Origin of the sequence: Acidovorax sp. SUPP2825, assembly GCF_030158995.1 — a bacterium.
Classification (GTDB): Bacteria; Pseudomonadota; Gammaproteobacteria; order Burkholderiales; family Burkholderiaceae_C; genus Paracidovorax.
In genome coordinates this window covers 55,108-112,778 of the sequence record NZ_BQXK01000013.1, presented here as the reverse complement: position 1 = coordinate 112,778, position 57,671 = coordinate 55,108, and the positions used below count along the sequence as shown (strand labels likewise).

Below are 57,671 nucleotides of genomic sequence, written 5' to 3'. Positions count from 1 at the left end.
AGTCGTCTTCCTTGGTCGCCGTCGCCTGCTTGCCCCGCCCGCCGCGTTTTTGCGCCCGGTATTCGGACAGCGGCTGGCTCTTGATGTAGCCCGTGTGGCTGAGCGTGACCACCATGTCAGTGGGTGTGATCAGGTCTTCGGTGGACAGGTCTTGGGCGCTGTATTCGACCACGCTGCGCCGCGCCCCGAGCTTGTGCTGGCCGAACTCCTGCTTGATGGACGTCAGCTCTTCGCCAATGATGACGGAGACGCGTTCTGGCTTGGACAGAATGTCCAGTAGGTCTTCGATCACGGCCATCACGTCCCGGTACTCGGAAACGATCTTGTCCTGCTCCAGGCCGGTCAGGCGTTGCAGGCGCATCTGCAGGATTTCCTGCGCCTGGGTGTCGGACAGCCGGTACAGGCCATCCTGGCCCATTCCGTATTCACGTTCCAGCCCTTCAGGGCGGTAGTCGTCCGCATTCACGATGCCGCCGTCGGCCCGGGTGCGCGTCAGCATCTCGCGCACCAGTTTGCTGTCCCACGAGCGGGTCATCAGTTCCGCCTTGGCCACGGGGGGCGTCGGCGACTCGCGAATGATCCGGATGAAGTCGTCGATGTTGGCCAGCGCCACCGCCAGGCCTTCCAGCACATGGCCGCGTTCGCGTGCCTTGCGCAGTTCGAAGACCGTGCGGCGCGTCACCACCTCGCGGCGGTGCTGCAGGAAGACGCTGACCAGTTCCTTCAGATTGCAAAGGCGCGGCTGCCCGTTCACCAGGGCCACCATGTTCATGCCGAACGTGTCCTGCAGCTGCGTTTGCTTGTACAGGTTGTTCAGCACCACCTCGGGCACTTCGCCGCGCTTGAGCTCGACCACCAGGCGCATGCCCGACTTGTCGGACTCGTCCTGAATGTGGCTGATGCCTTCGATCTTCTTCTCGTGCACCAGCTCGGCCATCCGCTCCTGCAGCGTCTTTTTGTTGACCTGGTACGGCAGCTCGTCCACGATGATGGCTTGGCGCTGGCCGCGGTCGATGTCCTCGAAGTGGCAGCGCGCACGCATGACCACCTTGCCGCGGCCCGTGCGGTAGCCGTCCTTCACCCCGTTGATGCCGTAGATGATGCCGGCCGTGGGGAAATCGGGCGCCGGAATGATCTCCATCAGATCGTCGATGGATGCGTCGGGGTGGTGCAGCAGGTGCAGGCAACCGTCCACCACTTCATTGAGGTTGTGCGGGGGGATGTTGGTGGCCATGCCCACGGCGATACCGCCGGAGCCGTTGACCAGCAGATTGGGCATCTTGCTGGGAAGAACCAGCGGCTCTCTCTCGCTGCCGTCGTAATTGGGGCCGAAGTCGACGGTTTCCTTGTCGATGTCCGCCAGCATTTCATGGGCGATCTTCGCCAGGCGGATTTCGGTGTACCGCATGGCGGCCGCGTTGTCGCCATCAACGGAACCGAAGTTGCCCTGGCCATCGACGAGCAGATGGCGCATGGAGAAGTCTTGCGCCATGCGCACAATCGTGTCGTACACCGATTGATCGCCGTGCGGGTGGTATTTACCGATCACGTCGCCCACGATACGGGCGGACTTCTTGTAGGGCCGGTTCCAATCGTTGTTGAGTTCGTGCATTGCGAACAGCACGCGCCGGTGTACCGGCTTGAGGCCGTCGCGCGCATCGGGCAGCGCGCGACCCACAATTACGCTCATCGCGTAATCGAGATAACTTCGCCGCATTTCCTCTTCAAGGCTGATGGGCAGGGTTTCTTTGGCGAACTGTGTCATGGAGAACTGCGTGGACGGCGGAGGAGGGCCATTCTAGGCGGAACGTCTTGTCGCAAGTGCGCAACACATCAGGGGTAAAGCGCTTTTGTCCTACCGTGCGCGCCCCGTCTGCAACCACTTTGCGTTGTTACGTATGGCACAATCATTTCAACGTTTTTAGTGATGGTCACTGATGACGTCCATATTCGCAGCGCGGCTGCGGCTTTTTCCCCAAGAGGAGAACCATGAAGAAACTGAACAAAGTGGCGATGTTGTTGGCCTCTGCTGTGCTTGCTACCTCGGCTGGCGCTCAAGTCAAAGCAGCCGACGGCGGCAAGGTTGTTGACAACTGGCAGAACGGTACCGGCGAACTGGTGTGGAAGAACGGCACGAACGAACTGTGCTGGCGCGATGCCAACTGGACCCCTGCTACCGCTGCTGTCGGTTGTGATGGTGCTCTGGTTGCTCAGGCTCCTGCTTCTACCCCTGCCGCTGCTGCTCCTGCACCTGCTGCAACGCCCGCTCCTGCAGCGCCTCCTGCTCCCGCAGTGGCCAGCAAGGTGACGTACGCTGCCGATGCGTTCTTCGACTTTGACAAGTCCGTGCTCAAGCCAGAAGGCAAGGCCAAGCTGGATGATCTGGTCTCCAAGGTCAAGAGCGTGAACCTGGAAGTCATTATCGCCGTGGGTCACACCGACTCCGTCGGTACCGATGCCTACAACCAGAAGCTGTCGGTTCGCCGCGCTGAAGCTGTGAAGGCTTATCTGGTGTCGAAGGGCATCGAAAAGAACCGCGTTTACACTGAAGGCAAGGGCGAAAAGCAACCTGTCGCCGACAACAAGACCAAGGAAGGCCGTGCGAAGAACCGTCGCGTGGAAATCGAAGTGGTCGGTACCCGCGCTTCTAACTGATTTCCGAATCAGTCACGAAAAAGCCCCGGAAACGGGGCTTTTTTTATGGGCCATCTCTTTTGGAGCACCTACCCACATGAGCGATCACATTAATGCCGATCCAGCAGAGCTGGCCAAATTTTCCGCACTCGCCCACCGCTGGTGGGATCCGGAAAGTGAATTTCGCCCATTGCATCAGATTAATCCGTTGCGCCTGGAATGGATCAATGGCATATCGCGTTTGGAAGGGCAGCAGGTGCTGGATGTGGGATGTGGTGGCGGCATCCTCTCGGATTCGATGGCCAGAAAAGGCGCACAGGTAACGGGCATCGATCTGGCCAGCAAATCATTGCGCATCGCGCAACTGCATGCCTTGGAAACCGGGACACCCCATGTGCAATACCGTGAAATCAGCGTGGAGGACTTGGCTGCGGAAGTGCCTGGCACGTTCGATACCGTCACCTGCATGGAAATGCTGGAGCACGTGCCGGACCCCGCCTCGGTGATTCAGGCGTGCGCGCGTCTGGTCAAGCCCGGCGGCTGGGTCTTTTTCTCCACCATCAATCGCAATGCCAAGGCGTTCATGCTGGCAGTCGTCGGCGCCGAATACATTTTGGGCATGCTGCCCAAAGGCACGCACGAGTATGCAAAATTCATCAAGCCCAGCGAATTGGCGTCCGCCAGTCGGCTGGCGGGCCTCGATATCGTTCACAGCCGGGGACTGGAGTACAACCCGCTGACCAAACGCTATTGGCTGAGTGCCGACACTTCGGTCAATTACATGCTCGCTGCACGCCGCGCCGCCGTATGAGTTCACCCGTCTTTACCCATGTTCGTGCCGTCTTGTTCGACCTCGACGGCACATTGATCGATAGTGCTCCCGACCTGGGTGCTGCCGCCGACAAATTGCGAACGGACCGTGGCTTGCCGTCTCTGCCTGCCGAGCGGTATCGGCCCATGGCAGGGGCCGGAGCCAGGGGCATGTTGTCCGTGGCATTCGATATGGACACGGCCCATCCCGACTTTCCTGCATTCCGGGAAGAGTTCTTCGTCAACTACGAGGCCTGCATTCAGCAGCGCACGAAAGTGTTCGATGGCGTGGAGGCATTGATCGCCGAGTTGACCCGGCGTGGCATGCCCTGGGGCATCGTCACCAATAAGGCGGCACGATTCACGGACGTCTTGGTGGCGGCCACGCCGCTGTTCAGCAGCGCTGGAGCGGTGATCAGTGGCGACACCACCGCGCACAGCAAACCACATCCTGAGCCCCTGCTCGAAGCCGCCAGACGCCTGGACATCGAGCCAGCGCATTGCATTTACGTCGGCGACGATGAGCGCGACATCGTCGCGGGCCTTGCGGCTGGCATGCACACCGTGGCCGCTTTATACGGCTACCTCGGTACGCAGACCGCGGTGCACGAGTGGGGCGCACAGGCCGCAATTAAATCTCCGCTCGAGGTCTTGCAATTGATCTCTGCGCCTTAAAATACGAGGCTTGGGGCTGCCCTGGTTTCGACGTGGGTTCGGAATCGGTGTGGTGCATGTCGAGCTTGAGTGGCGCTCGTAAATCTGCATTCAAAAAACTAACTGCAAACGACGAACGTTTCGCACTCGCCGCTTAAACATCGGTGAGCCTTGCAACAGCATGCTAGCGGGCTGGGCAAGGGGGTCGTAAGACCTCCCGGCTGCAAGGTTATTCACGCTGGCTGGTTCCGTGCCGGGTACCTTGGCATGGAGCGAGATCCAAGGGTACTGGTGACCCACGTAGCGTGCGACTGCGCGACGTGGGCCATGAGAATCAAAACAGACCGCTAAACATGTAGATCTGCCCGAAGAAGGCTTGCGGACGCGGGTTCAATTCCCGCCAGCTCCACCACTCAAGACACCGCCACACTCTGACAACGTCAGGCTGTGGCGGTTTTTTCTTGCCCTAGCGCTTCGCGGAGTGCTGCGTCCGTCGCGCCGAAATCGCCGTCGAGTCGCACTTGCCGATTCCTGCCGTTGCTTGGCACTTCATCATTGAGTGTGGCGGTGGCCACCATGGCCCGCATCGACTCCAGGGCCTTGCATCTAAAACCGGTTTTTCCTCGGCATCGCGGCCTGTAGCGCCACTGCGGCATGAGCGCTGCAGTCCTACACCTGCGCCGAACGGTGGTTCGCAAACTGATTCCTCCTTGGAAAAGAAATTCATGCAAACCACCAGACCAGCCGGTATTTCAAACACCGCCAACGCGGCACCTGCCATGACGCGCATTGCTACAGGAACGCAGTGCTGCCAAGTTGCGGTTATCGACATGTCGGAGGTGAAGCCATGGTGAACTAGGTCAATGTCCCGGACGGCAAGCCGCGCAAGACCTCGATCATCCCAGCCCGGCATTGGTCGAAACAGATCCCGCAATGCAGCGCATGCCGCAGAAACGGCCTGCATCGCAAAAGGAGGGGAAGAGGGCGATGTTGCTGCGGACTCCGGCAAGCCATCAGACCCCCTTCGAAATGGCTAGCCGGACGGCCCTCCGTGCTCCGCCGCCCCTTCATTTATCCCGCCGTGGTCTCTGGAAGGAAATCTCTCATGAACACCCGCAGCCCTGATGCCTTTCCCTTCCCGACGTCTGAAAGCCATCCTTCTCCTGCGCCCGAAGGCACTGCTCCGGCGTTGAGAGCGACAGCCGATCCGGCACACACGGAGCCGGCTCTCGACCATGGGATCGAGGAGTCGTTTCCTGCCAGCGATCCGTTGTCGATCGCTGTGACCCAGGTTCACGTTCTACCGCCATTGGATTTGCAATCCCTGCCGCATGCTCAGAAAAGGCAGGAGACAACGGCACGCTCCGTGATGAGCGTGGGGCTGATGGCAGGGACTTTGGCCAGCTTCGCATCGACAGTGGTGCTCGCATGGTGGGGGCGCCATGAGGTGGGCACTACCGGCACGGTGGGTCGTTGGGTCGAACCGGCCGATGGCACTCCACGCCTTGGCGATCACCGCTCCCAGCGGTCCATGGCAACGATCTGTGCGACTTTCGCGGCGGGTCTTGCCGTGGGCTGTGCCGTGGCGCGCCGAGGTCAATGCAGCCGTCGAGAAAACGCATAGATGGCGATCGGAGCACGTGCGCGGTCATGACCGCCACCGTGCACCATCACGCTAACTTGATGATCGGCGCGATGGCTTTCGCGCTGCAGGATGCCATTGACTGCGCGTGCGAACCAAAAGCCACCCGGCGCTTGCCCCCGGGCTGCGGAAAGTACCTCATCGGGACATCACCACGGCCGCGGGAACGCGCTCAGGCGCATTAGTCTTCGAGCGTTTTCGGTACGTTGCGCAAACCGCCCGCATCACCCACAGGTTCCAGATCTTCTCCCATGCCCAGTTCTGCACCCGTGGTGGGATCGATGTCGGGCTGCGATGCCGTGCGTTCGGCCATCTGCTCCACGGCGGGCGCTTCCAGCTCGTTCAGGGTCACGGTCGCCAGGCCATCGCCGCCATCCACCGCTTCCGCGCCCTGGGGCAGGGGAACGACGTTCCAGCGGTCCCCTTCGTTCCATGCGCCCCGCACTTCGGGCTCTCCCTGCGAGGTGCGAAAGTACACGCTGGTGAAGCGCGGATTGCCTGGCAGCTTGCCGGGAGGGAAGTTCGGTTCGATGGCATAGAGCGCTTTTTCAAACGACTTCTGGTGGGCGATCTCGCGCGTCATGAGGAAAGTCAGCGCGTCCTTCACGCCCGGGTCGTCCGTGAGATTGATGAGGCGTTCGTACACGATCTTCGCGCGGGATTCGGCTGCGATGTTCGACCGCAGGTCGGCGGTGGGCTCGCCGATGGTGTCGATGTAGGCAGCGGTCCAGGGCACGCCTGCCGAATTGATCAACGCCGGGCCACCCCCGTACAGCACCTGGGTGAGGTGGCTGTCGTTCCCTGCGCCGGTGATGGAGCGGTAGAGGTCGCCTTCCTTTTCAACGCCTTCCGCCAGCCGGCCATTGGCGCCCTTGTTGAGCATGCCCACGATGGTGCCGATGATCTCCAGATGGCTCAGTTCCTCGGTGGCGATGTCGAAGAGCATGTCCTTGCGGCCGGGGTCGTCCTCGCCCAGTGCCTGGGTGAAATAGCGGCAGGCTGCGGCGAGTTCGCCCTGGGGTCCGCCGAACTGCTCCAGCAGCAGGTTGGCGAGGCCGGGATTGGTTTCGCTGATTCGTACGGTGTACTGCAGCCGCTTGTTATGAGAAAACATGAATGCTCCTTGTGGGGTTGAGCCAGCGGGTTCACCGACAGGCGACGCCATGCGGCGTCGATGGGGTCAGGGCAAGCGGTGTGCCGCAGGAGCGGGCCCGGGCCGATGGCATTGCAGAGCGGTGGTGTGGGCGAGCAGATCCCCTGCATCTGCGCTGTCCCGCGTTGCTGGTGGAGGCTCCGCGGAACACGCCATGCACCCTGTGAGGCCCATGGCTCGAGCCACCCGCGCCAGTGCCGGTGACGCTTGGCAGTGCATTCAGCCATCGCCACCGGCAGGCTCTGTGGCAGGAGAGCAATTGCTTGCGAGGTGCCGCGCGGTAACTTTTGCAGCGGTTTTTTCTGTTCCCTCGGTAGCGAACGGCCGCTGTCTGGGGAAGTAAAGCCTGTCTAGAGCCCAGGCCGAGCGATGGCCGGCGCCACGGCAGCGTGGCGCTTGTTGGCGCTGGCGAGGTAGGTGTGCACGATGATGCGCTCGGCCTCGCGGTCGACGGGCAGGCCTTCGAGAAAATCGTCGATGGCTTCGTAGCTCACACCGAATGCGTCTTCGTCGGGCCGCTGCGGTGCCAGCGTTTCCAGATCGGCCGTGGGCACTTTCATCACCAGATCTCGGGGCGCGCCCAACGCGAAGCCCACCGCGCGCACGCGGCGCTTGTTCAGGCCCGCCAGCGGGAGCACGTCGGCCGCTCCATCGCCATGCTTGGTGAAAAATCCCATCAGCGCCTCGGCGGCATGATCGGTGCCGATGACCAGCCCGGCCGTGGCGCCCGCCACTGCGTATTGCGCCACCATGCGGGCCCGCGCCTTGATGTTGCCGACCAGGAAGTCTTGCGACGTGGCATCGCCCAGGTCCACGCCGGCAGCGATCAGCGCCTGCTGCATGGCATCGACCGATGCGCGGATGTCGACGGTGCGCACCTCATCGGGCGCGATGAAGTCGAGGCACCTTGCGGCCTCGGCCTCGTCCCGCTGCTGGCCATACGGCAGCCGCATGGCGATGAAACGGGCGCTTTCTCCGGAGGCTCGCCGGCGGGCCACGGCCCGCTGTGCCAGGCAGCCGGCAACGAGCGAATCCACGCCGCCGCTGATTCCGAGCACGTAGGTCCGTCGCCCGGTGCGGGAAAGGTACTGGGCCAGGAAATCGACACGGCGCTCCAGCTCGGCCTCCACATCGAACTCGCGCACCACCGACAGGGATTCCAGAATCTGTGATTGGCTGGGTCTTTCGCTCATGTGCATTCGCTCCTCAAGGATGGGTGGTGGTTGGGCGGGGGCGGCGCGGCGCGGACGTCGCCAGTCCGCAAAAGGACCATTGGGCGGCCAAGCGGTCGGGCGCGGGTCTCGGAGGGTGCCGGCATGCCGCTGCACGTTGCCCGACAGGGGATAGGAGCACGTGGGGGGGGGCACGGTCCGACAGAGCGGCCCACCCCCAATCCATTTCGGATGCCACCGAAGCACCATGGGTCAAAAAGGCCTCTGCCGCAATAAGTACTATGGCATTGTGCTATAAAAAATATAGCAAATGGTTGAGGGCTCAGCGCAATGCCTTGCCTCGCTGGCGGGCCTCGATGAGCGCCACGAGTTTCTGGACCTCCACGGGCTTGACCATGTGGGCGTCGAAACCTGCCTCGGCGGCTGCGTTGCGGTCCGCCTCCTGGCCCCAGCCGGTCAGCGCGATCAGTTGCACGTCCTCACCGCCCGGCAGGGCACGCATCTGGCGTGCCACCTCGTGCCCGCTCATGCCTGGCATGCCGATGTCGAGCACGGCCACGTCCGGCATGGCCTGGCGGGCAGCCTCGAGCGCTGCGGGGCCGTCGGAACAGGTGCTCACCTCGCAGCCGGAGATCTGCAGCAGGGTGGCAATGCTCCAGGCCGCATCGGCGTTGTCGTCGGCCACCAGCACCTTGGGCGCCGTGGTGGACAGTTTGCGCAGCGGGGCGGGCGGCTCGGGCTCCGGCAGAGGGGCGAGGGGCTCGGCCTGCGCCAGCGGCAGACGCACGGTGAAGGTGCTGCCCTGGCCGGGGCCCGAGCTGCTGCCCTCCACCAGGCCGCCGTGCAGTTCCACGATGCTGCGCACGAGCGCCAGGCCGATGCCCAGGCCCCGCGTGCCGGGCAGGTCGGAAGTTTCCTGCACGAACATGCCGAACATGCTGTGGATGTTGCCCGCTTCCATGCCGATGCCGTTGTCCGTCACGGCGATCACGGCGGTGCGCTGGTCCACGTGGGCCCGTATCCCGATGTGCCCGCCCTGCGGGGTGTATTTGGCGGCATTGGCCAGCAGGTTGGACAGCACCTGGCTGAGCCGCACCGGGTCCGCATCGAGCACCACCGGCGTGTGCGGCAGCACCACCTCCAGCCGGTGCGCGCCTGCTTCGATGGCGGGCTTCGTGGTTTCGATGGCCATGTCCACCACCTCGGACAGCAGGATGCGGCGGCGGTGCAGGGTCAGGCGTCCCAGCCGCAGGCGAGAGACGTCCAGCAGGTCGTCCAGCAGCGTCTTCATGGCGGCGGATTGCCGGTCCAGGATGTTGGACGACTGCGCCCGCTCCCGGTCGCTCAGCTGCCCCGACTGCAGCGCTTCGGCGGCATTGCGGATGGAGGCGAGGGGGTTGCGCAGCTCGTGCGACAGCACGGCCAGGAACCGGTCCTTGGCGGCGTCGGCGGCTTCCAGCGCCGAGTGCGCGGCTTCTTTCTGCCGCAGGGCCTCGACCAGTTCGGCCCGGCTGGTTTCCAGGTCTTCCTGGGCCTGGCGGGCACGGCTCTGGTCGCGCAGGATCTTGACGAAGCCGACCACGGCGCCATCGTCGAGCATCGGCATCAACACCCCGCTGGCCCAGAAGGTGCTGCCATCCTTGCGGCGGTGCAGGCGGTCGTCCATGGCGCGGCCATCGGTCAGCGCCTGGCGCACCTCGATCTGCGGCGCGCCCAGGGCACGGTCTTCGTCGGTGAAGATGATGTCGGCGGGCTGCCCGAGCACCTCGGCCTCGGGGTAGCCGAGCAGGCGCTCGGCGCCCACGTTCCAGCGGGTCACGCGCATCTGCGGATCGGTGGAGAAGATGGCGAACTCGACCGCGTTCTCCACGATGAGCCGCAGTTGCTCCTCGCTGCGGCTGAGGGCTTCTTCCGCCCGTTTGCGCTCCGTCACGTCGGTGCACATCACCAGCGCGGCGTCGGCTCGGCCTTGCACGTTCGACAGGCGGCTCACGTTGTTGAAGGTCCAGATCACCGAGCCGTCCTTGCGCAAGCAGCGCTTTTCGACCTGGAAGGGCTCGCCGTGGCGGGCGAGCTTGTCGAACAGCCGCGCGCTCTCGGCCCGGTCGTCGGGGTGGACGAGATCGAGCATCGACATGCCCACGATTTCGGCCTCGGAGTAGCCCAGCAGCTCGCGGTAGCTGCGGTTGGTGAATTCGATGCGCCCGTCCAGCGACACCTCCATCACCCCGGCCGTCGCCTGGCTGACGATGAGGCTGAATCGGTCCTGCGAGACACGCAAGGCCTCCTGGCTGTGTTTGCGCTCGGTGATGTCCACGAAGGTGAGCACCACCCCGGCAATGCGGTCGTCCAGCGTGCGGTAGGGCAGGGCCCTGACCAGGAACCACTGGCCGCCGCCCTTGCCGACCTCGCGCTCCATCGGCACCAGCCGCTCCAGCACGCGGCGGGCATCGGAGGTCATTTCCGGGTAGTCGAGGTGGGTCGCCAGGTCGGACAGCGGGCGTCCGATGTCGGTGGGAATCAGCTTGAACAGCGTGATCGCCGAGGGCGTGAAGCGGGTGATGCACAGATCGCGGTCCAGGAACACCGTCGCGATCGCGGTGGCGTCCATCAGGTTGTGCATGTCGCTGTTGGAGTGGCCGAGTTCATCGACCTTGCTCTTGAGCTCGTGGTTGACGGTGGTCAGCTCTTCGTTGATCGACTGCAGTTCTTCGCGGCTGGTTTCGAGTTCCTCGGTGGCCGAGCGCAGCTCTTCGTTCATGGCCTGCAATTCTTCGTTGCTCGCCTTGAGTTCCTCGGTGGAGACCTCGTACTGCTCGACCGTGTCGCGCAGGTGCAGTTTCATGCGCTCGAGTTCTTGCTCCAGGTGCTGCGCCAGGGGCTCGGAGACCGCCATGGGGCGCACCGGCATGGGCAGCAGCGGCTGCAGCGCCGACGCGGGCTGAATGATCACCAGATAAAAGCCCGGCGCCTCGTGGAACGGGACGATGCGGACCACCAGCACCATTTCGCCGCCGGCATGGGTGAAGGCCAAAGGCGGGGTCTCCACGGCCGTCTTGCGCTGCGCTGCCTGGTAGAGCGCCGCGCGCACTTCGATGCGCAGGTCTTCGTGGATGGCGCGCAGCAGGTTGCGGCTGGGCTCGCCGCCCTGAAAGCGCAGGAACTCGCCGGCATTGGGCGACAGGTGCACGATGTCGTGGCCGGCATCGATCAGCACGGAGGGCGGCGCGATCTTCTCCAGCAGCCGGAAATGCAGCTCGCCCCAGTTGTGGCTTCGGCCCTCGAGAGGCGGCAGATCGCGCGAGGCCGGGGGCGTCGAGGTAAAGGCCGGGCCGGCCAGCACCGGGCCGGACCGCGCGGCATGCTGCGCCTCCATGGCGAGCGAGACGGTGCCGGGCGCGGAGTGCCCCGGCATGCCCGAGCGCGAGGCGGGGCGGTGGCTGTAAATGCGGTGCTTTTTGTCGAGCACGGCAAACAGGGGGCTGTTGTCTTCGACGGATTCCGACGAGCCCAGAAACATCAGCCCGCGGGGCTTGAGCGAGAAATGGAAGGTGTCGAACACGCGGTGCTGGGCGTTGCGGTTCAGGTAGATCAGCAGGTTGCGGCAGGTGACGAGGTCGAGCCGCGAGAACGGCGAATCCTTGAGCACGTCATGCACCGCGAACAGCACCATTTCGCGAATTTCGCGGCGCAGCCGATAGCCGCGGTGCTCCTTCACGAAATACCGGCGCAGCCGCTCTTCCGATACATCGGCCTCGATGGTCGTGGGATAGAGCCCCTCGCGGGCGATGCCGATGGCCTCGTCGTCCAGGTCGCTGGCGAAGACCTGGATCACCGGCGCCGCATCCACCTTGCGGGCGTATTCGCTGAGCAAGATGGCGATGGAGTAGGCCTCCTCGCCCGTTGCGCAGGCCGCCACCCACACGCGCAGCGAATCCCCTGGTCCCTTGCCGGCGAACAGCGCCCCGATGTGCGCCTCCAGCACACTGAAGCATTCGCCGTCGCGAAAAAAGTTGGTCACGCTGATGAGCAGATCCTGCAGCAGCGCCCCGGCTTCGCCGGGTCGCGTGCGCAGGCAATCCAGATAGCCCGGCAGGTCGGCGATGCCGTTGACCTGCATGCGACGGCCGATGCGCCGCAGGATGGTGGCCCGCTTGTAGTGGGCGAAGTCCCGGCCGGTCCGCGTTCGCAGGAAGATCAGCACGTCGCGCAGGGCTGCTTCCGTGGCCATGCCATGGGGAATCGGGTTTTCCATGGGCGGGGGTCCCTTCTCCGAAGGCAGCTTCAGGCGGTGCTCGAGCCGGTAGTACTCCAGCAGCCGACCGGGCATGGCCGCCGCGGGCAGCGTCCAGTCCACCATGCCGGTGGCCAGCGCCGAGCGGGGCATGCTGCTGTGCTCCGCCTCGTCCGGGTCCTGGGCGATGGTGAGACCGCCGCGCTCCTTGATGCGCTTGATGCCGATGGCACCGTCGCCATCCATGCCCGACAGCACGATGGCCGTGGCATGCGGCCCATGGGTGTCTGCCAGCATGCGAAAGAACAGGTCCACGGTCACTTGGCCATGGCGCGGGCTCGGCAGATCGGCCAACTGCAGAAAGCCGTCATAGGTGCGCAAGACCTTGCCCGGCGGGATGACGTAGACGGTGTTGACCTGGACCTTGCAGGTCTCGCGCACCTGCAGCACCCGCAGGGAGGTGGAGCGCTGCAGGATATCTGCCAGCTCGCTGTCGTGGTCGGGCGACAGGTGCAGGATCACGACGAAAGCCAGTCCGGGGTCTTCGGGCATGGACTGCAGAAAGGTCTGCAGGGCCGGGATGCTGCCCGCCGAACCCCCCAGACCGATCAGCGGCAGCATGTGATAGGCCCGCGCCGGCGCCACGCTGTCCAGCGCCTCTCCCACATGCTCTTCGGCTTCGTCGGGGGTGGTCAGCGAGTCATCCATGTTGGCGTCTTTCTAATGAATACCGATTATTGATCGTGGGCCTTGGCGGTCGAAGGCGTGGTCTGGCAGGCGATGGCGGAAAGCATGCATGGGGCCCTTTCGGAGCCGTGTCCGGGTGGGGCGTTTCCGGCGATGGGACGGGAGGCGCTGCGCTGGGGGATGGGGGCGGACTGCCGGAGCGGGCAATGGCGTGCACGCCCAGTGTGCCTGGCACGTGGCGGGTTCAGGATTCAAGGCCTTGGCAACGAACCGCTTCGGCGCACCTCCGCAGGCCCAGGGCCCGCGTGAAGGGCAGTGCCTGCGATTGCACGGGGCCGCGACAACGCCACTGTGCGCCTGGTCAAGCGCCGGCGCCGTATTCCTTCAGCCGGTTGTACAGCGTCTTCATGCTGATGCCCAGCATGGCGGCAGTCTGCTCGCGCCGTTGCCCGCAGTGGGCGAAGGTGGCCAGGATCAGTGCCCGCTCTACTTCCGCCAGGGAACTGCCCAGCGGCAGGCGCAGTTCGGTGGGGGTGGCAGCGCCGGTGGCTGGCGGTGCCACCTCCGGCTGCTGCGGCGCAAGCGGCTGGATCGGAAGCTGCGGCTGCGAAGGCACGAGGTCGCGGGGCAGCCAGCGCTCGGTGACCGGCCCTTCCTGCGTCATCACGAAGGCGCGCTGCAGCACGTTGCGCAATTCGCGCACATTGCCGGGCCATCGGTACTCCGCCAGGCGATCCAGGGCGGCAGTGGTCAGCGTTTTGCGCCCGCCCTCGCGCGCAGCGATGTCGTCCAGAAAGTGCTGGGCCAGAAGGGGCAGGTCTTCCAGCCGGTCCCGCAGGGGCGGCAGGTGAAGGGGGAACACGTTGAGGCGGTAAAGCAGGTCTTCCCGCAACGCGCCATCGACCACGGCCTGGGCCAACTCGCGATTGCTGGCGGCCACGATGCGCACATCGGTGTGCCGCGCTTCGGTGGACCCGACGCGCATGAAGGTGCCGGTCTCCAGCACCCGCAAGAGCTTGACCTGCAGCTCCAGCGGCATCTCGGTGATTTCGTCCAGGAAGAGGGTGCCGCCATTGGCACGCTCGAAAAACCCCAGGTGCTGCCGGTCCGCCCCCGTGAAACTGCCCCGCTCGTGGCCGAAGACTTCGCTCTCGATCAGCTGGGGCGAGATCGCGCCGCAGTTCAACGCCAGAAAAGGCCCGTCGCGCCGCCGGCTGAGGTCATGGAGGGAGCGGGCAACCAATTCCTTGCCGGAGCCGCTCTCTCCTGTCACGAACACCGAAACCGACGTGCCGGCCACGCAGGCGATCTGCTCGTACACCTCGCGCATGATGGACGACCGGCCCAGCAGGTGGCCGAAGCGGCCGGTCGATTCCCACTGCAGGCGCATGTCCTGGATCTCGGCCAGCAGGGTGGAAGGAGAGCGTGCACGGGACAGCACGGCATTGAGCCGCCGCGTGTCCACCGGCTTGATGAGGTAGTCCGCGGCGCCCAGGCGAAGGGCCTGGATCGAGGTATCCAGGCTGGCGTGGCCGGTGATCAGCACCACCTCCGAATAGGAGAGCAACTCGGCCTCCTCGCACAGGGAAAGGCCATTGCCGTCTGGCAACTGCAGGTCGAGCAGCACGATGTCGGGGCGCTGCAGGGCGATCTGGCGGCGCGCATCCCGGAGCGAAGAGGCCGTGGCTGCCGTGAATCCGCCAGTGTGCAACAAGCTCGCCAGCATGCGCGCGGAGTCGGCATCGTCTTCAACTACCAGGGCATGGGCCATGCAAAGTCTCCCCGAGTAAGAATTTGAAAAAGAAGAATTATTTGCGGCGATTGTGGTTGCTGGTGTAAACGAACGTACAGCGGTCAGCCGCTTCGGGATTCCAGCGCGTCCGTCAGCACCTGGGGCCAGTCGGCCCAGGCTGCCCATGCGTCGAAGCCTGCGCGCCGTGCGCCGGCCGCGTCCAGTGTCTCTTGCGCGCAGTGCATGGCGGGTGCCACGGCCATCATGCACCCGGCGTAGCCTGCTTCTCGGGCTGCGGTTGCGAGATGGCAAGCCGCTGCAGCCGGCTGGGCGCTTGCCAGCACCAGGTCTGGCAGGTGCTGCAGCAACAGGTCAAGCGTTGGCTGCATCGCTGTGCCTTCCAGCACGAGGTATCCCTGCCGCTCCAGGGTTTGCCCTGCCGCTTGGCGGTCTCGCCCGTCGTGCAGCGCGACCAGCACTTTCTGGCGCCGCAGTCTGGCAGGCGGTGGCGGCGCCTCTGCAAGGCAGGGCAGGGCAAGATAGCGACCGCCTCCATCGGCCGACGGAGCGATGTGCCCTCCATGCAATTGAATGACGTGGTCGGCAAGAAGGTCTGCCAAGGTGGCGGGCGCACCGATGCGCACATCCAGATTCAGGGGGCATGCAGTTCCCGAGGGTCGCCCCATGTCGTCTCTGGGCAGGCCGTGAACTTCCACGCGCACCTCGCCCCCTTGCGTGGACACGGTCAGGTCCATGCGCATTCCCGGCGCTCCCGCTTTGCACGCCCGGCAAAGAAGCTGATCGATCGCCCGGCGCATCAGGCGGGGATCGGCCATGACCCGCAGGCCTGGAGCGATCTGCTGGGTGCAGGCATAGCCCCCGTTGGGCTTCACCAGTGCCTCCCAGGCCTGCCGCGCCAGTTCCGAGAAGTCCAGTGCCACGCGCCGCAGTTCCATGCGACCTTCGCGCGCTGCCAGCACATCCTGCAGATCTTCAAGCAGTGATGACAGATGCCGCGTCTGCCGCGCGGCCACCGCGCATGCTTCGCTCTGTATGGGCATCGGATGGGGGGCGAGCGCGATCACCTCCAGCGCAGCGGACAGGGCGCCCAGCGGGGTGCGCAATTCGTGCCCCACACCAGCCATGGAAAGCCATTGCGGTATCGCAGGAGGGGCTACGGCGGGCGGGAACTGCCCACCTGCGCCATGCCCGCCGGGGACTTCGGCGGATGGGCGAGGCGCTGTCGTCGGAACGGGTGTGGAGGTGTTGTTCATGGTGAGGCAGGGGCGTTCCGCTCGTGATGGTGTTGTCGGGTGCCAAGTGCCGCAGCATGCCGCGTGCCAGTCAATGCCGGTAAGAACCGGGCCATGTAGCGAACCTCTGTCTGAAACCGGCAGGAATTGCGGCAATCTCTACCGGTTGAGCGACATGCCATGCATTGAAGGATAGCGCCGGGTGCTGGTTTTCAAGGCTGGGCAAGCGCTTTCAGCGTAAAGGGTTGCGTGGCATATGCCTTGCTTTGTTGCATGGGATGCGCCCACCATCAACGGACCTTCGATGAGCCAGCTTAGTCTGAATACCTCCGCCGCGCTCACCCAGAATGCTTCGCCCCGCTTGCAGCAAGCCGTGCGCCTGCTGCAGATGTCATCGCAGGATTTTGCGCGTGCGGTGCGGGAGGCTTTGGATAGCAATCCGCTGCTGGAAACCGACGAGGGGGATGCGCAGCAGGACACGCAAGACGCGCCGTTGAGCGATTGGAATCTGTCGTCCGGCAGCAGCCGGATCCAATCTTCCGACAGCGATGGGGAAGGGGCTTGGGAGCGGTCGGCAGCCCCCGTCACATTGCGCGCCCATTTGCATGGGCAACTGGACCTGCTTCGTCTGCCGGAGCGCGATCTTCTTTTGGCAAGGGCGGTCATCGAATCCCTGGACGACGATGGCTACCTGCGCGGCGGAGTCGAAGAGATCGAACAGGCGGTGCACACCATGGCCCTGTCTCCGAAGCCGGACGAACAGGAAATCCGCATGGCGTGGCGCCGGGTCCAGGGACTGGACCCTGCAGGCGTTGCCGCAGTGGACCTTCAGCATTGCCTGTTATTGCAATTGCACACCCTGAAGTGCGGCACCAGCCGGGATCTGGTGCGCCGTGCCATTGAAAGCCACCTGAAAGCCGTGGCCCTGCGCGATCCCACACGGCTGTCCGAGGCGCTGGGAGTGTCGCGCGAGGCTGCGGCAGCGGTTTGCGCGCAGATTCGCACGCTCGATCCCAGTCCTTGTCGAGCCTTCCTGCAAGACGATGTGCCGTTCGCGGTGCCTGACATCGTTGCGGTGAAGGGCGGGCGAGGGTGGCAGATGGTGCTCAACGATGCCGTGATGCCCCGTCTTCGGGTGCATTCCGCCTATGCGCGGATGTTTCAGCAGCGCAAGCGCAATGGTGAAAGTGCGGCGTTGAGCGCCTGCCTGCAGGAAGCGCGTTGGCTGGTGGGCAATGTGGCGCAGCGGTTTGCCACCATCCTGGCGGTGGCGCGAGCCATCGGACGGCATCAGCAGGCGTTTTTCGAGCACGGCCCGCTGGCGCTCAAGCCGCTGAAGCTGCGACAGATTGCGCAGGAGGTGGGGGTGCACGAATCCACCGTGTCCCGTGTCACCAACAACAAGTTCATGGCGACCCCGTTCGGCCTGCATGAGCTCAAGTATTTTTTCTCACGCGGGCTGTCCACGCGCAATGGCACTACCTGTGCGCCCGCGGCCGTCAAGGAACTGGTTTCGGAGTTGATTGCGGCCGAGTCGTCCTCACATGCTTTGTCCGATGCGGCGATTGCCAGCCTGCTGGCGCAGCAAGGGTTTTCGGTCGCTCGGCGCACGGTCACCAAATACCGTCAGGCGCTTCGCATTTCGGCGGCGCCGGAACGGCACAGGAACCTTTGAGCCAACCGCCTCCACCCGGCGGGCGGAGACCCCATTCACCAAAGATCAATCATGGCTTTCGCCTGGGCTTCCATCGACGGATTGACCTTGTTTTCCCGCACCTCGGCGGTAGAAGGCCATTGGTGTGGGCTGGTCGATGTGCTGCAGGGCATGCAACCCCAGATCACGACCGTGGCCTGTGCAGAGGTGCGGGCCAGTGCCGCACAAGCGGATTCCGATGCGATCGACTTGGTGCAGACGCTCTATGCGGGCATTGCCCGTCGCAGACATGCACGGCAAGAGGCTGCGCGTTGGGTGGCGCGGGCGAGCCAGCCGGACACCGCGCGTTAGCCGCGCAAGGGCGCGCGTTCGCAATGGGCATGTCGATTGCCTCTGCCTTGGCAAGCCCGGTTTCATGGCCGGGCCTGGGCCGTTCCCCTCCACGGGAGCACATTGAAGGAGTATCGAAATGGCCAACCAAGGCAATCCATCCGGTAGCAATCGTGGCTTCGCCGCCATGGACGCGGCAAAGCAACGCGAAATCTCAAGCAAGGGTGGGCAGGCAGCGCATCAAAAGGGCACGGCGCATCAGTTCACCTCCGAAGAAGCCCGCGCAGCAGGCGCCAAGAGCCATAGCAGCCGCAGTTCTGCCGTTGCCAAGGCGGTTGAGGCAGCCAGTTCCGAGGGCAGTGCGTCGGGCAGCACTCCCAAAGCAAAACCCAAGGCTGGAACCGGTCAGCAGCAGGTGGCCGGTGGCGATCCAAATCCCCAAAGCCGTTGATTCCAGCGCCTGAACGGGCGTACGCGCAATGTGTCCGTTGCACGCCGCGCGTAGAGCGCATGACAGTGTCCGTTCAGGCCTCCCCCTTTCGCAAATCAAGAAAGCAGCGGTGCGAGCGAGATGCGCCCTCGGTGGGTGCATTGACGCGGACAGTGCTGGCACGCCGATTGCCATAGTGAGTGGTACAGGTGACCTTCCTTCTGCACAGCCTCGGCATTCGTTCCGGTGGCTGATCCAGCATGGGCTGGCGCACCAGAACCCATTCCATGAGGCAATCCATGAGCACCAATTACCCCACTCGGGCCCAACGCCATCGCGGACTCTTTCAGCAGTTTTCTCCGCTCAATCTCGCGCCTGCCTGGGAGCAATACAGCGTTGTCAAAGCACGGGGAGTGCGCACCATCGCCCTTGGCGGGCATACACCCTACAGCGCCTCGGGATGGGTGGTGGAGCAGGCGGTGGGTTGTATTGAACTGATCGGCGCCAAAGTGGCGGGGCTGGGGCAGATGCTTCTGATCGGCTTCACCCTCCGCGAGCAGCCAGCATCCGCTGGCTTTGAAGTCACGGCCACAGACGCCATTGGCACATTGATCTTGCCGGCCCATTGCTTTGCGGCCTATGTGGCGATTGCGGCCGGGCAGAACACGCACTTCCGCATCGGAGGGAACGGGCAGTTGAATGCCATCGGAAGCGACCCTTCATCTCTGCAAGCGCCGTCGCCCGTATGAATTTTTGCGGTCCACCGCCAGCGTGGGAGGGGCCGCTTTACCGGTTCAGGCTGCCCAGCCTTCGCTGATGAAGAGCCGGGTGGCGAACAACCCCGTCGAAGTCCAATGGGTCGCAGGAGACAGCGCGGCGCTGAGGAACTGCCGGCGTTGCTCTCCTTCCAGGGACTGCAACTGCTCTTTGAACTGATGCAGTTCGGGGTCCAATGCAGGCTCCGCACTGCCGATGGGGTTGGCATTAGAGCGGTGACGTGCCAAGGCCCTGAACGAGGGCAGCCTGCGCGTTTGGTTGGCGGAGGCGGGCTGGGCATGGTCCTGGCCGTCGCGACTGTCTTCGCCGCGGATCCAATCGTGGATCACCTGCAATTCATATCCCGTGAAAACACCGAACATCTCCGCGCTTTCCCCTTGAAGCAGGTTCCAGAACCGGCTTTGAGACACCGGCGCTCCCAACTGGATCCAACCGTTGTCCACCAGCGCGTCCAGCATGGCATCGATGTCGCCCTGTGGCCCCAGCCAATCGTTGACGGTGCGACCGCCAATGCGGCAATAGTCGGAATGCATGCCCGCGCCGGCCGGTGCCTTCCGTTGGAAGATTTTCACCACTTCGGTCCTGGCGTCGAACGATGCGATGACCTCCTGGGTACCGCGCCCGGCATCCGCCAGCTTGCTTCCGGCGCGCACACGCTGCCAGAATTGATCGCGGTCTTGCTGCACTTCCAGCATTTGAAGTACAGCCTCGCAGGCCTGCCAGGCATGGCCGCTATCTCCGTTGTCGACCGTGACGTGAAGCGTGAAATAGTAGGGGTCGATCCCGAGCTCGTTGAGCTCGTATGCCGTGATCAGCAGGTGCAGGGGGAGCTGTTCATAACCCAGGTTGAAGCCGATGACCTCCGGCAGGAACTGCTCGGCATTCCATCCCAATGCCAGCTGCACCGCGCCCTGCAAATAGTTCGCATCGTCCAGTTGCAGGCCTTGCTGAAGGCCGTGCCGCCGCATCAATTGGCGATAGAGCGTGACGTGGTTTTTGTGGGCCACGCCGTCTCCGAGTTCTTCCAGGTAGGTCTGGAGCAAAGGCCGCAGCCGTTCGGTCGATGTATGTCGTGCCAACCCGTACAGCCAGGATCCATCCACCAGCTTGGTCGGCGCCACCGATCCCAGAAAGTTCAGCGCATGGGCACGGTTGCGAAAGTAATGGCGCTCGCCGCCTGCACGCCGCCCGTCCAGGTAGGTTTGATAACGCTGCGCCACGGCCTGTGCGTTTTCGCGGGCCCACGCATGCAGGTCCTCGGGTGCTTCGCACAATTCGCCAGGGACGTCTTCGCTTTCGTCCATCAGCCGCTGCAGCCATTGGGCGGCCTGCTGCCGGGCTTGTGGCGTGGGAGAGGGGGTCAGCAGCGCCTCGTACAGGCGGCGATAGGGACCGACTGCATTCTGGCGTTGCGCATCTGCAGCGCGAGGCGTTGGGCTGCCATGCAGATCGACGGATGGATGAATTTTTTGTGCGAGCATCGTTGGCGATGGACTGGAGGAATAGCTGCATGCTGCGGTGCTGCAACGGGGGGCAGAAGCCACCAGATGGCGCGAACCCCGGTCGGCAAGGTCCTACGCCGCCGATGGTCTCGCTTGCAGCCAGCCCCACGAGCGCAACTGCTGCAGCTCGCCCCTGTCTAGCCGCTCGCCGATGTCGTTGCGATACCGCAGATTGGGCACGATCACGTGGCGAACGCAATCCAGGGCGGCCAGGTGGGCGGCGCGCACCGTTGCGCCCACGCCCGTGGCAACGCCCAGGTAGCCGCACGAGCCACTCGCCACGAGCTGCCCCTGGTGCAGCGCCACCTCTGAAAAATGCAGGCTGTCGCGCTGCGACTGCGTCATGGAGGGATTCAAGAAAACCGGCAACCCCTTGGAGAGTTCTTCATACCCGTGCCGGTAGCGGAACGGTGGCACGGCGAGAACCACGCCGCAGGCAAAACCGCTTTTCGTGCCGAAGTCCGACGTGTCGCGGTGCAGCATTCTGCGAAAGATGGTTTCCCATGGATCGTTGTGAAGGGCTTCGCAGATCGCGAACCCCGGATAGCCGAACCGGCAGGTGAACTCGAGAGGCCACAGCCCGCTTTCGTTGGCGATGAGGTTCACGTTGATGTAGCCGCAATAGCCGCCATCACGCAGCAGGGGCGTGAGGGGGCGCAGGACGGTGTCGTACAGGCATGCGCTTTCCCGGTAGCTGACGATGGTGCCCATCTCTCCGGTGAGTTCGCCCAAGTCGCCCGGGAAAAGCCGCTTGTGCTCGAAATCGACACACACGGGCAACAGAAAGTCATGGCCGTTGAAGTATCCGCCGACCCCGATCTCGATCCCATGGATGAACTCCATCAAGATGAAGTCCGGTGCGTCGGCTTGGTCCGCGCGGGCCTTGCCCGCGTGCATGGTCAACAGGGCGCGCACGTCGGCGCCGTCGCCGGACTGGCCGACGTAGTTGCGTGTGCGCTCGCTGGAGGCCCCGTTGAACTTGAGTACATACCTTGCGGGATGGTCATCGAGGAACGTCATCGCTTCGCCATAGTCGGTGAAACGGTGGCAGCCCGCTACCTGCAGTCCTGCGGCCTGCAAGGCACTCTGCCCGAATGCGCGGTCCGCCTCCAGGCGATCGCCGAGGGCACTGCCGCCGATGACCTGAAAGCCTTCGGCGCGCAGCGCATCCTGCAGGTCGCCCTGTGTCGCGGATTCGAAGAGGATCACGCCTTCGTTTCCAGCCGCCTTGATCCATCCCAGTTCGCTTTCCCATCCTTCGACGCGCTGCAGGATGCCCTGGAAGACGTCGTGGCACGCAGGGTCTTCAATCACGACCCGCACCTCGTGGCCGCGGCGCTGGAGGCCACCGTACATGGCCGCCAGATCGTTGTTCTGCCCAATGCCCAGAAATCTCATGCAGCCCGCCTTTGCACCACCACGCCGACGGCCGCGATCCGATCCGCCTCGGCGTAGGGCTGCCCCTGCAACTCCTCTCCAAAGACATCGGGGTCCAGTTCTTCATAGTGGACTGCGAAGTCGTGGGCGGTGGCGTAGGCCATGACGGAGTCGCGGAAAGCGTCGCGTCCTTCGACGATGGTGGAGCCGGTGTAGAGCAGCAGGCGGCCGCCGGGCGTCAAGCGGTCGAGGCTCTCTTTCATGATGCGCTCGGACAGGGCCTCTCCGAACTGGCCACCCCCATGTCGATAGGTGCGGCTCGCGTCGTCCATCAGGTAGGGCGGGTTGGCGACGATGAGATCGAACCTGCCGGCCACATTGGAAAAGAGGTCGCTTTGAACGCACTGCACATTGCGGTAGCCAGCGACGGCCACATTGGCTGTGGCATGCAAAAGCGCGCGGGGATTGATGTCCGCCAGCACGATTTCGCATCCGTTGGGCTTTGCTTGGCAGGCTTTCGCCGCAACAAGGCCTCCCGGCCCGGCGCCGCACCCCATGTCGGCAATGCGTGGGGATCGAGGCAGAGGCTGCATCCGCAACTGATGGCGAATGAAACTGGCAAACCGGTAGGTATCCGGCCCGAAAAACACGGCATCTTCTTGTGCCGTCGGGAAGGGGGAGTGCGCGAAGAGCAGTCCGTCGAGCGAACTGAACCGGACATTGCTCTGCAAAAGGCCGGTTGCTGTGGACTGCAGCCAGCCATCGTTCAGCAAGCATGGGGTGAGATCGGCAGGAAGCCGGTCTTTCGAAAACAGCCGGTTCCATCCGAATGCATCGCGCAGGTTCGACCTTTCAGGGTCGTGCGGCCTCGCGAGCACCCGTTGGTGCGTGAGCGGCGTTACCGTGACGAACCGGTAGCCAGCAGCCGCAAGCCACTGCCCGAGCCGTTGAAGGCTTTGTTCGACAGACCGCGTTGTGGATGCTTTCATCGGGTTTGGCAAGAGGCCGTGCAAACAGGAAGGAGGGGAGCAGGCGGTGAGGGGGCACGCGCGCTGCGGGATGCCAATCGCCGTGATCTTTCAGGAGGCGTTGGCTGCCGCGGTGTAGGACAAAAGAGACTGCTTGGCTCACGATCTTTGGCATCGAGGGACCTGGTTGGCATGGGCTGAATGGGCCGCGGAAGTCGGCAGGCTCTTTCAATGAGGCTACAATTGGAGGCTTTCCCGCAAAAACGTCGCCCGGCAGCAACCAAAGCAATCCCCCAACAAGCAGCAGTCTTCAGGAATTTCTTCCTGCGGACTCCGGGCGACCCGTAACCATTCGGAGAACCCAGTGCTTTTGTCTCTACAGGGATCCTTCCCGCCCGCCATCCTGGCGCTCGCAGACGGCACGGTCTTTATCGGCAATTCGATTGGTGCCACCGGCACCACGGTCGGCGAAGTGGTGTTCAACACCGCGATCACCGGCTACCAGGAAATCCTCACCGACCCGAGCTACTGCCAGCAGATCGTCACCCTGACGTATCCGCACATCGGCAACTACGGTGTCAATACGGAGGACATCGAAGCCGACAAGGTCCATGCCGCAGGCTTGATCATCAAAGACCTGCCGTTGCTGGCCAGCAATTTCCGCAGCACCGAAACTCTCTCGCAGTACCTCGTGCGCGAGAAGACCGTTGCCATCGCCAACATCGACACCCGCAAGCTCACGCGCATCTTGCGCACCCACGGAGCGCAGAACGGCGCCATCGTCGGGCTTGCGGCCGGCGAAGCGGTGACCCAGGCGCGCATCGACGAAGCCCTGGCCGCCGCCAAAGCGGCGCCCAGCATGAAGGGCCTGGATCTGGCCCAGGTGGTGAGCACCTCCGCGGCCTATCCGTGGGACCAGACCGAGTGGAAACTCGGTTCGGGTTACGGCACCCTTGCCGCGCCGCGCTTTCACGTGGTGGCCTACGACTACGGCGTGAAAAAGAACATTCTGCGCATGCTGGCCGAGCGCGGCTGCCGACTCACGGTGGTTCCGGCCAAGACCCCGGCAGCCGAGGTGCTGGCCATGAAGCCCGATGGGGTGTTCCTGTCCAACGGCCCTGGCGATCCGGCGCCGTGCGACTACGCCATCGAAGCCACGCGTCAAATCATCGATGCCGGCGTACCTACCTTCGGCATCTGCCTGGGCCACCAGATCATGGCCCTGGCCAGCGGTGCGAAGACCTTCAAGATGGACAACAGCCACCATGGCGCGAACCATCCCGTGAAGGACCTGGACAACGGCCGTGTCAGCATCACCAGCCAGAACCATGGGTTTGCCGTGGAGATGGAGTCGCTGCCGGCAACCCTGCGCCCCACGCACATCAGCCTGTTCGACGGCACGCTGCAAGGCCTGGAGCGCACGGACAAACCTGCGTTCTGTTTCCAGGGCCACCCCGAGGCCTCGCCCGGCCCGCACGACATCGCCTACCTGTTTGACCGCTTCACCGCGCTGATGGAGAAGAAATAATGCCGAAGCGCACAGACCTCAAATCGATCCTCATCATCGGCGCCGGCCCCATCATCATCGGACAGGCCTGCGAATTCGACTATTCCGGCGTGCAGGCCTGCAAGGCCCTGCGCGAGGAAGGCTACAAAGTCATCCTGATCAACAGCAATCCTGCGACGATCATGACCGACCCGGCCACCGCCGATGTGACCTACATCGAGCCCATCACGTGGCAGACCGTCGAGAAGATCATCGCGAAGGAGCGCCCTGATGCGATCCTGCCGACGATGGGCGGGCAGACGGCGCTCAATTGCGCCCTTGACCTGTGGCGCAATGGTGTGCTGCACAAGTACAAGGTGGAGCTGATCGGCGCCACGCCCGAGGCGATCGACAAGGCGGAAGACCGCCTCAAGTTCAAGGATGCGATGACCCGCATCGGCCTGGGCTCGGCCCGCTCGGGCATCGCCCACAGCATGGACGAAGCGTGGACGGTGCAAAAGACCGTGGGCTTTCCCACGGTGATCCGTCCCAGCTTCACGCTGGGTGGCACCGGCGGCGGCATTGCCTACAACCCTGAAGAGTTCGAGACCATCTGCAAGCGCGGCCTGGAGGCTTCGCCCACCAACGAACTGCTGATCGAAGAATCGCTGCTCGGCTGGAAAGAGTACGAGATGGAAGTGGTTCGCGACAAGGCGGACAACTGCATCATCATCTGCTCGATCGAGAACCTCGATCCGATGGGCGTGCACACGGGCGACTCGATCACGGTGGCGCCTGCGCAAACGCTGACCGACAAGGAATACCAGATCATGCGCAACGCGTCCCTCGCGGTGCTGCGCGAGATCGGCGTGGATACCGGTGGTTCCAACGTGCAGTTCTCGGTGAATCCGAAAGACGGTCGCATGATCGTCATCGAGATGAATCCGCGCGTATCGCGTTCGTCGGCCCTGGCATCGAAGGCCACGGGCTTTCCGATCGCCAAGGTCGCGGCGAAGCTTGCGGTGGGCTACACGCTCGACGAGCTGAAGAACGAGATCACGGGCGGCGCCACGCCCGCGTCGTTCGAGCCCTCGATCGACTACGTGGTCACCAAGATTCCGCGTTTTGCGTTCGAGAAATTCCCCACGGCCGACAGCCGCCTGACCACGCAGATGAAGTCGGTGGGCGAGGTCATGGCCATGGGCCGCACGTTCCAGGAGTCTTTCCAGAAGGCGCTGCGCGGCCTGGAAGTCGGTGTGGACGGCATGAATGAAAAGACGCAGGACCGCGAACTACTGGAAAAGGAACTGGGCGAACCCGGTCCCGAGCGCATCTGGTATGTGGGCGATGCCTTCGCCATGGGCCTTTCGGTCGACGAGGTGCATGACCTCACCAAGATCGACAAATGGTTCCTGGTGCAGATCGAAGAGATCGTGAAGATCGAACTGGATCTGGACAAGCTGACCGATGAAAAGGGGGATGGCGCGCTGGCTGCCATCGACGCCGATACGCTGCGAGCGCTCAAGAAGAAGGGTTTTTCCGATCGCCGTCTGGCCAAACTCCTGAGGACGCAGGAAAAGGCCGTGCGGGAGGCGCGCCGGGCGCTCAACGTGCGCCCTGTCTACAAGCGGGTGGACACCTGTGCCGCCGAGTTCGCCACCAACACGGCTTACATGTACTCGACCTACGAGGACGAGTGCGAAGCCGCGCCCACCACCAACAAGAAGATCATGGTGCTGGGCGGTGGCCCCAACCGCATCGGCCAAGGCATCGAGTTCGACTACTGCTGCGTTCACGCCGCACTCGCCATGCGCGAGGACGGCTATGAAACCATCATGGTCAACTGCAACCCGGAAACGGTTTCGACCGACTACGACACGTCGGACCGGCTGTATTTCGAGCCGCTCACGCTGGAAGACGTGCTGGAAATCGTCGACAAGGAAAAGCCCACGGGCGTGATCGTGCAGTACGGTGGTCAGACGCCCCTGAAGCTGGCGCTCGGCCTGGAAGCCGAGGGCGTGCCGATCATCGGCACCAGCCCGGACATGATCGATGCTGCGGAAGACCGCGAGCGCTTCCAGAAACTGCTCAACGACCTGGGGCTGCGCCAGCCGCCCAATGCCACGGCCCGCACCGAGCCAGAGGCCCTGGAGAAGGCGGCTGCGTTGGGCTACCCACTGGTCGTACGCCCCAGTTATGTGCTGGGTGGCCGTGCCATGGAAATCGTCCACGAACAGCGGGATCTGGAACGCTACATGCGCGAAGCCGTCAAGGTGAGCAACGACTCGCCCGTGCTGCTGGACCGTTTCCTGAACGATGCGATCGAGTGCGATGTGGATTGCCTGCGCGACCCCGAGGGCAAGGTTTTCATCGGGGGCGTGATGGAGCACATCGAGCAAGCCGGCGTGCACAGCGGCGACTCGGCCTGTTCGTTGCCGCCTTACTACCTGAGCAAGGCCACGGTGGATGAACTCAAGCGCCAGACCGCGGCCATGGCCGAAGGCTTGAGCGTGGTGGGTTTGATGAACGTGCAGTTCGCCATTCAGGAAAAGGATGGCAAGGACGTGATCTACGTGCTCGAAGTGAATCCGCGCGCATCCCGCACGGTGCCCTTCGTCAGCAAGGCCACGGGCATCCAGTTGGCCAAGGTGGCGGCCCGCTGCATGGCGGGGCAGTCGCTGGCGAGCCAGGGCATCACGCGGGAAGTCACGCCGCCATATTTCAGCGTGAAGGAGGCGGTGTTCCCCTTCGTCAAGTTCCCGGGTGTGGACACGATCCTCGGCCCGGAGATGAAGTCCACCGGCGAAGTGATGGGGGTGGGCAAGACGTTCGGCGAGGCTTTCGTGAAGAGCCAGCTGGGGGCCGGCACGAAGCTGCCGACGTCCGGCAAGGTGTTCCTCACCGTGAAGAACAGCGACAAGCCGCGTGCGGTGGAAATCGGCCGGCAACTGGTCGCCCTGGGTTTCGACCTGGTGGCGACCAAGGGCACGGCTGCCGCGATCTCGGAGGCCGGCGTGCCGGTGACCGTGGTGAACAAGGTGACCGAAGGCCGTCCGCACATCGTGGACATGATCAAGAACGACGAAATCGTCATGGTCATCAATACGGTGGAAGAGCGGCGCAATGCGATTGCCGACTCCCGCGCGATCCGCACGAGTTCGCTGCAGGCCCGGGTCACCACCTTCACGACCATCTTCGGCGCCGAGGCGGCCGTGGAAGGCATGAAGCATCTGGACCATCTGGACGTTTATTCCGTGCAGGAACTGCACGCGCAATTGACGGCCTGAACGGCACAGTCAGGTTAAGCGTCCGGCCGCCTCAAACGCGGCATAATCGCCACTGACCAGAGACCGCCGCGCGGCAACGCGCGGCGGTTTCCTTTTGGGGCGTCCGTTTGTGCATCCACGGGTGTGCAAGACGCCAGGAGGGCCGCGCGTTGCGCGGCGTCGAATTGAACGTGGAGACTGATTCAATGGCCACCATTCCCATCACCAAGCGCGGCGCTGAAAAGCTCAAGGAAGAGTTGCACCGTCTGAAGACCGTCGAACGCCCTGCGGTGATCAATGCCATCGCCGAGGCGCGTGCCCAGGGCGATTTGAGCGAAAACGCCGAGTACGAGGCCGCCAAGGACCGGCAGGGTTTCATCGAAGGCCGCATCCAGGAAGTCGAGAGCAAGTTGTCTGCTGCGCAGATCATCGACCCCACCGCGCTGGACGCGGGCGGCAAAGTGGTGTTCGGTGCCACGGTGAAGCTGGAAGACGAAGAAAGCGGCGATGCCGTTACCTACCAGATCGTGGGCGAGGACGAGGCCGACCTGAAGCTGGGCCTCATCAATGTGTCCAGCCCCATCGCTCGCGCGCTGATCGGCAAGGAAGAGGGCGATACGGCCGAGGTCCAGGCCCCTGGCGGCCTGCGCCGCTATGAAGTGGTGGGCGTGAGCTACATCTGAGCGAAAGACGCTGCCATGTATGACCGCGTGCCTATTCTGGCCGCCGCATTGTGGTGGGGGAGTTTGTCGGCCATCGGGTTCCTGGCCGTACCGCTCCTGTTCGTGCATTTGCCCACACCGGCGGTGGCCGGCAACATGGCCGCACGCCTTTTCGAGGCACAAACCTTCGTCTCGATCGCTTGCTGTGTGTGCCTTCTTCTGTTGTCCAAGCGAAGGCATGCGGAGACGCAGGAGGACTGGGCCCAGGCCGCGCTGGTCTTCGTGATCGGTGGGCTTTTACTGGCGTTGCTGGTGCAGTACGGCGTATCGCCCCGCATCGTCGCTCGCCAGAATCTAAGGCTGTGGCACAGCGTGGGCACCGTGATGTACGCGTTGCAGTGGGGATGCGCTTTGGCCGTCCTGTGGCGAGCGTCCCGGCGCTGATTTCTCGGCGCAGGGAACGGTCCTTTCACTGCCCGTTCACTCTTTCCAGTGCTCGGCCACCCAGGTGGCAGGCTGGATGTGGCGAAAGCGGCGATTGCGCCGGCCTGCCAGGGCATCCGGCGGGTTGCACTCACCGTGAAAGATCACGATGCGCGCGTCGGCCGGAACGATTGGCGGCTTCCAATAATTGGAAGGCCATGCAGGGATGCAGTGGTATTTGAAGCTGGGGCACCAGCCTGCGGGCCAATAGCTCAGCTTGCCCTGCTGATGCAGGAAGTCCGAAAGGTAGGCCTGTTCGTTGCGAAACTTCCGGCGGATGGCATCGAAGTGCCCGCGAAAGTATTCGAGTACGTCGGGGTGTGCACCGATCTCGAACCGATACACCGATGAATTGCCTGTGATGCGCCAGGGGCGTTTGTAGTCATGGATGATCAGGAACTCGCCCGGCGCTTCGAAAAAGGCATCGAGACCGCCTGTGACGACGACATCCACGTCCAGGAACAGTGCGGTGCCTGACAGGCCATGCAGATCGGCGCTGAACGTGGCGAGCTTGGTCCAGCCGCGCTCCGGAATGCCGGCGGGTAGGTCCAAGGCGGGAATCGGAAGGCATTGCACTTCGGCCCGGATGCCCGTCGAATCATCCGTCAGGCAGACAAAGCGAAAATCCCCAGTGAGATGACGCCGGACCATGGCGTAAAGCCGGTTCACATATTCGGGGCCGTATTTGGTGCCCCATTTCATGCAGATCACGTGGCGCATTCGCACCGTGCTGGAGCCCATCAATCGGCCTGGCGCTTCTTGACGGATTTCTGCTTGGGCTTCTTGGCCCGCTTGATCTGGCCGCCGGGCGTCAATCGCTGGTTGCCAAGGACGCGCAACTGCTTGATCTCGGGCCGCTGGCCGCCACGCTTGCTGAACTTGAGCACTTTCACATCGCGCGGGCCGGGCATGCGGTCTTCGTCGACGGTGCGCTCCTTGGGAGGCTGCGGGCGCCAGAGCACCAACAACTTGCCGATGTGTTGGATGGGCGCAGCGTTGAGTTCTGCCGCCAATGTCTGGTAAATCTGTTCGCGCGATGTCCGGTCGTCGCTGAAGACACGGACTTTGATCAATCCGTGGGCATTGAGGGCGGCGTTGATTTCTTTTTGGACAGCGGGGGTCAACCCATCGCCGCCGATCAGGACGACGGGGTCCAGATGGTGGGCATTGGCGCGGTGTTCCCGGCGCTCTGCGGGAGTCAATTGAATTTGGGGCATGGGCCGTATTATCGAGGCAGGATGAAAACAAACACGAAAAGCAAGAAGGTGAACAAGGCGTGGCTCCACGACCATGTCAACGACACCTACGTCAAGCTAGCCCAGAAAGAGGGCTACCGCGCCCGTGCCGCTTACAAACTCAAGGAGATTGACGAGCAACTGGGGCTGATCAAGCCAGGGCATGTGGTGGTCGACCTGGGGTCCTCGCCCGGTGCCTGGAGCCAGTACCTGCGGCGGCGCATGTCGCCAGGAGGCGCGGCAGTCGGCCAACTCAACGGCACCATCATCGCCCTGGATCTACTGCCCATGGAGCCGATCGAGGGGGTCGGCTTTCTTCAGGGCGATTTCCGGGAGGACGACGTTCTTGCGCAGTTGCAGGAAGCCGTCCAGGGGCGGGCTGTCGACGTGGTGGTTTCCGACATGGCCCCCAATCTGTCCGGAATTGAGTCCGCCGACGCGGCGCGCATTTCCCACCTGATCGAGCTGGCCGTCGAATTCGCCGTGCAGCACCTCAAACCCGAAGGGGCGCTCGTGGTCAAGCTGTTCCATGGCAGTGGGTATGCGCAGCTGGTGCAGTTGTTCAAGGAAACATTCAAGGTGGTCAAGCCCATCAAGCCCAAAGCCTCGCGGGACAAATCTTCCGAGACTTTTTTGGTGGGGATCGGCTTGAAAAAGCAGGCTTGAGCAGTATGAATGCGGTTCGTCAGCGGTTCCGACCCATGCCAATGCATTCTTCCTATGGGTTGACCATGGCCTCTGCTGGGGTAAATCGCATCGCCTTCCACCTTGAAACGCCTAAAATGCGCCCTAAATGCGCTAGGACGTCTCCATGACACGTTCGTGGCGTTATCCCCTTTGCTTCTGGAGCCCCGCTTGAACAATCAGTGGTTTTCAAAAATTGCCGTGTGGCTGGTCATCGCCATGGTGCTCTTTACGGTGTTCAAACAGTTCGACACCCGTTCAGGCGCCAGCGCGGGCTCCGTGGGGTACTCCGAATTCCTGGAGGAGGTCCGCAGCAACCGGATCAAGAGCGCGACCATCCAGGAAGGGCAGGGTGGCACGGAGATCGTCGCCACCACCACCGATGACCGCAAATTGCGCACTACCGCGACCTATCTTGACCGCGGATTGGTGGGCGATCTGATCAACAACAACGTCAAGTTCGACGTCAAGCCACGGGAAGAGGGCTCGCTTTTGATGACCCTGCTCGTCAGCTGGGGCCCCATGCTGCTGCTGATCGGCGTGTGGGTGTACTTCATGCGTCAGATGCAGGGTGGCGGCAAGGGCGGGGCTTTCAGCTTCGGCAAGAGCAAGGCCCGCATGCTGGACGAGAACAGCAATCAGGTGACCTTTGCCGACGTGGCAGGGTGCGACGAAGCCAAGGAAGAAGTCAAGGAAGTCGTCGACTTCCTGAAAGACCCTCAGAAATTCCAGAAGCTCGGTGGCCGCATTCCACGGGGCCTTCTGTTGGTCGGCCCTCCTGGCACGGGTAAAACGCTGCTGGCGAAGTCCATCGCTGGCGAAGCCAAGGTTCCGTTTTTCAGCATTTCCGGCTCCGACTTCGTGGAAATGTTCGTGGGCGTGGGCGCGGCCCGCGTGCGCGATATGTTCGAGAACGCCAAGAAGAACGCGCCTTGCATCATCTTCATCGATGAAATCGATGCGGTGGGCCGCCAGCGCGGCGCCGGCCTGGGTGGTGGCAATGACGAACGCGAACAGACCTTGAACCAGATGCTGGTCGAGATGGACGGCTTCGAGACCAATCTCGGGGTGATCGTGGTGGCCGCCACCAACCGCCCTGACATTCTGGATGCCGCCTTGCTGCGTCCGGGCCGATTCGACCGCCAGGTGTATGTGACGCTGCCCGATATCCGCGGCCGTGAGCAAATCTTGAACGTCCACATGCGAAAGGTGCCTGTGGGCCAGGACGTGAACCCGAGTGTGATTGCACGCGGAACCCCTGGAATGTCGGGTGCGGACCTCGCCAACCTTTGCAACGAAGCGGCTTTGATGGCGGCCCGCCGCAATGCGCGCACTGTGGAGATGCAGGACTTCGAGAAGGCCAAGGACAAGATCATCATGGGCCCCGAGCGCAAGAGCATGGTCATGCCCGAGGAAGAGCGCCGCAATACGGCCTACCACGAGTCCGGCCACGCACTGATCGGCAAGCTGCTGCCCAAGTGCGATCCGGTTCACAAGGTCACCATCATCCCCCGTGGCCGTGCACTGGGCGTGACCATGAGCCTTCCTGAAAAGGACCGCTACAGCTACGACCGCGAGTACATGCTGAACCAGATCAGCATGCTGTTCGGCGGACGGATTGCCGAAGAGGTGTTCATGAACCAGATGACCACCGGCGCCAGCAATGATTTCGAACGTGCCACATCGATCGCCCGCGACATGGTGACGCGCTACGGCATGACGGAGGCCCTGGGCCCGATGGTCTATGCCGAGAACGAGGGCGAGGTTTTCCTCGGCCGCTCGGTGACCAAGACCAACAACATGAGCGAGCAGACGATGGAAAAGGTCGATGGCGAGGTTCGCCGCATCATCGACGAGCAATATGCGCTGGCACGCAAGCTGATCGAAGACAACAGCGACAAGATGCATGCCATGGCCAAGGCGCTGTTGGAGTGGGAAACGATCGACACCGAGCAGCTCGACGACATCATGGCAGGCAAGCCTCCGCGCCCTCCCAAGGACTGGACGCCTCGCACGCCATCGTCGGGTGGGGATAACTCGGGCGGCGGCACGCCGGCCGTGACGACCGAACCTGCTCCTTCGGCCGCTTGAGCCTGCGGCGGAACGCTGCAATCAACAACGGGGCCTGTGTGCCCCGTTTTTGTGTTCTTCTCGTTTAAACCATTTCACGTGTCGATGCACTGGCAGACCAGCCGATTCCAGATCGATCTCTCACGGCCTCAGGTCATGGGTATCGTGAATGCCACTCCGGATTCCTTCTCCGATGGCGGGCGGCATGCCAACACCACGGACGCGATGCGCCACTGCGAAAGCCTGCTGGCGCAGGGGGCTGACATTCTGGACATCGGGGGGGAATCCACGCGCCCAGGCAGTCCCGCCGTCTCGCTGGACGAGGAGTTGGCTCGGGTGTTGCCGCTGGTTCGGTCGGCGGTGGGCCTGGGCGTACCGTTGTCCATCGACACCTACAAGCCCGAGGTGATGCGTGCGGTGCTGGACTTGGGCGCTGACATCATCAACGACATCTGGGCCCTTCGGCAACCCGGAGCCATGGCCGTGGTGGCCGGCCATCCTGCATGCGGGGTGTGCCTGATGCACATGCACCGCGACCCCCAAACCATGCAGGCAGCTCCGATGGAGGGAGACGTGGTCTCTCAAGTGCTATCTTTTTTAGAGCAATGTGCCCTAGATTTACATGCGCTGGGGGTCGAAAAGAGTCGCATCGTGCTGGACTGCGGCATTGGCTTTGGCAAGACGGTGGAGCAGAACTTCGCGCTCCTTGCCTGCCAGCCTTTGCTGTCCCGCGCGGGCTACCCCTGGCTGGCTGGCTGGTCGCGCAAATCGTCGCTCGGTGCGGTCACGCAGTGGCCGGTTTCAGAGCGCATGGTCCCGAGCGTGGCAGCGGCGTTGTTGGCCGTGGAGCGTGGCGCGCGCATCGTGCGCGTGCACGATGTGCGCGAAACCGTCGCCGCATTGCAAGTCTGGCAGGCCTCTCAAATTCCCCCACCCTCACTCTAGCCTGCGGATATCCTTCAGGCGGAGGCAAAAAATCATGACACGTCGATATTTCGGTACGGATGGCATCCGCGGCACCGTAGGGCAGGCGCCTATTACTCCCGACTTTGTGCTGCGGCTCGCGCATGCGGTGGGCCGGGTTTTGCGCCGCAAGGAGGAGCGGCCCACGGTGTTGATCGGGAAGGACACGCGCATTTCCGGCTACATGCTGGAGAGCGCGCTGGAGTCCGGCTTCAACTCTGCAGGGGTGGATGTGGTGCTGCTGGGCCCTTTGCCCACACCCGGCGTGGCGTACCTGACCCGTGCCCAGCGCGCAAGCCTGGGTGTCGTGATCAGCGCCAGCCACAATGCCTATCCGGACAATGGCATCAAGTTCTTCAGCGCGCAAGGCACGAAGCTCTCCGACGAGTGGGAGATGGCGGTGGAGGCGGCGCTGGATGAAGCCCCCGTCTGGGCGGACTCCGCCTCTTTGGGCAAAGCGAGACGCCTGGAGGACGCGGCAGGCCGCTACATCGAATTTTGCAAGAGCACGTTCCCGCAGGATCTGACGCTCAAGGGGGTGAAGATCGTGGTGGATGCGGCCCACGGCGCGGCGTATCACATCGCGCCCAAGGTGTTCCATGAGTTGGGTGCGGAAGTGCTGGCCATCGGCTGCTCGCCCGATGGCCTGAACATCAACCACCAGGTCGGAGCGACCCACCCCGAAGCCTTGGTGCGGGCGGTCCGCGCCAATCACGCGCACTTCGGCGTGGCGCTGGACGGGGATGCGGACCGGCTGCAGATGGTGGACGCAGCAGGGCGGCTCTACAACGGCGACGAACTGCTGTATCTCATGGCCTCGGACCGTTTGGGCCGGGGCGAGCCGGTGCCGGGCGTGGTCGGCACGCTCATGACCAACATGGCGGTGGAGCTCGCGCTCAAGGCGCAGGGTGTGCAGTTCGTGCGTGCCAAAGTCGGTGACCGGTACGTGCTGGAAGAGCTGGCCCGCCATCGCTGGCTTTTGGGCGGAGAGGGTTCGGGACACCTGCTGGCCCTGGACCGCCACACGACGGGCGATGGCCTGATCAGCGCCCTCCAGGTGCTTCAGGCGTGTGTACGCAACGCCTGTGGTTTGCCGGACATGCTGGCGAATGTGCAGCTCTTTCCGCAGGTGCTTCTCAATGTCCGGCTCGCACCGGGGCAGGATTGGAAGAGCAACACCACTTTGTCAGACACTTTGCGCTCCGTCGAGGCGGCGTTGGGCGAAACCGGGCGGGTACTGATTCGCGCGAGCGGAACCGAACCTCTGCTGCGCGTGATGGTGGAGGCCAGCAATGCCGACCATGCCAATCACTTCGCGCAGCAGCTGGCCGACGCGGCGCGTGCGGGGTGAGTCCACCTGCAGCGTGCTCCGGGGCTGAGTCGGCGCAGGGTCTGATCCAGCCTATTGCGTGGCATGCTGCCGCTGCAGCAGGGCGGTGATCTGGTGGGCGGGCAAAGGCTTGCTGAAGTAATAGCCCTGTGCTTCATCGCACCCTTGCTCGCGCAGGTATGACAGCTGCTCGCTCGTTTCCACGCCCTCGGCCGTGGTCCGGATGCCCAGTGCCTGGGCCATGCGAATGATGGCGCTGACGATGGCCCGGTCGTTGCTGTCGTTGCCCAGGTCTCGCACGAACGACTGGTCGATCTTGAGCTTGTAGATTTGGAAGCGCTTGAGTTGACTCAGCGAAGAATATCCCGTGCCGAAATCGTCCATGGACATGCGCACGCCCCGGGCATGGAGCTGGTCCATGGTGGCAATGGCGGAACGGGGGTCGTCCACCGCGACGCCTTCGGTCAGTTCGAGCTCCAGCCGGTTGGCCCGCAGCGAGGTGCTGTCCAGGAGCCGGCTGACCAGTTCGGGCAACTGCGGCTGCCTGAACTGCAGTGCCGATAGATTGACCGCCATGGCCAGCCAGTCCATGCCCATGGTGTGCCAGTGCTGCAACTGGTCCAGGGCTATCTGCATGACCCACTCACCGATCTGCAGGATCTGGCCGCTGTCTTCTGCGATGGGGATGAACTCCGCAGGGGAGATGCTGCCCAGGTCGGGGTGCTCCCAGCGGAGCAGCGCTTCCACGCTGCGGATCTCCCCTGTCGCGATGGTGATTTGCGGTTGGTAGTGCAGGTGCAGCTGGTTTCGCTCCAAAGCGCGGCGCAGGGCATTCTCCAGCAGGAGGGCGCGCACCGACTGGGCCTGCATTTCCGGGGTGAAGAAGCGGTAGGTGTTGCGGCCGTCCAGCTTTGCCCGGTACATGGCCACATCGGCGGACTGGGTCAGGGTGTCGAAATCTGCGCCGTCCTGTGGAAACAGCGCGATGCCCATCGAGGGTGCCATCGTGAGTTCGTGGTGCCCGATCTGGTAGTGCTGGCGCGACGCCTCCTGCAGCTTGCCTGCGACCCGTGCCGCCCCATGCGCGTTCGCCCCGGGCAGCAGCAGGATGAATTCGTCGCCCCCTAAGCGCGACACGGTGTCCTTGTCGCGGACGACGGCCCGCAGCCTTTTGGCGATTTCCACCAGCAACGCGTCACCCACCCGATGGCCCAGCGAGTCGTTCACGTGCTTGAAGTGATCGAGGTCGAGGAAGATGACAGCCAGCGGCGTGCCCCCTTCGCTGGCGGCGCGGATCGCGTGGTGGCTGCGCTCAGCCAGGAGCGTGCGGTTCGGCAGGCCGGTCAAGGGGTCGTAGTGGGCCAGCCAATAGATACGTTCCTGGTCGTGCTTGCGATCGTTGATCTCGCGGTGCAGGTTTTCCACGGTCTCGCTGAGCTGCCGGGTGCGCTGGTGCACCTGAAGCTCCAGGTCGGCGTGCATCCGGGCCAGCTCTGCCTGTGCCTGCCGCTGCTCGCTGACGTCCATGGCAATGCAAACCGATCCATTGGCCGGGCGGGCGGGGTCGATGGCCTTGACACGCACCTCGCACACCACGGCGCGGCCATCCTTGCCGCGCAAGGTCATCTCGCCCACGAAGATCTTGCCGTCCAGCAGCGGTTCATAGCAGCGCTTTTTCGCGTCTTCCCAGTCCGCGTCGCTGAAATGCCACTGCCGCGTCGCTGCGTTGGCCAGCTCTCCAGGACCATAACCCAGCATCTGTTCGAAGTGCTGGTTGCAGCGCGTCATGCGCTGGTTGGAGATGAAGGCGATGCCCACCATGGCCTGGTCGAAAAGGGCCTGCTTTTCCTGCACCACGGCATGAAGCTGGGTTTGCGCATGCCGCTGCTCATCGATGTCGTCGATGATCCAGATGGATCCTTCCGCCGTGTCGGCTGGGTTGATCAGCCGACCGGCCAAGCTGCTCCAGAACAAGCGGCCGTTGCAGCGCCGCATCTGGCATTCCGTGCGATAGGTGTCCCCGCGCGCGAGCACCGGATAGGCATTGCGCCCCAGTTCCCGGAAGGCGTCGAGGGTGGGATACAGGGCCTGACTGCTGAGCCCGATGGTTTCTTCGACCGTTTCATAGCCAAAGATATCGGCATAGCGCTGGTTGCAGCGAACGATCTGCCGTTGGCGGATGAACACGATGCCCACGCCGGCGCTGTCCAACAAAGTCTGCTGCTCGCGAAGGATGCGTTGCAAAGTCGGCCCGGACTGAGAAAGCACGGGCGCATCAAGCGTGGGGCACATGGAAATGAGTGAAGCCCTGGCGGGCGGCAAGTTGTACGAAAGTGTAGCAGTCGCCCCTGAAATCCTGAGTTCGGGATTGTCTCGATCAAAAGCGCGATGGATGCCTTTTCCTGGGAGGGCTGGCGTCCTTCTTTCCACGTCATGAAGCTGTCATGGCCTGGACATGGCGGCGTCACTGCCGTTTGCCACAGTCTCGTCCAAGCGGGAAGGGCAACGCTCCTTCAAGCTGTGATCCAACCACCCTTGCAGGGAGAGACGAGTGAACGAACTACCCATCCCGACGATGCCCTTGTGTCCAGACTCATTGCCCAGGGGGTCACTTCATCGCCCTGGCCATTCGGGCGATGTGGCAAGCCGTTTGTCCACCGAGGGCGGCGTGGAAGTGGCTTGGGCGCGGCACCTCGACGAAGTCCGGGAAGCCCAGCGCCTGAGGTTCGAGGTGTTTGCGTCGGAGATGGGCGCGCGCCTCAATACCTCGGTGGCCGGCCATGACGTGGACCTTTTTGACGAATATTGCGAGCATCTGCTGGTTCGGGACACGGTCACGCGTCAGGTCATTGGCACCTACCGCGTACTCACTCCCGCTCAAGCGCGCCGGGTCGGCGGTACCTACAGCGATACCGAATTCGACCTGACGCGGCTGCGCACGCTCCGCTCTCGCATGGTCGAACTGGGACGCAGCTGTGTCCATCCGGACTACCGGCACGGGGGCGTGATTCTGGCGCTTTGGAGCGCCCTGGCGGACTTCATGGTGCGCAATCAACTCGACACCATGATCGGTTGCGCCAGCATTCCCATGCTGCACAACGGGGTGGTGAGCGGCGATGCGGCTGCAAGCATCTGGAGCCAAGTGCAGAAGTCGCATCTAGCGCCCATCGAGTTCCATGTGCGCCCGCGGCTGCCGCTGCCTGTGGACCAACTGGACGGGTCGCTGGCTATCGAGCCGCCCGCCCTCATCAAGGGCTATTTGCGCTTGGGTGCGCGCGTTCTCGGTGCGCCGGCCTGGGACCCCGATTTCAACTCAGCCGATTTGCCGATGCTCATGCGCATTGCGGATTTGCCTTCGCGATACCGAAAGCACTTCCTCGGAGTGTGACGGCGCTTTATCTGTCATGAACCTCAGCAAACCTTCCGTGACACCTCCACCGGATTGTCATGAAAATGTCATGGTGACTGCCAATACTGGGGTGGAACCCATCCCTTTCAAAGCAGTCATGCCGTCGCCTTCAGAGCCCCTCCCCGAATCGCCTCTTCAATCTGCTGTGCCTACCGGGGAAGTCGAGGAGGCCAATGCGCCCCCTTTGCCAGAGAAATCGTTGAACTCCGATCCTGATTTTCTCAACCGCGACCACAGCATCCTTGCTTTCAACGAGCGGGTATTCGACTGGGCCGCGCGGACCGATGTGCCGCTGCTCGAGCGCCTGCGATACCTCTGCATCGTTTCTTCCAATCTCGATGAATTTTTCGAGGTTCGTGCCGCGGCCCATCTGACCGCCGCCCAGAACGGCGATACCAAAGGCCCGTATACCGTCGCTTCGTTCGAGGAGTTGGCCGCCAAGGCCCATGACCTCGTCGCGCGGCAATATGCGCTGTACAACGAATCGCTCACCCCGGCCTTCGCGGCCCAGAACATCCACATCGTGTCCCACGGCGACCGTACCGGGGCACAAAGACGCTGGGTGAACGAATACTTTGATCGGGAAGTCCGGCCTTTGCTGATTCCGGTTGGCCTGGACCCGTCGCATCCGTTTCCACAGGTCGCCAACAAGTCACTGAACTTCATCGTGCGTTTGAAAGGCAACGATGCCTTCGGACGCGAGAACGAGATTGCCATCGTCAAGGTGCCTCGCGTCTTGCCGCGCCTGATACGCATGCCCGCCAAAGTGGCTGTGACGGGAGCGCAATTTGTCAGTCTGTCCAGCATTGTGCGGGCACACCTGGCGGAGCTCTTCACCGGGCGCGAAGTGACGGAGTTTTCCCAGTTCCGTGTCACGCGCCATTCCGATCTGGCCGTGGATGAAGACGATGTGCGCAACCTGCGAACGGCCCTGCGCCAGGGCCTGGAACATCGCCACTATGGTCAAGCGGTGCGGCTGGAAGTGTCATCGAGCTGCTCGCGGTTCTTGTCCGATTTCCTGCAATTGCAGTTTGCACTTCCCGATGCGGCGCTGTACCGCGTGCACGGCCCTGTGAATCTGGTGAGGCTTTCGCAGTTGGTGGACCTGGTGAACGATCCAGAACTGCTGTTTCCTCCATGGCGTTCGGTCTGGCCGCGTCAAATCCAGTCGGGAACCTCGCTTATCGAACAGATCGGGCGGCGCGATGTGCTGGCCCACCAGCCTTTCGAGAGTTTCGACGCGGTGCTGGCCTTTCTGCGTGAGGCGGTGAACGACCCACAGGTGCTTGCCATCAAGCAAACCATTTACCGCACGGGGGCCGATTCGGAGTTGATGGAGTTGCTGCGGGAGGCAGTTCGGCGCGGCAAGGAAGTCATGGCGGTGGTGGAGCTGAAGGCGCGCTTCGACGAAGAGGCCAACATCAATTGGGCGGAAGCCCTGGAGTCCATCGGGGCGCAGGTCGTGTACGGTGTGGTGGGCCTGAAGACACACGCCAAGATGCTGCTGGTCACGCGCCGCGAAGGGCGGCACCTGCGCCGTTATGGCCATCTTTCCACAGGCAACTACAACCCGCGGACCGCCCGCCTGTATACCGATCTGAGCTATTTCACGGCCGATGCCGAAGTCACCGCCGATATGGATGCGGTGTTCAATCATCTGGCGAGCCAGAACAAGCTGCCCAAGTTGCGCAAGCTGGTGCTCGCGCCTTTCCATTTGCAGCAGCACATGCTGGACATGATCGAGCGGGTGGGGGAGGCTGCAGCCAAGGGCGACGATGCCCGCATCGTGGCCAAGATGAATGCCCTGACGGACGATGTGCTGATGCGCGCGCTCATCAAGGCGGGGCAGCAAGGTGCGCGCATCGATCTCATCGTACGGGGTGCCTGCATGCTGCCGGCGCAGCGCAAGGGCACCACGGACAACATTCGGGTGCGCTCGGTCATCGGACGTTTTCTGGAGCACACCCGGGTGTTCTATTTCCGGGCGGGCAAGGCAGAGGATCTGTATCTGTCCAGCGCGGACTGGATGAACCGCAACATGCTGCGGCGTGTCGAACTGGCCTGGCCCATCACGGACAAGGAACTGCGGCAGCGCATCATCGATGAATGTCTGGTGGCTTACCTGCAGGACGATCGGGATGCCTGGACTCTGCAGCCCGATGGTACGTATGAGCGCGCGCCGCATCCCGTGTCTGGCAAAGGTGCGCAAAAAGCGCTGATGGACCGCTATGCTGCGGCGGCAGGCCGAACAATAGCCCACGGCGGCAGCTCCAAGGCATGATGGACCTGATCCTCTGGCGCCATGCGGAGGCTGAAGAGCTTCGTGAGGGAGAAGACGATCTGGATCGTCCTTTGACCGCGCGCGGAGAGAAACAAGCTGCGCGCATGGCGGCTTGGCTGGATCGGCAACTGCCAGATGGGTTGCGCGTGCTGTCCAGCCCCGCACGTCGCACCGAGGCTACCGCGAAGGCCCTGGGGCGCAAGTACAAACTGCGCGCCGAGCTGCTGCCTGGTGGCACCCCGCAGGAACTGCTTGAACTGGCGCAATGGCCGAAGTCCCGCGGTGCCGTGTTGGTGGTGGGGCATCAGCCAGTGTTGGGTCAAGCCGTGGCAAGCCTTTTGGCCTTGCAGGCGCCGGAATGCGCCATCCGCAAAGGGGCGGTGTGGTGGCTGCGTCAGCGGCAACGGCCGGAAACCACGGAAACTATCCTGCTGGCGGTGCAGTCCCCGGATTTTCTCTGAGACCAGCACCACCAAAAGCGCCAGGGCCAACCGGCGCTCGATGCCCTTGGCTTACTTGCGCGCCGTTTTCGCCGGCTTGGCAGCCTTCTTGGCGACGGGTGCAGGCTGCGCAGGCGCTTGCGCTTTAGGGCGGCCGGTCTTGATGGACGGAACAGCCTGCAGTGCCTTCGCCAATGCATCGTCACCCAACGCCGAGAGCAGCTTGAGGCCCGCACGCAGCAGTTCGCTCTTCTTGGCTGTTGTGCCCAGTTGCCCGGTGCGAAGCTTCAATGCTTCGATGGCGGCGTACTCGTCTTTGGGAATGGTGAAGCTGTCACGCATGAGCTTGGGTTTCTTGGCCTTGGTGTCGAGGGCCGGGCTGGCTACAGCGGGCTTGGCCGCCGCCTTGCGGGCCGGGGCTTTCTTCGGAGCAGCTGCCTTGCTGCGTGCGGCGGGCTTGGCCGAAGGGGCGGCATTCGCTGCGGGAGCAGGGGTTGCTGCGGTGTTCGAGACAGAAGTGGTGGAAACGTCTGACGTATTGGGCATATGAGTCGAATGAAAAAACGGTATATACAGTTTATACCGTTTCATCTGACGATTGGTCCATCACTGCAGCTCTGCTGCGAACTCCCAGGGCGTTTTGATCCATGCCGTGCTCTCTTCTCGGAGAAGATGAGCGGACTGTGGATACGCGGCCGACCATCCGGGGCGTGTGGACAAAGCGAATCGATTGCCTTGTTGGGAAAGCGACAACCCTTGCATGTCGGGTGTGCGGCGGGCGTGGCACAGCGCCACGGCGATCCGCAGGCAGACCAGTTGCAGCGCCAGGTCGGGATCGTCAAGGTCGGCTTCGAGCTTGCGGACCTTCCCCCGATGGCCTTTCACCAGCAGGCCCAGCCGGTGCAGTTCCCATACCGCAAAGCCGGCAGCATCGGTATGGTCCAGGATGTACGCGCCATGGTGGTGGTACTCGCTGTGCGAAATGCGGCAGCCCACTTCGTGCAACTGCGCGGCCCACGCCAGTTTTCGCTCGGCGCGCTCGCAGTTTTTGCGGCACGCCTGCGTGAACAACGAACAGGCGGTCTTTGCGACCCGCTCCGCGTGCTCGATGTCCACCGCGAACCGGTGCATCAGTCCCCGCACCGTGGAAGAGCGCAAGTCCGTTTCCGGCAGTTCACGGTCGAGCAGGTCGTACAGGGCCCCTTGGCGCAATGCCCCTTGAGCCACCTGCATCTGATCGATCTGCAACAACTCGAAAATGGCACGCAGCACACTGAGTCCGCCGCCGATCACGCTGCGGCGCTCTTCCTTGAGCCCCTCCATGCGCAGGCGGTCTGCCGATCGGACACGCAGCAACTGCTCCTGCAGCCAATCCAGCCCTTGACGCGTGACGAGTCCACTGGGATGGCCTGCTGCGGCCAGTACATCCCCCACTGCCCCGACCGTGCCGGAGGACCCGTAAGCCACGTCCCAGGTGTCCGGCCGGTAGACGTTGAGCGCTTCGTCCAGCACGGCCTGGGCCGCGATCTCGGCCGTTCGGAATGCCTGGGGCGTGAAGATGCCTTCTGGAAAATACCGGCTGGACCAGGCCACGCTGCCCACCCGATAGGACGCGACGGCACGCGCCGAAAATTGCTGTCCCAGGATCAGTTCGGTGGATCTTCCGCCAATGTCCACGACCAGCCGACGCTCGTCGGACTGTGGAAGCAGCCGCGCAACTCCTTGATAGATCAGGCGGGCTTCTTCGGGGCCCGAGACCACTTCGATCCGGTGACCCAGGATGTCGCTGCCGCGTTGGAGAAACACCTCGCGATTGCGCGCTTCCCGCAGGGTCTGCGTGGCGACGGCACGGACGTGATGGGGTTCGAAGGCGGTCAGGCGTTCGGCAAAGCGGGCAAGGCAGTCCCAACCACGCTGCATGGCCTCGGGGGTCAGGTTGCGGTCTTCATCCAGGCCATTGCCCTGGCGAACCGTTTCCTTGAGGTATTCCACACGCTGGATATGGCCGTGTTCGAAACGCCCGATTTCCAGGCGAAAGCTGTTGGATCCGAGATCCACAGCGGCAAGCAGTGTTCCGTCGTGCATGTTGTTGCGCAAGGCGCGCTGGTTTTCAGGCGGGGCAGCATAGCACCTGCCTCTCCAGTCGATGACGCATCGGAGCTGTGCCAGGAAGGGCGGGGGATGCCGCCCCCTCCTGCAATATCGATTCAGTTACTTTTTGGCCGGTGGCATCAGCACGCGGTCGACCACGTGCACCACCCCATTGCTGGCGGGAATGTCGGCTTGAACGACCATCGCATCTTCCACGGTCACGAAGGTGCCGGCGCGCGACAGGGTGATTTCGCTGCCTTGCAGGGTTTTCGCCGAGCCAGGCTGGATGTCGGCCGCAGTCAGCCGCTTGGGAACGATGTGGTAGTTCAAGACGGCCTGGAGCTTGGATTTATCGGCCTGGAGTTCTGCCATCGTCTTGGCTGGCACAGCCTTGAATGCTTCATCGGAAGGGGCGAAGACCGTGTAAGGGCCGTTGGCAGCCAGCGTATCCGCCAGACCGGCTTGCGTGGCCAGCGTGCGGAATGTGCTGATGGAGGGGGTTGCCGCCAGCGTGGCGGAAATGGGGCTGGAGGCGCTGGGGCCCGTGGCACAAGCGCTCAGCGTCGCGGCAGTCAGGGCAGCGAGCAAAAAAGGAAAGACGTAGCGGCGGTACATGTTGGTTCTCCGAAGGGTTGCCGACGGGGTCGGTGCGCCGGAGGCTACGCAGCAATGATGACGATTTCGTGACAAGTACGGGCAGCTGTCCCTCTGAAAATCGTGAATGACAGCTTGCAGGGGATGTCACGATGGTGTCATAAAGCGCTTCTAGAGTCGCCTCACTGATTCTTTCAACCAAGAGGTTCCTACATGAAACTGTCTGTGATTCGGATTCTGGTGTCTGGTGTGGTCGCGGCCGGCGCTTTTTCCAGCGCATGGGCCCAGCAGGAAGCCACGGGTGCTGGCGCGAGTTTCCCCGCACCGCTGTATTCCAAGTGGGCTGCCGACTACAACAAGGCCACCGGCGTCAAGATCAACTACCAGTCGGTGGGCTCGGGTGCCGGTCTGCGCCAGATCGAAGCCAAGACGGTGGACTTCGGTGCGTCCGACGCTCCCCTCAAGGATGACGAACTGGCCAAGAAGGGCCTGCTGCAGTTCCCCACCGTGATCGGTGGCGTGGTTCCCGTGGTGAACATCAAGGGTATCTCGCCCGGCCAGATCAAGCTGAGCGGGCAGGTGCTGGGCGATATCTACCTGGGCAAGGTCACGAACTGGAACGATGCGGCCATCAAGGCGCTGAACCCTGGCGTGAACCTTCCGGACGCCGCCATCGCTCCCGTCCGCCGTGCGGACGGCTCGGGCACCAGCTTCATCTTCACGAACTACCTGTCCAAGGTGAATGCCGAGTGGAAGTCCAAGGTGGGTGAGGGCACCGCCGTGAACTGGCCCACCGGCGCCGGAGGCAAGGGCAACGAAGGCGTTGCTGCTTTCGTGGGTCGTCTGCCGAACTCCATCGGCTACGTGGAATACGCCTATGTGAAGCAGAACAAGCTGAACTACGTCCAGCTGCAGAATGCGGACGGCGCTTTCGTGTCGCCGGAAGACAGCGCCTTCAAGGCCGCCGCTGCCGGCGCCGACTGGGCCAAGAGCTTCTATCAGATCCTCACCAACCAGCCAGGCAAGGATGCATGGCCGATCACGGGTGCCACCTTCATCCTGATGCACAAGACGCAGGACAAGCCCACGCAGGCAACCACCTCGCTCAAGTTCTTCGAGTGGGCCTACAAGTCGGGTGACAAGACGGCAGCGGACCTGGACTACGTGCCCATGCCCGACTCCGTGAAGAACGTCATCATCAAGTCCTGGGGTGACATCAAGGACACTTCCGGCAAAGCCGTTTCGCTGAAGTGATCCCATGGTGGCCCGCTGACGCGGGCCACCAGTTTCGTTTTTTCTTATGGAAGGCACAGCAGTGTCCAGCACCATGCCAGTACGTCAGTCGTCCTCGATGCCGGTTCGCGCCGAGGCTCCCCGTACCACACCGCCTCCGCGGTCGCCGCTCCTGTCGGGCGTGATGGCCGATCGGGTTTTCGGCTTTCTCGCCCGCGGTGCGGCCCTGCTCACGCTGGCGCTTCTCGTGGGTATTTTGTTGTCGCTCGTGGTCGGTGCCTGGCCTTCGATCGAGAAGTACGGCCTGACCTTCCTCACGCGCAGCGTGTGGGACCCCGTGCAGAACGACTACGGCGGCCTGGTGATGATCTATGGCACGCTCGCCACATCGTTCATCGCGTTGCTCATCGCCGTTCCCGTGAGCTTCGGCATTGCGCTGTTCCTGACGGAACTCTCGCCCGCTTGGCTCAAGCGTCCCTTGGGCACGGCCATCGAGTTGCTGGCGGCGGTTCCTTCCATCGTGTATGGCATGTGGGGCCTGATGGTGTTCGGCCCCATTCTGGCCACCTGGGTCCAGCAGCCGCTGCAGTCGCTGTTCAGCGGTATTCCTTATCTGGGCGCCCTGGTGTCCGGCCCCCCGGTCGGCATCGGCATCCTTTCGGCCGGGATCATCCTCGCCATCATGATCATTCCGTTCATCGCTGCGGTGATGCGGGATGTTTTTGAAGTCACCCCCGCGCTGCTCAAGGAGTCGGCCTACGGGCTGGGTTCCACCACCTGGGAGGTGGTCTGGAAGGTCGTGCTGCCCTATACCAAGACGGGTGTTCTGGGAGGGGTGATGCTGGGCCTCGGCCGCGCCCTGGGCGAGACCATGGCCGTGACCTTCGTGATCGGCAACATGAACCAACTCAATTCGCTGTCGGTCTTCGAAGCCGCCAACAGCATCACCTCCGCACTGGCCAACGAGTTCGCCGAAGCCGGCGAAGGCCTGCATCAGGCCTCGCTCATCTACCTGGGCCTGGTGCTGTTCTTCATCACCTTCGTGGTATTGGCCCTGTCCAAGGTGCTGCTGTCCCGACTGCAAAAGAACGAAGGAACCCGCGCATGAGCACGTCGCAAACCCTCATCACGGCCGCTGAAATGGCGCAGGTGCGCCAGCGCCGTTACGACAGCCGCAAGCGTGTGAACAACATCGCCCTGACGCTCTCGCTCGCCGCCATGGTGTTCGGGGTGTTCTGGCTGGTGTGGATTCTCTGGGAGACCATCCGCCTGGGCATCGGCGGGCTCAGCCTGGCGCTCTTCACCCAGATGACGCCCCCTCCCAACGAGGTCGGCGGCATCTCCAACGCCATTTTCGGCTCGCTCGTGATGGTGTCGCTCGCCACGTTCGTCGGCACCCCCATCGGCATCATGGCCGGTGTGTACCTGGCCGAATACGACACGCGCGGCTGGCTGGCCTCCACGACCCGCTTCGTGAACGACATCCTGCTCTCGGCGCCCAGCATCGTCATCGGCCTGTTCGTGTATGCAGTGGTCGTGGCACGGTTCAAGAGCTTTTCCGCCTATGCCGGTATCCTGGCGCTGGCGCTCATCGTGATTCCGGTGGTCATCCGCACCACCGAGAACATGCTGGTGCTGGTGCCTGCCAGCCTGCGCGAAGCGGCCTATGCGCTTGGAACGCCGAAGTGGAAGGTGATCACCATGGTGACGCTGCGGGCTGCCCGGGCCGGCGTGATCACCGGTGTGCTGCTGGCAGTGGCCCGCATCGCTGGGGAGACCGCACCGCTGCTGTTCACGGCGCTCAACAACCAGTTCTGGAATGCCGACCTGGGCAAGCCCATGGCCAGCCTGCCGGTCACCATCTTCAAGTTCGCCATGAGCCCTTACGAGAACTGGCAGCAGCTCGCCTGGGCAGGGGTGTTCCTGATCACCGTCGCCGTCCTCGGCCTCAATATCCTGGCCCGCGTGCTCACGCGCCAGAAGTAAGCAATACAAGGAAGACACCATGCCCTCCCCAACGCCCGCTGTGTCCGAGACGCCGAAGATCACGGTCCGCGACCTGAATTTCTACTACGGCAAGTTCCACGCCCTCAAGGGCATTAACCTCGATATTCCGGAAAAGAAGGTCACTGCCTTCATCGGTCCGTCGGGCTGCGGCAAGTCCACCTTGCTGCGCACCTTCAACCGCATGTTCGAGCTGTATCCCGAGCAGCGCGCCGAAGGCCAGATCGTGCTGGACGGTGAGAACCTGCTCACCAGCAAGCAGGACGTGGCGCTGATCCGTGCCAAGGTCGGCATGGTGTTCCAGAAGCCCACGCCGTTTCCCATGTCGATCTACGACAACATCGCGTTTGGCGTGAAGCTCTTCGAGAGCCTGAACGCCACCGACATGGACGACCGGGTGGAGTGGGCGCTGCGCAAGGCGGCCCTGTGGAATGAAGTGAAGGACAAGCTGCACCAGAGCGGCTCCGGCCTGTCCGGCGGGCAGCAGCAGCGGCTGTGCATCGCCCGTGGCATCGCCATCAAGCCCGAAGTGCTGCTGCTGGACGAGCCATGCTCGGCACTGGACCCCATTTCCACCGCCAAGGTGGAAGAGCTGATTGCAGAACTCAAGAACGATTACACCGTGGTGATCGTGACGCACAACATGCAACAAGCTGCGCGCTGCAGCGACTACACGGCCTACATGTACCTCGGCGACTTGATGGAGTTCGGCGAAACCGAACAGATGTTCTTCAAGCCGCAGCGCAAGGAAACCGAGGACTACATCACCGGCCGGTTCGGCTGAGGAGCAACAACATGCCCGACAAGCACCTTTCTTCGCAGTTCGACAGCGAACTCAACAGCATCTCCGCCCGCGTCATGGAACTGGGCGGGTTGGTGGAATCGCAGATCCGCCAGGCCATCTACGCACTCTCGCAGTTCAGCGTGGAAGCCGCCGACCAGGTGGCTGCCACCGAGCACCGCGTGAACGCGATGGAAGTGGAGATCGATCACGAGCTGTCGTCCATCATCGCGCGCCGCCAGCCGACCGCGCGTGACCTGCGCCTGCTGATCGCGTTCTCCAAGGCCACTGCCAATCTCGAGCGCATGGGCGACGAGGCCAACAAGATGGCGCGCATGGTGAAGTCCATCATCGAAAGCGGCTCTGCCCGGCTTCTGCCCACCAGCGATCTGCGGGTGGCGGCGGATCTGGCCTCCGGCCTGCTGCGCAAGACGCTGGATGCCTTTGCCCGCCTGGACACCAAGGCGGCCGTGGCGATCCTCAAGGAGGATGACCTCATCGACAAGGAATTCGACGGCTTCGTGCGCAAGCTCATCACCTACATGATGGAAGACCCGCGCACCATTTCGGCCAGTCTGGACCTGCTCTTCCTCGCCAAGGCGATCGAACGCATCGGTGACCATTCCAAGAACGTTGCCGAACTGATCATCTACCTCGTCAAAGGCAAGGACGTGCGCCATACTGCGCTGGACCAGATCGAGTCCGCCGTGCTTTGAAAGGCGGTGCATAGCCATGAAGAGACTTCCCCGTGTACTCATCGTCGAGGACGAACCCGCAATCGCCGAACTGATTGCGGTCAACCTGCGGCACAACGGTTTTCAGCCCATTTGGTCGGAAGACGGTGAATCCGCTCAGCGCGAGCTGGACGCGGTGCTTCCCGACGTGATCCTGCTGGACTGGATGCTTCCGGGCCAGAGCGGCCTTACGCTCGCCCGCAAGTGGCGCGCCGATGCGCGCACCAAGCCCATCCCCATCCTCATGCTGACGGCGCGCGGCGATGAGCCGGACAAGGTCGCGGGCCTGGATGCCGGTGCCGACGACTACATCACCAAGCCGTTTTCCACGCAGGAGCTGCTGGCGCGCATTCGCGCCGTGCTGCGTCGCCGTGCGCCCGAACAGGTCAGCGACAGCGTGACCATCGGCGAGTTGACGCTGGACGCCGCCACCTACCGCGTGACCTTCCAGGGGCAGCAACTCAAGATCGGCCCGACCGAGTTCAAGCTGCTGCACTACCTGATGAAGCACCCCGAGCGCGTGCACAGCCGTGCGCAGTTGCTGGACAAAGTGTGGGGCGACCATGTTTTCATCGAAGAGCGTACCGTCGATGTGCATGTCAAGCGCCTGCGGGAGGCCCTGGGCGTGGCCGGCGCCATGGTGGAAACGGTGCGTGGCGCGGGGTATCGACTCACCGCGCAGCCGCCGGCATTGATGCGGGCTTGACGTTCGCTTTGCGGCGCCGGATGCGCCGCGCTTTCTGACCCGTACTGCACGACATGGCCTGGCGCTTTTTCTTCTTTTTCTCCTTTCAGTTGGCGGGTCTGGCTGTGGGATGGTGGCAGGGCGGACCGTGGGGTGCGATGCTGGCGGCGGCATTGGCGGCCTGGGTGTGGTTCATCTGGGACCTGCTGCGCGGCGCGCGCGTCGTGGCGTGGCTGCGGGAAGGTGACCTGGCCAGGGCGCCCAGCCTGCGCGGCCTGTGGGGCGAGGCGGCCGACCGCGCGCGGCGACTGCTGCGCCAAAGCCAGGCGGAGGTGGCCGCGAGCGACGCACGGCTGCAGGAGATTCTGGCGGCGCTCCAGGCCACGCCCAACGGCGTGGTGCTGCTGGACGGGGACGGGCGCATCGAATGGTGCAATCACATCGCCGCCAGCCAGTTCGGGTTTGACGCGCAGCGCGACGTCATGCAATCCATAGGCAACCTGGTGCGCGATCCGGACTTCAGCGCCTACTATTCCAGCCAGGATTTTTCACACGATGTCGTGCTGCAAGGCCGCGACAGCACGGCCTCCCGGCCGGTGCGCATTTCGGTGCACCTCCACCCCTATGGCGACGGGCGCAAGCTGCTGCTGTCGCGCGACGTGACGGCGCTCGAGCAGGCAGAGGCCATGCGCCGGGATTTCGTCGCCAACGTGTCGCATGAAATCCGCACGCCTCTTACCGTCTTGACCGGCTTTGTCGAGACGCTGCAAACGCTGCCGCTCTCCACCGAAGAGCGTTCGCGCTACCTGGGCATGATGTCGCAGCAGGCGGCACGCATGCAAAGCGTGGTGCAGGACCTGCTGACCTTGTCGCGGCTGGAAGGCAGCCCGTTGCCCGGGATCACCGAATGGACACCGGTGGAGGTGCTGCTGCGGCGTTGCGAGGACGAGGCCCGTGGCCTGTCCGCCTTGCTCACCCAGAACCAGCCCCGGCCGCACACGATCCAGTTCCCTTCGCTGGAAACCATGCGCGCGGCAGGCCAGCTGGGTGGGGTGCCGGCCGAGTTGCAGAGCGCTTTGTCCAACCTCATCGGCAACGCGGTCCGGTACACCCCTGCCGGCGGCTCCATCACCGTCGAATGGCTGCCTCTGGAGGATGGCAGCGCACGCTTTACGGTGCGCGACACGGGCCCGGGGATCGAGGCGGTGCATCTGCCCCGTTTGACGGAGCGCTTTTACCGCGTGGACCGCAGCCGCTCGCGCGAGACCGGGGGCACGGGCCTGGGGCTGGCCATCGTCAAGCATGTCCTGCAGCGCCATTCGGCATCGCTCGACATTTCGAGCACGGTAGGGAAGGGCTCGGTTTTTTCCGTCACCTTTCCTGCGGGCCGGGTGCAGAGCCGTCGCCCGGTCACTGTGCTGGAGGCGGGAGCGGTTGCCCAGGCCTGAGCGCCCTGGCCAGCATCGTGACGAACACCATGGCGGTCGTGATGAGGGCCGCGGCACTGGCCCCCCAGAATGCCGACGGTGATCGAAGGGCCTCCCATCCCAGGGCACCTTCGTAGGCCAGCAGGTAACCGCCGGTCAGTCCGCCGCCCCACAGCAGCACGCAATAGACGACCAGCGGCGCGAGCGTGATGCGGTAGCAGCGAAGGATGAAAACGCAGACCGTTTGCAGCGCATCGGCGACGTGATAGATCGATACCCAGACCAGCAGCGAGGCTGTGAGCCAGGCGACTTGGGCCGAAGACGTGTAGAACGGTGCGATATGCCCTTTTGCTATGAAAAGCATAGCAGCCAAGACAATACTTATCCCGGCAGAGAGGCGAAAACCCATCCAGGCTGCCGCACGGGCGCGGGATTCGTCGCCCGACCCGCGCCAGAAGCTCACCCGTGCGCTGGTGGCAATGGACAACGACAACGGCACCATGTACAGCACGGCGGTGAGGTTGGAGGCGATCTGGTGCGCTGCTGCGGCAATGTTGCCTTGCCGGGCGATGAAGAGCGCCATCAGCGTGAACGACGTCACCTCCACCAGAATGGCCAGCCCCGCCGGGACGCCCAATTGGGCGAAGCGGCCGATCTGCGCCCAGTCCGGTTTTTCCAGCCGCCGCCACAGGGCGAGCGGCGTGTACAGCGGCTGGGTGTTCAGCAGCCAGGCCGCTACACCGAGCAACGCGTAGTTGACCACCAGGGTGGCCCAGGCGCAGCCCACCGCGCCCTGCGCTGGAAGCCCGGCACCGCCGAAGGTGAACCAGATCGACAAGGGAATCTTGACCAGCAGCGAGCCCACCTGCAGCCAGGTGACCAGCTGGGGGCGCCCCAGCGCCTGGTTGAGCGTGCTGTAGATCCGGAACAGAAGGGCCGGGGGCAGTGCCAGTGCCAGCACGCCCAGGTAGCTGCCCACCACGGCGCGCAGCGCTTCGGGTACCTGGGTCCACCGCAGGATGGCGCCGGGCGACACCAGCACCACGATGCCCATCGCGCAGGCGATGGCGCACAGGTACAGCGCCTGCCGCACCGTTCGGCCGATGCCTTCCCGTTCTCCCGCTCCGCGCTGCTCGGCCCAGACCGGCAGGAGGGCCTGCAGCGCGCCCATGAGCGCCACATAGATGCTGACGTAGATCGCCGACCCGATCGACAGGGCCGCCAGGGCGGCGGCGGAATGCCGGCCGGCCACGATGGTGTCCGTGACGCCGAACGCCATGACCGCCAGCTGCCCGGCCAGCACGGTGCCGGCATGCCGCGCGATGGTGGCGCGTTCGGACATTACCGCAGCGTGGCCGCGCGCCGCAGCACCAACAGTTGGTCGTTCTTGTCGGTGGGCCGGGGGAGCTGCGTCACTCGCGACCACTCTGGCGGCGATGCGATGTCGCCGCCGGGTGGCTGGGCTTCGCTGTCGGCCACCAGCCACTGGCAATCGGACGCAGCCGGCAGCCGGCGGCCGTCGGTCGGCTGCAGCGAAAGGCCGCCGTGGTACTGGAGCGCCGCCACCTGGGCGCGGCTCAGGCCATGGGTGATGATGCAGCCTGGCTGCGGGCCCAGCACGGCCATCAGGCTGTTGATCTGCGGGCGATAGCTGCGACCATAGTCGAGCAGTGGCAGCCAGAGCGTCATCAGCAGCAGCCAGCCCAGCGTGGCGCCGCTGGCAGGCAGCACCAGGCTCTTCCAGATCACGGCCCGGTCGCGCGAGGCACGCCACCACACGAGAGCGCACCATGCCGCGGTGGCGATCAGCGCGAGGGTGAAAGCAATCGCCGAAAAGTGCGGCACGAACGCGGGAGCCAAACGGGCCACGTTGGCCGCCGGTTTGGACGGCACGCCCGTCTGCAGCGACAGCCAGATCACCCAGATCGTGATGGCGGAAGCACTGAAGAAAAGCAGGGTGAACCAGTCGATCAGCGACGCGATGGCGCGGCGCAGTGTGGGCAGCGCGAACGCCGCCAACGCCGCGAGGGCCGGCAGTCCCAGCAGCAAGGCGCGGTCGGCGGGCTGGGTGGTGATGGTGGCGCCCAGCGTGACCACGGTGAACCACAACGGCAGCAGCAGATGGCGGTGCATGGCGCGGCTGGTGATTTGGTGGCGCCAGCGCCACAGGGTCCACAATGCCAACGGCCAGGCCGGCCACGCGAACCAGGTCAGCAGGCGCAGCAGGCTTTGCCAATCCTTCGCGCCCTCTGCGCTGCCCACGATGCGCCAACGCCATAGGTTCAGCTTCCAGGCCAGCAAGGCGGCCACCACCGTCAGGCCCAGCAAGGCCAGCGCCCAGGTGCGGCTCGAACGCGGTTCGTGGTCGGCTGTGCGCAGCACCAGCAAGGCGCTGCCCGCACCGAGCAGGGCGGCCATGGTGGGCGCCCCGCTCAACACCAGTCCGATCAGCCCGAGCGCGGCGGCCGCCGTGGGCAGTGCGGTGCGATAGGGCAGGGCCGATGCCGCAAAGAACAGCAGGGCGGTGCAGGCCAGTTGGGTGAGATAGCTGGTGATCTCGTGCGACAGCTGCGCCAGGCCCAGGCAGGCCAGCAGGGCCAGCAATCCGCCGTCGGCCATGGCGCGGGCGTAGTCGGCGGGCAGGGCCTCGCCGCCGAATGCAAAAGCCACCGGCTGGGCACCCGGACTTTTTGCCAGGTAGTAAACGCCGTACCAGGTGGCCACGAGGGTGGCTGCCAGCAGGGCAATGAAGGGCAGCCGCGCTGCCATTTCCTGTGAAAGCCAGGAGGGGGCGATCTGCAGGGCCAGCGCCCCCAGCCAATAGGGCAGCAGGCCTTCCGTTTCGGGGGGCATTCCGGCCAGCGAAGGGGACAGCCACGCCGTTGTGCCGTGCGCCAGCTCGAGCATGTAGCCGAACGCGGTGACGTCGGCGTTCTTCCAGGGGTCTCGCATGACGAACCCGGGCACCACATACGCCAGGCACAGCAGCAAGAGCGCCCAGCGCGGCAGCGGGCGGACTGCGCCTTGGGTGACGATGGCAGGGGTGGGGTGGATCACTCGGCTCGTTCTGGTGGCGGAAAAGGACGCCCGAGAATACGGGCAAAAAGACAAAGAAAAAGGCAGCGCGGTCGAGCCGGGCTGCCTTTCTTCAAACGGTGTTGTCGGTCTGCGGTAGCAGGCCGGCTGCCTTGCGGCACCGCAGGCCAGGGCCTGCACACATCGTTGTCCGCCGATTACTTCGCTGCGGTCGTCTTGCCGAAGCGGTTGCGGAACTTCTCCACTCGGCCGCCCATGTTGTCCACGGACTTTTGCGTACCGGTGTAGAAGGGATGCGATTCGCTGGAGGTGTCCAGCTTGAACAGAGGCAGTTCGCGTCCGTCATCGGTCTTGCCCATTTCCTTCGTGTTCACGCAGGAGCGGGTCACGAACTTGAAACCGTTGGACAGGTCCACGAACAACACTTCGCGGTAATTGGGGTGAATGCCTTCTTTCATGGCATGGTCCTTTCAGGGGCTGCTGCGGTAGCCACGCCGCACCCATTGCGTCGCACTTTCCGCGGAAATTAGCCTTCGATTATTGCATAGGCCCGCCAAAGTGAGACCATTGCCATTCCAGAACTTCTCCAAAAGCCACGAATTGCGCCTCCTGCATACCTCCGACTGGCATCTGGGCCAACACTTCATGGGCCAGACACGACAAGCCGAGCATCTGGCTTTCATCGACTGGCTGGCGCAGCAGGTTCGCGCACAAGCAGTGGACGCCGTGATCGTGGCAGGCGACGTCTTCGATACCGGCGCCCCCCCAAGCTATGCGCGCGAACTGTACAACCGCTGCGTGCTGGCGTTGCGCGATGCCGGGGCGCAATTCGTCGTGCTGGGCGGCAACCATGACTCCGTTTCCGTGCTCGGCGAAAGCCGCAGCTTGCTCGCGCATCTCAATACCCGGGTGGTGCCAGGCATGGCGGAGCGGCCCGAAGACCAGGTGCTGGTGCTTCATACCCGCGCTGGCGTGCCGGGAGCGGTGCTGTGCGCCGTGCCGTTCTTGCGCCCGCGGGACCTGCTGCTGAGCCAGCCCGGGCAAAGCGCGGCCGACAAACAGTTGGCGTTGCAGGCATCCATCCGTGCCCATTACCAGGCCTTGCATGCCCTGGCCGTCGAGCGCAGCGCCGCACTGGGCGGCTTGCCCATCGTGGCGACGGGGCACCTCACCACCGTTGGCGCCAGCGCCAGCGAATCGGTGCGCGAAATCTATGTGGGCACACTGGAAGCCTTTCCCACCAACGCGTTTCCACCAGCCGACTACATCGCGCTGGGCCACATCCACCAGCCACAAAAGGTCGGAGGGCTGGAGCATGTGCGCTACAGCGGATCGCCGATACCGCTGAGCTTCGACGAGGCACGCCAGCGCAAGGAGGTGCTGCTGGTCGATTTCGATCTGGCGGGCCTGAAGTCCGTGACGCCGCTGCCGGTCCCCTGCTTTCAGCCGCTGGCCAGCGTGCGCGGCCGCCTGGCGGAACTGCCGGCGGCATTTGCCGAAGCCGCCAGCCGCGCAAGCGATTCGTTGCCGGTGTGGGTCGAGGTGGAAGTGGCCCATGACGACTACCTTGCCGATCTGCAGGTGCGCGTGGCCCAGATGGCGGAAGGCCTTCCGATCCAGATCCTGCGTGTGCGCAGGGCCCGCAATGTGCTTTCCACCGTGCTGGATGCCGCTGCGGGAGAAACCCTCGATGAACTGGGCCCCGCAGAAGTCTTTGCCCGCCGGCTGGCGGCCCAATCGCTCGAACCGGCACTGGAGGAGCGGCTTTCGGCGCTGTATCGGACCGTCCTGGCCGACCTGCAGGAAAGGCCCGCGCCATGAGAATCCTGAGCCTGCGCCTCAAGAACCTGAATTCGCTCAAAGGCGAATGGCGCATCGACTTCACCACGGCACCCTTTGCCGGCAACGGCCTGTTCGCCATCACGGGCCCCACCGGGGCGGGCAAGACCACCATCCTCGATGCGATCTGCCTGGCGCTCTACCACCAGACGCCGCGCATCGCTGGCGTGTCGCAAGGGGGCAACGAGGTCATGACTCGGCACACCGCGGAATGCCTGGCGGAAGTGGAGTTCGAAGTTCGCGGCGCCCGCTACCGGTCGTTTTGGAGCCAGCGCAGGGCACACGGCAAGCCCGACGGGGCCTTGCAGCAGGTGCAGGTGGAATTGGTGGCCCATGTCCGCGGCGAAGGCGGAGGCGAAATCTTGACCACCAGGGTGCAGGACAAGCTGCGCCAGACGGAAGTGCTCACCGGGCTCAATTTCGAGCGTTTCACACGGTCCATGCTGCTCGCGCAGGGCGGCTTTGCGGCCTTCCTCGAAGCCAGCGCTGGCAAGCGTGCGGAGTTGCTGGAGGAGTTGACGGGGACCGATATCTACGGGCAGATTTCGCAGCGGGTGTTCGAGAGTGCCCGCGACGCGCGCACGGTGCTGGAGCAAATGCGGGCCCGTGCCGGTGGCGTGGAGTTGCTGGACGAGGCCACGCGCGCCACGCTGGTGGACGAAGCTGGCCGCCTTGCCTTGCATGCGCGGGCACTGCAGGCGCAGCGACAGGCCGCCGCCCGCGAGCGCCAGTGGCTGGCGGACAAGGACCGCGCCCAGATGCGGCGTGACGAGGCGGTGCGGCATCGGGAGCAGGCCCAGGCCGAATGGGATGCCGGTGCCGAAGACAGCCTGCGCCTTGCCGCCAGCGAGCCCGCTGCGCGGCTGCAGCCGGTCCATGCCGCATGGCAGGCCGCGCGGCACGATGCGTTGGCCGTGGTTCGGCAACGGGATGACGCGCAGGCGCGGCATGGTCAGGCGGTGGATCGCTGCGCCCGAGCGCTTCGCCAGGTGCAACGCGAAAGCCAGCGCCTGGCCCGGTTGCGCGAAAACGAATGGCAGGATGTCGTGCAGGCCCGCGAGACGCTGTCCCAAGAACTTGCAGCGGTGCCCCAGCACGCCCAATTGGGGGAATGGTTGAGCGGATGGCGCGAGCAATTCGGCGCCCGTGCGCACCGGTTGCAGGCGATGGCCGAAACCCGGGCGCGCCAGGAAAAACAAGGCAGTGAGTGTCAGGCGCTGGAGGCACAACGCGCCGGGTATGAGCAGGCCTGCCAACATGCCGCTGCGGCCTTGAACCAGGCGCAACAGGCGGCCGTGGCAGTGCGCCAGGCCCATGAGCGCCTGACGTTGGGGCGTGAAGAATCCGCATGGCGCGATGCCCCATTGCAACTGCTGGAGCGCAGCCATGCCTGGGAGCGCCTGGGCCAGAGCCTGAGCGCATGGCAGCAAGCCCGATCGCGGCAAGCGCAATGGCTGGCGGCCCAGACGGAGCGGCAGCGGCAGGAGGCGGACGAGGCGCAGGCCGTGCAGTCGCTGCGCGATCGCTATGCCAGCCTGCACCGGCAAGTGCAGGACCAGGAAAAGCTCCTGGCGCAAGAGCAACGCATTCAGGCCCTGGAGGCGCATCGCAGCCATTTGCAGCCGGGCGAGGCCTGTCCGCTGTGCGGATCGACCACCCATCCCGCTATCGAAGCCTACGAGGCGCTGGACGTTTCCGCGACCCAATCCGCACTGGAGATGCTGTGCGCGCAGCGCGACGAGGTGACCGAGCAAGGGCAGGCGCGGCGCTCCCGCCTGGCCGCGCTGCAGGCGCAGAGCGATCAGGTGGCGCAGCAGATCGCCGAGGGAGAGCAGGCCTTGGCACAGTGGCTGGCGCAGTGGCAGGCGTGCTGCGCGGCCAGCGACTGGCCGGTGGATGTCGTGGACGCCCAGGTCATCGCCGACGCCC

Annotated in this window: 46 protein-coding genes and 1 other RNA gene (2 of these 47 only partly in view); 29 read left to right on the top strand and 18 right to left on the bottom strand. The window is 63.8% G+C overall.

The window, feature by feature from the left end:
- Positions 1–1,765, bottom strand: partial view of a DNA gyrase subunit A gene (gyrA, locus tag AVAK2825_RS16985; protein ID WP_284401033.1) — the 5' portion only. 875 nt of this gene lie to the left of the window's left edge; the window shows 1,765 of its 2,640 coding nt (coding positions 1–1,765); its start codon is at positions 1,763–1,765; its stop codon lies beyond the left edge, outside the window.
- A gap of 224 nt (positions 1,766–1,989) precedes the next feature.
- Here gyrA and ompA point away from each other — a divergent pair, with 224 nt between their 5' ends.
- The 5 genes from ompA to AVAK2825_RS16960 all read left to right on the top strand — a co-directional run bounded on the left by ompA (position 1,990) and on the right by AVAK2825_RS16960 (position 5,722).
- On the top strand, positions 1,990–2,655 hold the full coding sequence (ompA, locus tag AVAK2825_RS16980) for an outer membrane protein OmpA (protein WP_272568896.1): 666 nt from the start codon (positions 1,990–1,992) through the stop codon (positions 2,653–2,655).
- A gap of 76 nt (positions 2,656–2,731) precedes the next feature.
- Positions 2,732–3,445: a bifunctional 2-polyprenyl-6-hydroxyphenol methylase/3-demethylubiquinol 3-O-methyltransferase UbiG gene (ubiG, locus tag AVAK2825_RS16975; RefSeq protein WP_284401032.1), complete on the top strand. Its 714-nt coding sequence runs from the start codon at positions 2,732–2,734 to the stop codon at positions 3,443–3,445.
- Positions 3,442–4,119 carry a phosphoglycolate phosphatase gene (gene gph, locus AVAK2825_RS16970; RefSeq protein ID WP_272568901.1) on the top strand — a complete coding sequence of 226 codons (678 nt, stop codon included), beginning with the start codon at positions 3,442–3,444 and terminating at the stop codon, positions 4,117–4,119. Before ubiG ends, gph begins: the two co-directional genes overlap by 4 nt.
- Positions 4,120–4,131: 12 nt before the next feature.
- Positions 4,132–4,510, top strand: a transfer-messenger RNA (tmRNA) gene (gene ssrA, locus AVAK2825_RS16965).
- 693 nt (positions 4,511–5,203) lie between these two features.
- A complete protein-coding gene (locus AVAK2825_RS16960; RefSeq protein ID WP_284401031.1) occupies positions 5,204–5,722 on the top strand; it encodes a hypothetical protein in 519 nt (172 codons plus the stop codon).
- 199 nt (positions 5,723–5,921) lie between these two features.
- Here the strand turns inward: AVAK2825_RS16960 and AVAK2825_RS16955 are convergent, their stop codons facing one another.
- From AVAK2825_RS16955 to AVAK2825_RS16935, 5 genes are all read right to left on the bottom strand, one after another.
- The gene (locus AVAK2825_RS16955) at positions 5,922–6,854 is read right to left on the bottom strand and encodes a manganese catalase family protein (protein ID WP_284401030.1); all 933 of its coding nucleotides are present in this window, start codon (positions 6,852–6,854) and stop codon (positions 5,922–5,924) included.
- A 389-nt stretch (positions 6,855–7,243) separates the two neighbouring features.
- Positions 7,244–8,092, bottom strand: a complete 849-nt coding sequence (gene nadE, locus AVAK2825_RS16950; RefSeq protein ID WP_284401027.1) for an NAD(+) synthase — start codon at positions 8,090–8,092, stop codon at positions 7,244–7,246.
- A 295-nt stretch (positions 8,093–8,387) separates the two neighbouring features.
- The gene (locus AVAK2825_RS16945) at positions 8,388–13,007 is read right to left on the bottom strand and encodes a PAS domain S-box protein (RefSeq protein WP_284401026.1); all 4,620 of its coding nucleotides are present in this window, start codon (positions 13,005–13,007) and stop codon (positions 8,388–8,390) included.
- Between the two features lie 340 nt (positions 13,008–13,347).
- On the bottom strand, positions 13,348–14,757 hold the full coding sequence (locus AVAK2825_RS16940) for a sigma-54-dependent transcriptional regulator (RefSeq protein WP_284401024.1): 1,410 nt from the start codon (positions 14,755–14,757) through the stop codon (positions 13,348–13,350).
- Between the two features lie 83 nt (positions 14,758–14,840).
- On the bottom strand, positions 14,841–15,992 hold the full coding sequence (locus tag AVAK2825_RS16935) for a sensor histidine kinase (protein ID WP_284401022.1): 1,152 nt from the start codon (positions 15,990–15,992) through the stop codon (positions 14,841–14,843).
- Between the two features lie 283 nt (positions 15,993–16,275).
- On the opposite strand from AVAK2825_RS16935, the gene rpoN reads away from it, so the two are divergent.
- The 4 genes from rpoN to AVAK2825_RS16915 all read left to right on the top strand — a co-directional run bounded on the left by rpoN (position 16,276) and on the right by AVAK2825_RS16915 (position 19,134).
- Positions 16,276–17,646: an RNA polymerase factor sigma-54 gene (gene rpoN, locus AVAK2825_RS16930; protein ID WP_284401020.1), complete on the top strand. Its 1,371-nt coding sequence runs from the start codon at positions 16,276–16,278 to the stop codon at positions 17,644–17,646.
- A 51-nt stretch (positions 17,647–17,697) separates the two neighbouring features.
- On the top strand, positions 17,698–17,976 hold the full coding sequence (locus AVAK2825_RS16925; RefSeq protein WP_272568929.1) for a hypothetical protein: 279 nt from the start codon (positions 17,698–17,700) through the stop codon (positions 17,974–17,976).
- A gap of 118 nt (positions 17,977–18,094) precedes the next feature.
- Positions 18,095–18,406, top strand: coding sequence for a KGG domain-containing protein (locus tag AVAK2825_RS16920; protein ID WP_284401018.1), 312 nt, complete (start codon positions 18,095–18,097; stop codon positions 18,404–18,406).
- 278 nt (positions 18,407–18,684) lie between these two features.
- The gene (locus AVAK2825_RS16915) at positions 18,685–19,134 is read left to right on the top strand and encodes a hypothetical protein (protein ID WP_284401015.1); all 450 of its coding nucleotides are present in this window, start codon (positions 18,685–18,687) and stop codon (positions 19,132–19,134) included.
- 45 nt (positions 19,135–19,179) lie between these two features.
- Here the strand turns inward: AVAK2825_RS16915 and AVAK2825_RS16910 are convergent, their stop codons facing one another.
- The 3 genes from AVAK2825_RS16910 to AVAK2825_RS16900 all read right to left on the bottom strand — a co-directional run bounded on the left by AVAK2825_RS16910 (position 19,180) and on the right by AVAK2825_RS16900 (position 23,030).
- Entirely contained in the window at positions 19,180–20,643 is a 1,464-nt protein-coding gene (locus AVAK2825_RS16910) for an iron-containing redox enzyme family protein (RefSeq protein ID WP_284401013.1), read from the bottom strand.
- Between the two features lie 93 nt (positions 20,644–20,736).
- The gene (locus AVAK2825_RS16905) at positions 20,737–22,062 is read right to left on the bottom strand and encodes a phosphoribosylamine--glycine ligase (protein WP_284401011.1); all 1,326 of its coding nucleotides are present in this window, start codon (positions 22,060–22,062) and stop codon (positions 20,737–20,739) included.
- A complete protein-coding gene (locus tag AVAK2825_RS16900) occupies positions 22,059–23,030 on the bottom strand; it encodes a methyltransferase (protein WP_284401009.1) in 972 nt (323 codons plus the stop codon). The genes AVAK2825_RS16905 and AVAK2825_RS16900 overlap by 4 nt, the downstream gene beginning before the upstream one ends.
- Before the next feature lie 343 nt (positions 23,031–23,373).
- On the opposite strand from AVAK2825_RS16900, the gene carA reads away from it, so the two are divergent.
- The 4 genes from carA (at position 23,374) to AVAK2825_RS16880 (ending at position 28,867) form a co-directional block, all read left to right on the top strand.
- Positions 23,374–24,537: a glutamine-hydrolyzing carbamoyl-phosphate synthase small subunit gene (carA, locus tag AVAK2825_RS16895; protein WP_284401007.1), complete on the top strand. Its 1,164-nt coding sequence runs from the start codon at positions 23,374–23,376 to the stop codon at positions 24,535–24,537.
- A complete protein-coding gene (gene carB / locus AVAK2825_RS16890; RefSeq protein WP_284401005.1) occupies positions 24,537–27,782 on the top strand; it encodes a carbamoyl-phosphate synthase large subunit in 3,246 nt (1,081 codons plus the stop codon). Before carA ends, carB begins: the two co-directional genes overlap by 1 nt.
- A 185-nt stretch (positions 27,783–27,967) precedes the next feature.
- A complete protein-coding gene (gene greA, locus AVAK2825_RS16885; RefSeq protein ID WP_272568938.1) occupies positions 27,968–28,444 on the top strand; it encodes a transcription elongation factor GreA in 477 nt (158 codons plus the stop codon).
- Positions 28,445–28,459: 15 nt separating this feature from the next.
- Positions 28,460–28,867, top strand: a complete 408-nt coding sequence (locus AVAK2825_RS16880; RefSeq protein WP_284401003.1) for a DUF4149 domain-containing protein — start codon at positions 28,460–28,462, stop codon at positions 28,865–28,867.
- 36 nt (positions 28,868–28,903) lie between these two features.
- Here the strand turns inward: AVAK2825_RS16880 and AVAK2825_RS16875 are convergent, their stop codons facing one another.
- Positions 28,904–29,626: a glycosyltransferase gene (locus AVAK2825_RS16875; protein ID WP_272568940.1), complete on the bottom strand. Its 723-nt coding sequence runs from the start codon at positions 29,624–29,626 to the stop codon at positions 28,904–28,906.
- A gap of 20 nt (positions 29,627–29,646) precedes the next feature.
- Positions 29,647–30,123: a YhbY family RNA-binding protein gene (locus AVAK2825_RS16870; protein WP_272568941.1), complete on the bottom strand. Its 477-nt coding sequence runs from the start codon at positions 30,121–30,123 to the stop codon at positions 29,647–29,649.
- A 21-nt stretch (positions 30,124–30,144) separates the two neighbouring features.
- On the opposite strand from AVAK2825_RS16870, the gene AVAK2825_RS16865 reads away from it, so the two are divergent.
- The 4 genes from AVAK2825_RS16865 to glmM all read left to right on the top strand — a co-directional run bounded on the left by AVAK2825_RS16865 (position 30,145) and on the right by glmM (position 35,209).
- Positions 30,145–30,807, top strand: coding sequence for an RlmE family RNA methyltransferase (locus AVAK2825_RS16865; RefSeq protein WP_272568942.1), 663 nt, complete (start codon positions 30,145–30,147; stop codon positions 30,805–30,807).
- Between the two features lie 189 nt (positions 30,808–30,996).
- Positions 30,997–32,916, top strand: a complete 1,920-nt coding sequence (ftsH, locus tag AVAK2825_RS16860) for an ATP-dependent zinc metalloprotease FtsH (RefSeq protein WP_272568943.1) — start codon at positions 30,997–30,999, stop codon at positions 32,914–32,916.
- 84 nt (positions 32,917–33,000) lie between these two features.
- Positions 33,001–33,840: a dihydropteroate synthase gene (folP, locus tag AVAK2825_RS16855; RefSeq protein WP_284401120.1), complete on the top strand. Its 840-nt coding sequence runs from the start codon at positions 33,001–33,003 to the stop codon at positions 33,838–33,840.
- 34 nt (positions 33,841–33,874) lie between these two features.
- Entirely contained in the window at positions 33,875–35,209 is a 1,335-nt protein-coding gene (glmM, locus tag AVAK2825_RS16850; protein ID WP_272568945.1) for a phosphoglucosamine mutase, read from the top strand.
- A gap of 51 nt (positions 35,210–35,260) precedes the next feature.
- Here the strand turns inward: glmM and AVAK2825_RS16845 are convergent, their stop codons facing one another.
- Positions 35,261–37,480, bottom strand: a complete 2,220-nt coding sequence (locus tag AVAK2825_RS16845; RefSeq protein WP_284400998.1) for a sensor domain-containing protein — start codon at positions 37,478–37,480, stop codon at positions 35,261–35,263.
- 259 nt (positions 37,481–37,739) lie between these two features.
- On the opposite strand from AVAK2825_RS16845, the gene AVAK2825_RS16840 reads away from it, so the two are divergent.
- From AVAK2825_RS16840 to AVAK2825_RS16830, 3 genes are all read left to right on the top strand, one after another.
- The gene (locus AVAK2825_RS16840; protein ID WP_284400997.1) at positions 37,740–38,576 is read left to right on the top strand and encodes a GNAT family N-acetyltransferase; all 837 of its coding nucleotides are present in this window, start codon (positions 37,740–37,742) and stop codon (positions 38,574–38,576) included.
- Positions 38,577–38,694: 118 nt separating this feature from the next.
- A complete protein-coding gene (gene ppk1 / locus AVAK2825_RS16835) occupies positions 38,695–40,878 on the top strand; it encodes a polyphosphate kinase 1 (RefSeq protein ID WP_502870557.1) in 2,184 nt (727 codons plus the stop codon).
- The gene (locus AVAK2825_RS16830; RefSeq protein WP_272568952.1) at positions 40,875–41,339 is read left to right on the top strand and encodes a SixA phosphatase family protein; all 465 of its coding nucleotides are present in this window, start codon (positions 40,875–40,877) and stop codon (positions 41,337–41,339) included. The genes ppk1 and AVAK2825_RS16830 overlap by 4 nt, the downstream gene beginning before the upstream one ends.
- A 51-nt stretch (positions 41,340–41,390) precedes the next feature.
- Here AVAK2825_RS16830 and AVAK2825_RS16825 read toward each other — a convergent pair whose 3' ends face one another.
- From AVAK2825_RS16825 to AVAK2825_RS16815, 3 genes are all read right to left on the bottom strand, one after another.
- Positions 41,391–41,909: a hypothetical protein gene (locus AVAK2825_RS16825; protein WP_284400991.1), complete on the bottom strand. Its 519-nt coding sequence runs from the start codon at positions 41,907–41,909 to the stop codon at positions 41,391–41,393.
- A 15-nt stretch (positions 41,910–41,924) separates the two neighbouring features.
- Positions 41,925–43,403: a Ppx/GppA phosphatase family protein gene (locus AVAK2825_RS16820; RefSeq protein WP_284401118.1), complete on the bottom strand. Its 1,479-nt coding sequence runs from the start codon at positions 43,401–43,403 to the stop codon at positions 41,925–41,927.
- A gap of 126 nt (positions 43,404–43,529) precedes the next feature.
- A complete protein-coding gene (locus tag AVAK2825_RS16815) occupies positions 43,530–44,024 on the bottom strand; it encodes a fasciclin domain-containing protein (RefSeq protein WP_284400990.1) in 495 nt (164 codons plus the stop codon).
- A 192-nt stretch (positions 44,025–44,216) separates the two neighbouring features.
- Between AVAK2825_RS16815 and pstS the strand changes: the two genes are divergently transcribed.
- The 7 genes from pstS (at position 44,217) to phoR (ending at position 50,888) form a co-directional block, all read left to right on the top strand.
- Positions 44,217–45,257 (top strand): phosphate ABC transporter substrate-binding protein PstS, encoded by a 1,041-nt coding sequence (gene pstS / locus AVAK2825_RS16810; RefSeq protein WP_272568958.1) that lies wholly within the window; start codon positions 44,217–44,219, stop codon positions 45,255–45,257.
- A 73-nt stretch (positions 45,258–45,330) separates the two neighbouring features.
- A complete protein-coding gene (pstC, locus tag AVAK2825_RS16805) occupies positions 45,331–46,344 on the top strand; it encodes a phosphate ABC transporter permease PstC (RefSeq protein ID WP_272569680.1) in 1,014 nt (337 codons plus the stop codon).
- Entirely contained in the window at positions 46,341–47,222 is an 882-nt protein-coding gene (pstA, locus tag AVAK2825_RS16800) for a phosphate ABC transporter permease PstA (RefSeq protein WP_272568960.1), read from the top strand. Before pstC ends, pstA begins: the two co-directional genes overlap by 4 nt.
- A gap of 19 nt (positions 47,223–47,241) precedes the next feature.
- A complete protein-coding gene (gene pstB / locus AVAK2825_RS16795; RefSeq protein WP_272547864.1) occupies positions 47,242–48,024 on the top strand; it encodes a phosphate ABC transporter ATP-binding protein PstB in 783 nt (260 codons plus the stop codon).
- A gap of 11 nt (positions 48,025–48,035) precedes the next feature.
- Positions 48,036–48,737, top strand: coding sequence for a phosphate signaling complex protein PhoU (phoU, locus tag AVAK2825_RS16790; protein ID WP_272547863.1), 702 nt, complete (start codon positions 48,036–48,038; stop codon positions 48,735–48,737).
- 16 nt (positions 48,738–48,753) lie between these two features.
- Entirely contained in the window at positions 48,754–49,461 is a 708-nt protein-coding gene (gene phoB / locus AVAK2825_RS16785; RefSeq protein ID WP_272568962.1) for a phosphate regulon transcriptional regulator PhoB, read from the top strand.
- Between the two features lie 53 nt (positions 49,462–49,514).
- On the top strand, positions 49,515–50,888 hold the full coding sequence (gene phoR, locus AVAK2825_RS16780; protein ID WP_284400984.1) for a phosphate regulon sensor histidine kinase PhoR: 1,374 nt from the start codon (positions 49,515–49,517) through the stop codon (positions 50,886–50,888).
- On the opposite strand, the gene AVAK2825_RS16775 is transcribed toward phoR, so the two are convergent.
- The 3 genes from AVAK2825_RS16775 to AVAK2825_RS16765 all read right to left on the bottom strand — a co-directional run bounded on the left by AVAK2825_RS16775 (position 50,851) and on the right by AVAK2825_RS16765 (position 54,361).
- The gene (locus tag AVAK2825_RS16775) at positions 50,851–52,209 is read right to left on the bottom strand and encodes an MATE family efflux transporter (RefSeq protein ID WP_284400982.1); all 1,359 of its coding nucleotides are present in this window, start codon (positions 52,207–52,209) and stop codon (positions 50,851–50,853) included. The genes phoR and AVAK2825_RS16775 overlap by 38 nt on opposite strands.
- Positions 52,209–53,924, bottom strand: a complete 1,716-nt coding sequence (locus AVAK2825_RS16770) for a hypothetical protein (protein ID WP_284400980.1) — start codon at positions 53,922–53,924, stop codon at positions 52,209–52,211. Before AVAK2825_RS16770 ends, AVAK2825_RS16775 begins: the two co-directional genes overlap by 1 nt.
- Before the next feature lie 176 nt (positions 53,925–54,100).
- A complete protein-coding gene (locus AVAK2825_RS16765) occupies positions 54,101–54,361 on the bottom strand; it encodes a type B 50S ribosomal protein L31 (protein ID WP_272568968.1) in 261 nt (86 codons plus the stop codon).
- Positions 54,362–54,503: 142 nt separating this feature from the next.
- On the opposite strand from AVAK2825_RS16765, the gene sbcD reads away from it, so the two are divergent.
- Positions 54,504–55,724, top strand: a complete 1,221-nt coding sequence (gene sbcD, locus AVAK2825_RS16760) for an exonuclease subunit SbcD (RefSeq protein WP_284400978.1) — start codon at positions 54,504–54,506, stop codon at positions 55,722–55,724.
- A protein-coding gene (locus AVAK2825_RS16755; RefSeq protein WP_284400975.1) for an AAA family ATPase crosses the window boundary here: on the top strand, positions 55,721–57,671 show its 5' portion. It continues 1,511 nt past the right edge of the window; only the first 1,951 of its 3,462 coding nucleotides appear in the window; the start codon lies at positions 55,721–55,723; its stop codon lies off the right edge, out of view. Before sbcD ends, AVAK2825_RS16755 begins: the two co-directional genes overlap by 4 nt.

Excerpts from the sequence above, each read along its gene's own strand:
- AVAK2825_RS16905 (WP_284401011.1), bottom strand. The coding sequence starts at position 22,062 with ATGAGATTTCTGGGCATTGGGCAGAACAACGATCTGGCGGCCATGTAC.
- ompA (WP_272568896.1), top strand. The coding sequence starts at position 1,990 with ATGAAGAAACTGAACAAAGTGGCGATGTTGTTGGCCTCTGCTGTGCTT.
- AVAK2825_RS16910 (WP_284401013.1), bottom strand. The coding sequence starts at position 20,643 with ATGCTCGCACAAAAAATTCATCCATCCGTCGATCTGCATGGCAGCCCA.
- AVAK2825_RS16820 (WP_284401118.1), bottom strand. The coding sequence starts at position 43,403 with ATGCACGACGGAACACTGCTTGCCGCTGTGGATCTCGGATCCAACAGC.
- phoB (WP_272568962.1), top strand. The coding sequence starts at position 48,754 with ATGAAGAGACTTCCCCGTGTACTCATCGTCGAGGACGAACCCGCAATC.
- AVAK2825_RS16875 (WP_272568940.1), bottom strand. The coding sequence starts at position 29,626 with ATGCGCCACGTGATCTGCATGAAATGGGGCACCAAATACGGCCCCGAA.
- AVAK2825_RS16825 (WP_284400991.1), bottom strand. The coding sequence starts at position 41,909 with ATGAAACGGTATAAACTGTATATACCGTTTTTTCATTCGACTCATATG.
- nadE (WP_284401027.1), bottom strand. The coding sequence starts at position 8,092 with ATGCACATGAGCGAAAGACCCAGCCAATCACAGATTCTGGAATCCCTG.
- AVAK2825_RS16925 (WP_272568929.1), top strand. The coding sequence starts at position 17,698 with ATGGCTTTCGCCTGGGCTTCCATCGACGGATTGACCTTGTTTTCCCGC.
- AVAK2825_RS16935 (WP_284401022.1), bottom strand. The coding sequence starts at position 15,992 with ATGAACAACACCTCCACACCCGTTCCGACGACAGCGCCTCGCCCATCC.
- AVAK2825_RS16765 (WP_272568968.1), bottom strand. The coding sequence starts at position 54,361 with ATGAAAGAAGGCATTCACCCCAATTACCGCGAAGTGTTGTTCGTGGAC.
- gph (WP_272568901.1), top strand. The coding sequence starts at position 3,442 with ATGAGTTCACCCGTCTTTACCCATGTTCGTGCCGTCTTGTTCGACCTC.
- AVAK2825_RS16915 (WP_284401015.1), top strand. The coding sequence starts at position 18,685 with ATGAGCACCAATTACCCCACTCGGGCCCAACGCCATCGCGGACTCTTT.
- AVAK2825_RS16865 (WP_272568942.1), top strand. The coding sequence starts at position 30,145 with ATGAAAACAAACACGAAAAGCAAGAAGGTGAACAAGGCGTGGCTCCAC.
- glmM (WP_272568945.1), top strand. The coding sequence starts at position 33,875 with ATGACACGTCGATATTTCGGTACGGATGGCATCCGCGGCACCGTAGGG.
- ubiG (WP_284401032.1), top strand. The coding sequence starts at position 2,732 with ATGAGCGATCACATTAATGCCGATCCAGCAGAGCTGGCCAAATTTTCC.
- AVAK2825_RS16815 (WP_284400990.1), bottom strand. The coding sequence starts at position 44,024 with ATGTACCGCCGCTACGTCTTTCCTTTTTTGCTCGCTGCCCTGACTGCC.
- ppk1 (WP_502870557.1), top strand. The coding sequence starts at position 38,695 with ATGCCGTCGCCTTCAGAGCCCCTCCCCGAATCGCCTCTTCAATCTGCT.
- folP (WP_284401120.1), top strand. The coding sequence starts at position 33,001 with ATGCACTGGCAGACCAGCCGATTCCAGATCGATCTCTCACGGCCTCAG.
- AVAK2825_RS16900 (WP_284401009.1), bottom strand. The coding sequence starts at position 23,030 with ATGAAAGCATCCACAACGCGGTCTGTCGAACAAAGCCTTCAACGGCTC.
- greA (WP_272568938.1), top strand. The coding sequence starts at position 27,968 with ATGGCCACCATTCCCATCACCAAGCGCGGCGCTGAAAAGCTCAAGGAA.
- AVAK2825_RS16880 (WP_284401003.1), top strand. The coding sequence starts at position 28,460 with ATGTATGACCGCGTGCCTATTCTGGCCGCCGCATTGTGGTGGGGGAGT.
- pstB (WP_272547864.1), top strand. The coding sequence starts at position 47,242 with ATGCCCTCCCCAACGCCCGCTGTGTCCGAGACGCCGAAGATCACGGTC.
- AVAK2825_RS16845 (WP_284400998.1), bottom strand. The coding sequence starts at position 37,480 with ATGTGCCCCACGCTTGATGCGCCCGTGCTTTCTCAGTCCGGGCCGACT.
- AVAK2825_RS16940 (WP_284401024.1), bottom strand. The coding sequence starts at position 14,757 with ATGGCCCATGCCCTGGTAGTTGAAGACGATGCCGACTCCGCGCGCATG.
- phoR (WP_284400984.1), top strand. The coding sequence starts at position 49,515 with ATGGCCTGGCGCTTTTTCTTCTTTTTCTCCTTTCAGTTGGCGGGTCTG.
- AVAK2825_RS16830 (WP_272568952.1), top strand. The coding sequence starts at position 40,875 with ATGATGGACCTGATCCTCTGGCGCCATGCGGAGGCTGAAGAGCTTCGT.
- AVAK2825_RS16945 (WP_284401026.1), bottom strand. The coding sequence starts at position 13,007 with ATGGATGACTCGCTGACCACCCCCGACGAAGCCGAAGAGCATGTGGGA.
- AVAK2825_RS16870 (WP_272568941.1), bottom strand. The coding sequence starts at position 30,123 with ATGCCCCAAATTCAATTGACTCCCGCAGAGCGCCGGGAACACCGCGCC.
- AVAK2825_RS16775 (WP_284400982.1), bottom strand. The coding sequence starts at position 52,209 with ATGTCCGAACGCGCCACCATCGCGCGGCATGCCGGCACCGTGCTGGCC.
- carB (WP_284401005.1), top strand. The coding sequence starts at position 24,537 with ATGCCGAAGCGCACAGACCTCAAATCGATCCTCATCATCGGCGCCGGC.
- AVAK2825_RS16920 (WP_284401018.1), top strand. The coding sequence starts at position 18,095 with ATGGCCAACCAAGGCAATCCATCCGGTAGCAATCGTGGCTTCGCCGCC.
- phoU (WP_272547863.1), top strand. The coding sequence starts at position 48,036 with ATGCCCGACAAGCACCTTTCTTCGCAGTTCGACAGCGAACTCAACAGC.
- AVAK2825_RS16955 (WP_284401030.1), bottom strand. The coding sequence starts at position 6,854 with ATGTTTTCTCATAACAAGCGGCTGCAGTACACCGTACGAATCAGCGAA.
- pstC (WP_272569680.1), top strand. The coding sequence starts at position 45,331 with ATGCCAGTACGTCAGTCGTCCTCGATGCCGGTTCGCGCCGAGGCTCCC.
- rpoN (WP_284401020.1), top strand. The coding sequence starts at position 16,276 with ATGAGCCAGCTTAGTCTGAATACCTCCGCCGCGCTCACCCAGAATGCT.
- AVAK2825_RS16960 (WP_284401031.1), top strand. The coding sequence starts at position 5,204 with ATGAACACCCGCAGCCCTGATGCCTTTCCCTTCCCGACGTCTGAAAGC.
- pstS (WP_272568958.1), top strand. The coding sequence starts at position 44,217 with ATGAAACTGTCTGTGATTCGGATTCTGGTGTCTGGTGTGGTCGCGGCC.
- pstA (WP_272568960.1), top strand. The coding sequence starts at position 46,341 with ATGAGCACGTCGCAAACCCTCATCACGGCCGCTGAAATGGCGCAGGTG.